This is a genomic window from Streptomyces hokutonensis (genome assembly GCF_000376565.1).
Lineage (GTDB): Bacteria > Actinomycetota > Actinomycetes > Streptomycetales > Streptomycetaceae > Streptomyces > Streptomyces hokutonensis.
Genome location: NZ_BARG01000092.1, coordinates 1 through 44,458, shown reverse-complemented (window position 1 = coordinate 44,458; position 44,458 = coordinate 1). Strand labels below are relative to the sequence as shown.

Annotated in this window: 39 protein-coding genes; 23 read left to right on the top strand and 16 right to left on the bottom strand. The window is 71.1% G+C overall.

Annotated features, from left to right (window positions below; genetic code table 11):
* Both SSP08S_RS46515 and SSP08S_RS46510 read left to right on the top strand, forming a co-directional pair.
* The coding region (locus SSP08S_RS46515) for a hypothetical protein (RefSeq protein ID WP_026179415.1) at positions 1–4,107 on the top strand (4,107 nt) is incomplete at its 5' end.
* Positions 4,108–4,243: 136 nt separating this feature from the next.
* Positions 4,244–5,365: a M20/M25/M40 family metallo-hydrolase gene (locus SSP08S_RS46510; protein WP_019074520.1), complete on the top strand. Its 1,122-nt coding sequence runs from the start codon at positions 4,244–4,246 to the stop codon at positions 5,363–5,365.
* A 307-nt stretch (positions 5,366–5,672) separates the two neighbouring features.
* Here SSP08S_RS46510 and SSP08S_RS46505 read toward each other — a convergent pair whose 3' ends face one another.
* Positions 5,673–6,404 (bottom strand): TetR/AcrR family transcriptional regulator, encoded by a 732-nt coding sequence (locus SSP08S_RS46505; RefSeq protein WP_019074519.1) that lies wholly within the window; start codon positions 6,402–6,404, stop codon positions 5,673–5,675.
* 173 nt (positions 6,405–6,577) lie between these two features.
* Here SSP08S_RS46505 and SSP08S_RS46500 point away from each other — a divergent pair, with 173 nt between their 5' ends.
* From SSP08S_RS46500 to SSP08S_RS46475, 6 genes are read left to right on the top strand one after another with little or no spacing between them, the layout of a single operon-like run.
* Entirely contained in the window at positions 6,578–8,290 is a 1,713-nt protein-coding gene (locus tag SSP08S_RS46500; protein WP_019074518.1) for an ABC transporter substrate-binding protein, read from the top strand.
* A gap of 31 nt (positions 8,291–8,321) precedes the next feature.
* On the top strand, positions 8,322–9,290 hold the full coding sequence (locus tag SSP08S_RS46495; protein ID WP_019074517.1) for an ABC transporter permease: 969 nt from the start codon (positions 8,322–8,324) through the stop codon (positions 9,288–9,290).
* Positions 9,287–10,186 (top strand): ABC transporter permease, encoded by a 900-nt coding sequence (locus SSP08S_RS46490; RefSeq protein WP_019074516.1) that lies wholly within the window; start codon positions 9,287–9,289, stop codon positions 10,184–10,186. Before SSP08S_RS46495 ends, SSP08S_RS46490 begins: the two co-directional genes overlap by 4 nt.
* Complete coding sequence (locus SSP08S_RS46485) at positions 10,186–11,199, top strand: ABC transporter ATP-binding protein (protein WP_019074515.1); 1,014 nt, start codon at positions 10,186–10,188, stop codon at positions 11,197–11,199. Before SSP08S_RS46490 ends, SSP08S_RS46485 begins: the two co-directional genes overlap by 1 nt.
* Complete coding sequence (locus SSP08S_RS46480) at positions 11,196–12,209, top strand: ABC transporter ATP-binding protein (RefSeq protein WP_019074514.1); 1,014 nt, start codon at positions 11,196–11,198, stop codon at positions 12,207–12,209. Before SSP08S_RS46485 ends, SSP08S_RS46480 begins: the two co-directional genes overlap by 4 nt.
* A complete protein-coding gene (locus SSP08S_RS46475; protein ID WP_019074513.1) occupies positions 12,206–14,059 on the top strand; it encodes a S9 family peptidase in 1,854 nt (617 codons plus the stop codon). The genes SSP08S_RS46480 and SSP08S_RS46475 overlap by 4 nt, the downstream gene beginning before the upstream one ends.
* Positions 14,060–14,312: 253 nt before the next feature.
* Here SSP08S_RS46475 and SSP08S_RS46470 read toward each other — a convergent pair whose 3' ends face one another.
* The gene (locus SSP08S_RS46470; RefSeq protein ID WP_019074512.1) at positions 14,313–15,215 is read right to left on the bottom strand and encodes an alpha/beta fold hydrolase; all 903 of its coding nucleotides are present in this window, start codon (positions 15,213–15,215) and stop codon (positions 14,313–14,315) included.
* 117 nt (positions 15,216–15,332) lie between these two features.
* On the opposite strand from SSP08S_RS46470, the gene SSP08S_RS46465 reads away from it, so the two are divergent.
* The gene (locus SSP08S_RS46465) at positions 15,333–16,238 is read left to right on the top strand and encodes a LysR family transcriptional regulator (RefSeq protein ID WP_019074511.1); all 906 of its coding nucleotides are present in this window, start codon (positions 15,333–15,335) and stop codon (positions 16,236–16,238) included.
* 73 nt (positions 16,239–16,311) lie between these two features.
* Entirely contained in the window at positions 16,312–17,385 is a 1,074-nt protein-coding gene (locus tag SSP08S_RS46460; protein WP_019074510.1) for a tartrate dehydrogenase, read from the top strand.
* A gap of 492 nt (positions 17,386–17,877) precedes the next feature.
* On the opposite strand, the gene SSP08S_RS46455 is transcribed toward SSP08S_RS46460, so the two are convergent.
* On the bottom strand, positions 17,878–18,177 hold the full coding sequence (locus SSP08S_RS46455; protein WP_019074509.1) for a hypothetical protein: 300 nt from the start codon (positions 18,175–18,177) through the stop codon (positions 17,878–17,880).
* Between the two features lie 118 nt (positions 18,178–18,295).
* Entirely contained in the window at positions 18,296–19,000 is a 705-nt protein-coding gene (gene fabG / locus SSP08S_RS46450) for a 3-oxoacyl-ACP reductase FabG (protein ID WP_019074508.1), read from the bottom strand.
* Between the two features lie 313 nt (positions 19,001–19,313).
* Here fabG and SSP08S_RS46445 point away from each other — a divergent pair, with 313 nt between their 5' ends.
* The 3 genes from SSP08S_RS46445 to SSP08S_RS46435 all read left to right on the top strand — a co-directional run bounded on the left by SSP08S_RS46445 (position 19,314) and on the right by SSP08S_RS46435 (position 23,058).
* A complete protein-coding gene (locus SSP08S_RS46445; RefSeq protein WP_019074507.1) occupies positions 19,314–20,201 on the top strand; it encodes an MmyB family transcriptional regulator in 888 nt (295 codons plus the stop codon).
* 27 nt (positions 20,202–20,228) lie between these two features.
* Positions 20,229–21,200 carry an MBL fold metallo-hydrolase gene (locus tag SSP08S_RS46440; RefSeq protein WP_019074506.1) on the top strand — a complete coding sequence of 324 codons (972 nt, stop codon included), beginning with the start codon at positions 20,229–20,231 and terminating at the stop codon, positions 21,198–21,200.
* A 679-nt stretch (positions 21,201–21,879) separates the two neighbouring features.
* Positions 21,880–23,058, top strand: coding sequence for a cytochrome P450 family protein (locus SSP08S_RS46435; RefSeq protein ID WP_019074505.1), 1,179 nt, complete (start codon positions 21,880–21,882; stop codon positions 23,056–23,058).
* Positions 23,059–23,065: 7 nt separating this feature from the next.
* Here the strand turns inward: SSP08S_RS46435 and SSP08S_RS46430 are convergent, their stop codons facing one another.
* Positions 23,066–23,713: a LysE family translocator gene (locus SSP08S_RS46430; protein WP_019074504.1), complete on the bottom strand. Its 648-nt coding sequence runs from the start codon at positions 23,711–23,713 to the stop codon at positions 23,066–23,068.
* Between the two features lie 128 nt (positions 23,714–23,841).
* Between SSP08S_RS46430 and SSP08S_RS46425 the strand changes: the two genes are divergently transcribed.
* The 4 genes from SSP08S_RS46425 to SSP08S_RS46410 all read left to right on the top strand — a co-directional run bounded on the left by SSP08S_RS46425 (position 23,842) and on the right by SSP08S_RS46410 (position 30,212).
* On the top strand, positions 23,842–25,191 hold the full coding sequence (locus SSP08S_RS46425; RefSeq protein ID WP_019074503.1) for an aminotransferase-like domain-containing protein: 1,350 nt from the start codon (positions 23,842–23,844) through the stop codon (positions 25,189–25,191).
* A 29-nt stretch (positions 25,192–25,220) separates the two neighbouring features.
* Positions 25,221–26,156 (top strand): LysR family transcriptional regulator, encoded by a 936-nt coding sequence (locus SSP08S_RS46420; RefSeq protein WP_019074502.1) that lies wholly within the window; start codon positions 25,221–25,223, stop codon positions 26,154–26,156.
* A 723-nt stretch (positions 26,157–26,879) separates the two neighbouring features.
* Positions 26,880–28,934, top strand: a complete 2,055-nt coding sequence (locus SSP08S_RS60200; protein ID WP_051106113.1) for an eCIS core domain-containing protein — start codon at positions 26,880–26,882, stop codon at positions 28,932–28,934.
* 135 nt (positions 28,935–29,069) lie between these two features.
* Positions 29,070–30,212 (top strand): N(5)-(carboxyethyl)ornithine synthase, encoded by a 1,143-nt coding sequence (locus SSP08S_RS46410; protein WP_026179413.1) that lies wholly within the window; start codon positions 29,070–29,072, stop codon positions 30,210–30,212.
* On the opposite strand, the gene SSP08S_RS46405 is transcribed toward SSP08S_RS46410, so the two are convergent.
* Both SSP08S_RS46405 and SSP08S_RS46400 read right to left on the bottom strand, forming a co-directional pair.
* Positions 30,209–30,496 (bottom strand): hypothetical protein, encoded by a 288-nt coding sequence (locus SSP08S_RS46405; RefSeq protein WP_019074500.1) that lies wholly within the window; start codon positions 30,494–30,496, stop codon positions 30,209–30,211. The two genes, SSP08S_RS46410 and SSP08S_RS46405, sit on opposite strands and share 4 nt — an antisense overlap.
* Before the next feature lie 53 nt (positions 30,497–30,549).
* The gene (locus SSP08S_RS46400) at positions 30,550–30,906 is read right to left on the bottom strand and encodes a PRC-barrel domain-containing protein (RefSeq protein WP_019074499.1); all 357 of its coding nucleotides are present in this window, start codon (positions 30,904–30,906) and stop codon (positions 30,550–30,552) included.
* A gap of 132 nt (positions 30,907–31,038) precedes the next feature.
* Here SSP08S_RS46400 and SSP08S_RS46395 point away from each other — a divergent pair, with 132 nt between their 5' ends.
* Entirely contained in the window at positions 31,039–31,920 is an 882-nt protein-coding gene (locus SSP08S_RS46395; protein WP_019074498.1) for an aminoglycoside phosphotransferase family protein, read from the top strand.
* A 5-nt stretch (positions 31,921–31,925) separates the two neighbouring features.
* Here the strand turns inward: SSP08S_RS46395 and SSP08S_RS46390 are convergent, their stop codons facing one another.
* The gene (locus SSP08S_RS46390) at positions 31,926–32,912 is read right to left on the bottom strand and encodes an LLM class flavin-dependent oxidoreductase (protein WP_019074497.1); all 987 of its coding nucleotides are present in this window, start codon (positions 32,910–32,912) and stop codon (positions 31,926–31,928) included.
* Between the two features lie 133 nt (positions 32,913–33,045).
* Here SSP08S_RS46390 and SSP08S_RS46385 point away from each other — a divergent pair, with 133 nt between their 5' ends.
* The 4 genes from SSP08S_RS46385 (at position 33,046) to SSP08S_RS46370 (ending at position 38,172) form a co-directional block, all read left to right on the top strand.
* A complete protein-coding gene (locus tag SSP08S_RS46385) occupies positions 33,046–35,217 on the top strand; it encodes an McrB family protein (RefSeq protein ID WP_026179411.1) in 2,172 nt (723 codons plus the stop codon).
* Positions 35,214–36,470 carry an McrC family protein gene (locus SSP08S_RS46380; protein ID WP_019074495.1) on the top strand — a complete coding sequence of 419 codons (1,257 nt, stop codon included), beginning with the start codon at positions 35,214–35,216 and terminating at the stop codon, positions 36,468–36,470. Before SSP08S_RS46385 ends, SSP08S_RS46380 begins: the two co-directional genes overlap by 4 nt.
* A 67-nt stretch (positions 36,471–36,537) precedes the next feature.
* Positions 36,538–37,578, top strand: a complete 1,041-nt coding sequence (locus SSP08S_RS46375; RefSeq protein ID WP_019074494.1) for a phosphatidylinositol-specific phospholipase C domain-containing protein — start codon at positions 36,538–36,540, stop codon at positions 37,576–37,578.
* Between the two features lie 36 nt (positions 37,579–37,614).
* A complete protein-coding gene (locus SSP08S_RS46370) occupies positions 37,615–38,172 on the top strand; it encodes a GH25 family lysozyme (RefSeq protein ID WP_019074493.1) in 558 nt (185 codons plus the stop codon).
* Positions 38,173–38,175: 3 nt separating this feature from the next.
* On the opposite strand, the gene SSP08S_RS46365 is transcribed toward SSP08S_RS46370, so the two are convergent.
* The 5 genes from SSP08S_RS46365 to SSP08S_RS46345 form a co-directional block, all read right to left on the bottom strand.
* The gene (locus SSP08S_RS46365) at positions 38,176–38,625 is read right to left on the bottom strand and encodes a hypothetical protein (protein WP_019074492.1); all 450 of its coding nucleotides are present in this window, start codon (positions 38,623–38,625) and stop codon (positions 38,176–38,178) included.
* A gap of 62 nt (positions 38,626–38,687) precedes the next feature.
* On the bottom strand, positions 38,688–39,347 hold the full coding sequence (locus SSP08S_RS46360; RefSeq protein ID WP_019074491.1) for an NADPH-dependent F420 reductase: 660 nt from the start codon (positions 39,345–39,347) through the stop codon (positions 38,688–38,690).
* Between the two features lie 74 nt (positions 39,348–39,421).
* Entirely contained in the window at positions 39,422–39,991 is a 570-nt protein-coding gene (locus SSP08S_RS57345) for a GNAT family N-acetyltransferase (protein ID WP_043260300.1), read from the bottom strand.
* An 81-nt stretch (positions 39,992–40,072) separates the two neighbouring features.
* Positions 40,073–40,285, bottom strand: coding sequence for an EF-hand domain-containing protein (locus SSP08S_RS46350; protein ID WP_019074489.1), 213 nt, complete (start codon positions 40,283–40,285; stop codon positions 40,073–40,075).
* A 48-nt stretch (positions 40,286–40,333) separates the two neighbouring features.
* On the bottom strand, positions 40,334–41,251 hold the full coding sequence (locus SSP08S_RS46345; protein ID WP_019074488.1) for a MerR family transcriptional regulator: 918 nt from the start codon (positions 41,249–41,251) through the stop codon (positions 40,334–40,336).
* A gap of 57 nt (positions 41,252–41,308) precedes the next feature.
* Here SSP08S_RS46345 and SSP08S_RS46340 point away from each other — a divergent pair, with 57 nt between their 5' ends.
* Positions 41,309–41,944 (top strand): GNAT family N-acetyltransferase, encoded by a 636-nt coding sequence (locus tag SSP08S_RS46340; RefSeq protein WP_019074487.1) that lies wholly within the window; start codon positions 41,309–41,311, stop codon positions 41,942–41,944.
* 3 nt (positions 41,945–41,947) lie between these two features.
* On the opposite strand, the gene SSP08S_RS46335 is transcribed toward SSP08S_RS46340, so the two are convergent.
* From SSP08S_RS46335 to SSP08S_RS46325, 3 genes are all read right to left on the bottom strand, one after another.
* Complete coding sequence (locus tag SSP08S_RS46335; protein ID WP_019074486.1) at positions 41,948–42,556, bottom strand: ADP-ribosyltransferase; 609 nt, start codon at positions 42,554–42,556, stop codon at positions 41,948–41,950.
* Between the two features lie 88 nt (positions 42,557–42,644).
* Positions 42,645–43,838 carry a YncE family protein gene (locus SSP08S_RS46330; protein ID WP_019074485.1) on the bottom strand — a complete coding sequence of 398 codons (1,194 nt, stop codon included), beginning with the start codon at positions 43,836–43,838 and terminating at the stop codon, positions 42,645–42,647.
* Positions 43,838–44,458, bottom strand: a 621-nt coding sequence (locus SSP08S_RS46325) for a polysaccharide deacetylase family protein (RefSeq protein ID WP_019074484.1), incomplete at its 5' end; no start/stop codon positions are given. The genes SSP08S_RS46330 and SSP08S_RS46325, both read right to left, overlap by 1 nt.

Sequence of the window (44,458 nt, the reverse complement as noted above, 5' to 3'; positions counted from 1 at the left end):
TCCCGAGGGGCGCTGGAGAACCGGCCCGACGTACTGCGGCGGCTGGCCGACGGACTGTGGTCGGACCTCGAACAGGGACGGTCACTCACCCAGGGCCAGTGGGACGCGGCCGTCGAGGCCAGTTTCCGGATCGGAGTGCATCCCGCCACCGACCCGGCGACCGCGCTGAGGATGCTGACCCGCGCCCACCGGGCGGACGACACGAACCCCAAGCACCCTTACCACGTCGGGCTGTTGTACCTGCGTCACGGCCAACCGGAGGCAGCCGTGCGCTGGTTCATGGCGGCGGCCGACCTGTCTCCCGCCAACCACCGGGTCTGGGCGCATCTGAGCCTCGCGTACCGAGGACTCGACGATCGGCGCAAGGGCGCGGACGACGGCCGTCGCGCGCGTGCCGAGACGATCGCCGTCAAGATCCGCGAGGGACGCCACGACTTCGCGCCGGCGGCCGCAGAGGAGGGCACGGAGGAGGCCGCGGGGGAGGGCACGGAAGCCACACCGCCGCCCGCGCTCCCGCTGCTCCGCCCCGGCGAATGCCGCTGGACCGGCATCCACGACATGACGGCCGACGGCCGGCTCCGCGGCAACACCACCACCCAGACCCGGGACGTACTCGCCGCCGAACTGGAGAACATCGCCCGGCTGGCCCGCCGACGCCGGGGCGGGACGGCCGCGTTCACCGTCCTCGCCGTGCAGTGGATGGTGTACGGCTACCCGCCCGCGACCGTGCGCCGGCTGGCGAAGCAGCTGCCACCCGGCGGCGGTCCGGCGAGGCGCATGCTGCACCTGGTCTGCGACCTCTTCGAGATGGACCCCGCCGGACTCCCGGACCGGCTCGCCGCCTGCCTCGCCGACCGTTCGCTGCCCGACGTGCTCATCGCGCTGATCCACCGCCGAAGGCTGTTCCGCCGCCCGCTCCGTTTCCCGGACCTGGGTGCCCACGCGGCGGCGCGGGAGTTCACCGGGGGTGATCACACGCGGCACGAGAAGGCGCTGCTGCTGGTGGCGGAGCAGCTCGCCGCCGACCCCGCCGAGCCGATGGCGGACGTGGCGCCGTCGGCCGATCCGGCGGGGCCGGACGCGCTGGATCCCGACGGCCGGCTCGCGGAGTTCGAGAAGGCCGCCGCGGCTCTGACCGACCTCGTGAAGGAGGTGCAGGCGCAGGTCAAGGCCCTCGCCGGGGCCACGGTGACGGACGCGGCCGACTACGCCCGGGCCGCCGGGGACCGGGACGTACTGACGGATCTGGTGCTGCGCCTGGAGGCGTTGCGGCAGGCCCGGCTGGAGGAGCTTCAGCGGTTCCAGGCGGTGGAGCCCTCGGGGCTGGTGATGGCCTTCGAGGAGTTCCAGCGGCGGGTCGGGGAGTGCCAGGCCTCGTTCCAGGAGCCCCTGGGCAGCCTGCGGGCCGTCCTGCACAAGCGGGTGGCCAGGCAACTGGCGAAGCAGGAGCGGGACTTCGGGACTGCCGCGCCCGCGCCCGGCGACCGGGCGAGGGCTCTGGAGGACCGGCTGACCGCGCTGGAGAGGCAGCCCGCCGACTCCCCCGCCCCCGACGACGAGCTGGCCCTTCTGGAGGAGGCGGCCATCCGGCTGACCGCCGTCACGAACGACGCCGTCGACCACGCCAAGGCGCTGGCCAAGGCCGACGTGGACGAGGAGTCCGGCTACGCCCGCGCCCTGGGGGACCAGCGGGTTCTCGGCGACCTGGTGAACCGCCTGGAAGCCGTACGAACGGACCGGTTGGAGGCCCTGCAGCGGCTCAAGGCCCCCGAGGTCTCGGCCTCCGGTCTGGTGATGTCGTTCGCGGAGTTCCACCGGCGGCTGGAGGAGTGCGAGGCGCGTTTCCAGGAAGGTCCCGGCAGGCTGCGCGGCATCCTCAACAAGAAGGTCGGCAAGAGGCTGGCGGCGCGGCTGACGGTCTTCCCCACCACCCCACCCGCACCCTCTCCGTCCGCCCTGGCACTCGCGGAGCGCCTCGCCGACCTGGCCCCGGCGCCCGCCACCCCCTCTGCGGCCGACGCCACCACCCGGCGCCCGGCTCCCCCGCCGCCGCCCGATCGGGCCGGTCCGCGCGAGCGGGTCCAGCACGCCCTCGCCGTCGCCGAACAGGCCCTCGACGCCAACTTCGCCGAGGCCTGGCAGACCCTGGACGCCTATCCGGCCGAGCTGAGGCACCGGGAGGCGGTCGCCCTGTTGCGCGCCTACCTCGGCGGACAACAGGCGGAGTCCGATCAGCGGCTCGGACGGTCGGCGGCGGCGCGGCGGCGCTGGAACACCATGCTCACCGACGACCCACTGCACCCGGCCGTACTGCGGAATCTCGCGGTGGCGCACACCGTCGCGGGGGACCTCGGTCCGGCCGCCCAGACCTGGAGCCGCGATCTCGAAGCGCGGTACCTGAGGGCCGTGCTCGGCGGGGACATCCGCGGCGGCGCCGCCGAACGCGCCGAGCTGCACCGCGTGCTGGCCGCGTCGTTCGGTACGGCCCCGCTCTGCCCGCCCGCCACGGCCGGCCGGGAACCGGACGAGAACCACGGACAGGTGGTACGGCTGCTGGCAAGCGCCGGCAAGGTCACGACCGCCCTCGCGCATCTACGGCTGGAGGAGCTCAACCACGCGTTCTCGCACCGCGGTTCGACCCTTGTTCTCGGCGTCGGCCGCTCCGTCAAGGAGACCGGTCTGGCCGCCGCCCGGGACCGTCGCAAGGCAGCCGTCGAAGAGGCCGTGCGGCTGCTCCCGCCCAGGGTCCGGGCGGCCTTCCGGAAACTGTGCGACGAGATGATCGACACGGCCCACAAGGAGGCCTCACGGACCCGGGGCCGCACCCGGAGGGCGGGCGACGAGGCCGAGGAGAGCGCCCACCAGGAATGGGCGCGCGACCGGCTCCTGTGGAAGGAGAAGCTCGCCAAGGCCGTACGGAGCCAGGACTCCGAATGGCCGCTGACCGAGTACTCGGGCGACGTGATCGCGAATCTGAGCCGCGTCGACTCGCTGCCCCTGGATCCGGCGGACGAAGGGCTGTTGCGCGGCGCCCGGCAGCTGGGCGTCCGGGGTGATGCCGGGGAGATCATCGAGCACTACAACCAACTCGCGCGGATCGCCTGCGACTTCGCCGTGAAACGGATCTACGAGGCGGCCAGGGACGCGGCGTCCGGCCCCGCCACACGGGACTTCTCCGACCGGTTCCGGCGGACGGCACTCTCCTGGGGCCGCAACGCCGACGCCATCCCCGAGGAGTACGCCGGTCTCCTCGACGACCCGCGTCAGGTCTACTCCTCGTCCGCGGAATCGGCGTTCGGCGTCGAGAGGCAGCTGAGGAAGACCGGTCTTCCCGGCGACGAGGCGCAGCGCAAGATCCTCGCGGCCGCCACGATCGCTCTGGAACGCTGGGTGGAGCGGCTTCCCGGAGCCACCGGCCCCGCCCGCAGCCTGGCGAGGTTTCTCACCGCCCTCGGCCGGCACGACGAGGCCCGCGCGGTGTTGTCCAGGGCCAGGCACGACGCGTTCGGTGAGCTGGGGCGACGGCAGGTCGCCATGGAGTTCGTCCTTCTCGACATCAGCGGCGGGAGGTTCGCCGAGGCCGTGGAGCTGGTGCGCGAACTGCTCGAGGAGCGCCCCGACGACGAGGAGCTGCGCGGGCTGCTCACCGAGGCGTACAACGGCTGGATCAACTCGGGCAGGGACGTGCCCAGCGCGTCGGCCGTCGCCGAGGACTTCGCACGGTGGACGGACCCCGACACCGTCCGCAACCGCCGAACGCTGATCGTCAACGCGACCGTTGCCACGGACCGGAGCCGGCTGGGCCCCCTGGGCGCGGCGCGCGCGCTGTCCGAGGAGCTACGGCAACTGTGCGCGCAGGACCCCGAGAACGCGGGTGGGCACGAGCAACTGATCCTCGCGCTGTACCAGGAGGCGCTCGCGGTCCGCACGGAGATGCGGTCCACCGCGGGCACGGCGCGCAGGATGCTGGGCGACGCGCTCAAAGCGGTGCGGGCGGAGTGCGGAGTGCGGGCCTACTGGCTTCTGGGCAGCGAGCTCCTCACCGACCAGACACGCCGCGAGCAGATCGAGCAGATCCTCCGAGCGGTACGCCCGGAGGACGACTGACCGTCAAGCGTGTGCAAGCGCGAGGACTCGAGGGCCTTAGCAACGCATATTGACTATCTCCTAGACTAGGAGCATGGTGATGCTCCGATCCCGGGCTCCTCGGATTCCGGGCCTCACCGATCGGAAGGAAGCCTCCTTGTCCTTCAGTTCTTCCGGCTCCGCTCCCCCCGAGCGCTTCACCCGGCGGCTCGGGCAGCTGGTGGGTATCGAGACGCCGTCGGGTGGGGAGCGGGGGCTGAACGACGCCTACGACCTGCTCGAATCCTGGGCGGGTGACGTGCTGGGGCGGCCCGAGCGCGTCGTCTCCGGCGGGGTGCCGCATCTGTACTGGCGCGGGGCGGATGCCGCCGTGCCGAAGAGCCGCCGGGTCCTGTTGCTCGGGCATGCCGACACGGTGTGGCCGTTGGGCACCCTGGCGGAGAACCCGTTCGCGGTGTCGGGGGCGCGGGCGACCGGGCCCGGGGTCTTCGACATGAAGGCCGGGCTCGTGCTGGCCTTCGAGGCGCTCGCGCTGGCCGGTGACGTCCCGCACGTCAGCATGGTGGTGTCCGGGGACGAGGAGCGCGGGTCGATCACCTCGCGCGCGCTCGTCGAGGAGGCCGCGGCCGCCTGCGGCGCGGTGCTGGTGCTGGAACCCGGTGAGGGCGGTGCGCTCAAGACCGCGCGCAAGGGCGTCGGGCAGTACCGCCTCGGGGTGAGTGGCCGGGCCGCGCACGCCGGGCTCGAACCCCACAAGGGTGTCAACGCGCTGATCGAGCTGGCCCACCAGGTGCTGACGATCAGCGAGTTGGCCGACCGTGAGCGCGGGACCACCGTCACGCCCACGGTGGGCGGCGCCGGCACCACCGCCAACACCGTTCCGGAGCGGGCGTTCGTGGAGGTCGACGTACGGGCCTGGGAGCGCGGCGAACTGGACCGGGTGGAACGGGAGTTGCGGGCCCTGCGCGCGCGGGAGCCCGGCGCCGAGCTCGCCTTCCTGAGCGGCGTCAGCCGCGGCCCGCTGGAACGCGGCATGTCCGTCGGCCTGTTGCGCTCCGCCCGCGCGGTCGCCGAACGGCTGGGGCTCGGCCCGGTCACCGAGACCGGCGTCGGCGGCGGCTCGGACGGGAACATCACCGCGAGCCTGGGGGTACCCACCCTGGACGGCCTGGGCCCGGACGGCGGCGGCGCACACGCCCGCCACGAGTGGGTGGACCTCACGTCCGTCCAAAACCGCACCACCCTCGTCGCCGGCCTCCTCACCGACCCGACGGACTGAGACCGGGCCCGGCCCCGGTTACGGCTACGGCTCCGGCTCCGGCTCCGGCTCCGGCTCCGGCTCCGGCTCCGGCTCCGGCGACCTTCGACCGAACCCTGGTTTCGCCCCCGGCGGGCAGGGACCAAGCACCGGTTTCACCCCCCGGTCTGCTGAGACCGAGCCCCGGCTTCACCTCCGGCCGCCCGAGACCGACCACCGATTACGCCTCCGGCGGCCTCAGACCGAGCCCCGACTGCGCCCCCAACGGCCTGAGACCGAGCCCCCAGCGGCCCAAAATTCCGGGTCCGGGTCCGGGCCCAGGCCCCGCCTACACCCCCGTCCCCCCACCCCCCACCCGCGCCTCCACCGAGTCCAGCAGCATGTCGATCGCGTTGTCGAAGATCTTGGGGTCGCCGATCGGGGCCAGCGGGGCCGTGAGGCCGGCGATGCGCGGGTAGGTGTCTGCCGGGAGGCGGCGGTACTCCAGTTCCCAGGCCAGGGTGTCCCGGTCTCGGGAGTCGGCGTCGAGGGCCTGGAGTCCGGCCTCCATGGCGGAGAGGGAGCGGATGACGTTGCCGAAGACCCGGACGAACGTCACCGCCTCCTCGTCGTCGAGGCCGGCCCGGCGCAGGCAGTCCAGGGCGAACTCCACATTGGCGAACTCGGTCGGCCGGCGCGTCGTACGGGCCGCCATCTGCCAGGCGAACACGGGATACCGCATGTAGTGCTCGTGGATGTAACGGGCCTGCGTGCGCAGGTCGTCGCGCCAGGAGTCGGTGGCCTTGAGCTGTCCGCCGTAGGACCGCGCCCGGAGGTCGTCGATGAGCTCCAGGATCAGCTCGTCCTTGTCGCGGAAGTGCCGGTAGAGCGAGGTCGGGTGGGCGTGCAGCTCCTTGGCGAGGGCCTGGAAGGTGAACGCCTCCAGTCCGTCCCGGGTGGCGACCTTCTCGGCCGCGTCCAGGATCACCCGCCGGCTGAGCGTGTCCCTCGCCAGCCGCCGCCGGCCACCGGTCCCGCTCGCCGCAGCGTCCTTGCTCTCGCCCGTGCGCGCACCACTCATGCTCGTCCCTTCCCTCGGCTTCCGGGCCGCCGTCGCGACCCTATCGCCTGCACCAAAACGTTATCCACAGACCTGGGCAAGGCGAACGCATAGTTACTAGCCTAGGTCCATTGCTAAGTCTTGCGCAGCTCCCTACGATGAGCCCACGGCTTCGCCACGGAAGGTTTCCAGCCATGCCTCAACCGCTCACAGCGACCGTTCAGGGCCGGCTTCCGGCCAGACTCCCGGCGGCCGGCGCACTCCTCACCGCACTGGCGCTGACCGCCACCGCATGCACCTCCGGGACCCCCACTCCCCAGGCCGACACCGCCACGAACCTGCCGGTCAGGCAAGGGGGAAGCCTCGTCATCGGAGCCGAGCAGGAGCCCGACTGCGCCGACTGGATCGGCACCTGCGGAGCCTCCATCTGGGGCACGTACATGATGCAGACCCAGACCGTCCCGCAGGTGTTCGACGTCCGCCTCAAGGGCGGAAACTGGACACCAGTCGCCTCGAACCTGATGGCGTCCGAACCGACCACGAAACTGGTCGGGAACCAGCAGCAGATCACCTACAAGCTCAACCCGAAGGCCGTCTGGTCCGACGGTAAGCCGATCACCTCCGCCGACCTGAAGTACACCGCTCTCCAGGTCCGCGACGGAAAGGCGATCTTCGACAAGAGCGGCTACGACCGCATCACCTCGGTCGCCACTCCCGACGCCACCACCGCCGTCGTCACCCTCAAGTCCCCCTACGGCAACTGGAAGCAGCTCTTCGGCGCCAGCTACGGGGTCCTGCCCTCTCATCTCCTCCAGGGCAAGGACCGCGACGCCGTGATGAAGGACGGCTACTCCTTCAGCGGCGGCCCCTGGAAGATCGCCTCCTGGAAGAAGGGCGTCTCCGTCACCCTCGTCCCCAACTCCCGCTACTGGGGCCCCAAACCGCACCTGGACAGGGTGACCTTCCAGTTCGCCTCGGACACCTCGGCAGCGATCCAGGCCTTCGCCGGCGGCACCTTCGACGCCCTCTACCCCACCCCGCAGCTCACCACCGTCGACCAGATCAAGACCCTGGGCAGCGCGGCCCACATGCAGGTGCAGTCAGGGACCGGCAATCTCCAGGCCCTGTGGCTCAACAACGCGAAGTTCCCCTTCGACTCGGCCGCCGTCCGCAAGGCCTTCGCCTACTCGGTCGACCGCGCGGCCATCGTCAAGCGCCTCTTCGGCTCCTACGGCGTCACCGCTCCCGCGCAGAGCTTCATGTCGCCGCTGCTCTCCCGCTACGCCTCCGACGACTTCTCCGGCTACCGGCCCGACGCGGCCAAGGCGGCACAGCTGATGAAGGCGGACGGGTGGACGAAGAACGGCGGCGGGTACTGGGCGAAGAACGGCAAGGAGGCCGCGTTCACCGTCACCTCCCTCGCCGGCAACCAAAGCCGTGAGCTGACCGAGCAGATCCTCCAGTCCCAGCTCGGCAAGGCCGGGTTCCGGGTGACGATCAAGAACTCCACGCCCGCGAACATCTTCGGCAAGCTCGCCCCCGCCGGCGACTTCCAGCTGGGCCTGTGGAACCTCACCGACTCCTTCCCCAACCCCACCCTGTCCGCCACGTTCAGCAGCACGGCCATCCCGAGCGCGGCCAACGACCAGTCCGGCATCAACTTCATGCGCATCCGCGTCGCGGGCCTGGACCCGGTCCTGGAGCGGGTGGACACCGAACTGGACGAGACCGCCCGGGTCGCGGAGTCGCACAAGGCGGAGAAACTCATCGCCGACGACGTGCCCTCGCTGCCACTGGCCGCCGTACCGAACATCCTGGTCACCGGCGCCCGCGTCGGCGGACCGCTCTCCATCAACCCGGTGGAGGGCCCCTGGTGGAACCTCGCGGAATGGGGCCTGACGAAATGACACCGCTCCGCCCGCCCCGCAGGGGCCTGCCATGACCCGCTACGCCCTGCGCCGTCTGCTGGCCTCGGTGCCCGTGGTGTGCGTCGCCTCGTTCGTCCTCTTCTGGGCGGTGCGGGCGACCTTCGACCCGCTGGCGAAACTGCGCCAGTCGGTCGACCCCACGGCACTGCACCGGGAGACGGTCCGCCTCGGGCTCGACCGCAGCCTGCCCGAGCAGTACCTGCTGTGGGTCAAGGGCTTCGTCCAGGGCGACTGGGGCATCAGCACCCGCACCGGCGGCGCCGTACTGCCGATGGTCGGCGACGCCCTCGGCACCACGCTCCAGCTGATCCTGTGGGGCGTCGCCCTCGCCGTCGTCCTGGCGCTGGCGATCGGCCTGTACTCGGCGGCCCGCCAGTACACCGTCGGCGACCACGTGCTGACGGGCCTGTCCTATCTCGGTGTCGCCATGCCGGCGTTCTGGTTCGGCCTGGTCCTCATCCAACTGCTCGCGGTCTGGCCGAAGCAGCAATTCGGCCTGCCGGACCCGCCGTTGTACTTCGTGGGACTGCACTCGGTCGGCCACAGCGGACTCGACCTCGACTACCTGCGCCATCTGGTGCTGCCCGTGATCACGCTCACCGTCGGGCTCGTCGCGTCCTGGTCGCGGTTCGGCCGCGCCACCCTCCTGGAGGCGCTGTCCAGCAACTACGTCCGCACGGCCCGCGCCAAGGGCGTCCCCCGCCACCGCATCCTGCTGCGGCACGCCCTGCGCAACGCGCTCGCGCCCTTCGTCACCGTCGTCGCCATGGACGCCGCCGCCCTGGTCGGCGGGCTCGTGGTGACCGAGCAGATCTTCTCGATCCCCGGCATGGGCAAGCTGTTCCTCGCCTCGCTGGAGACCGGGGACGTCTTCGTCCTGCTGCCCTGGATGCTCGTCGTGGCCGTCGCCGTCATCCTCTTCAACCTGCTGGCCGACCTCTCCTACGCCCTCCTCGATCCCCGGGTGGCCCTGCGATGACCCAGCCCACCACCACGCTCCTGGCGCCCCCGCCGCCCGTCGTCTCCGGCGATCCGGGCACCGCCCGTGTCGTCCTGTCCCGCTTCCTGCGCCACCGGCTCGCGGTCGCCTCGCTGATCGTGCTGCTCCTGCTGGCCGTCTGCTGCTTCGGCGCCGCCTGGATCGCGCCCTACCCGCACAACGCCCAGAACCTCCTCTCAGCCTCCCAACCACCGTCCGGCGCCCACTGGTTGGGCACCGACTCCCTCGGCCGCGACTACCTCAGCGAGATGTTCTACGCCGGTCAGCTCTCGCTTGCGATCGGCCTCGGCGTCGCCCTGCTGGCCACCCTGGTGGGGACGGCGGCCGGCGCGGTGGCCGGGTATCTCGGCGGCTGGCCCGACGAGGTGATCATGCGGGTGGCCGACCTGTTCCTGATCGTGCCCCCGGTCGCCGTCCTGGCGGTGTCCCTGCAAGGGCTCGGCCCCTCGCCGCTGACCATCGTCGTGGTGCTGAGCAGCCTCGGCTGGACCCTGATCGCCCGGGTCGTCCGGGCCCGGGTGATCCAGCTGCGCCACCAGGAGTTCGTGGAGGCGGCCCGGGTCATCGGCGCCTCCGGCCCGCGGATCGTCGTACGGCATCTGCTGCCCAATCTGACCGGCCTGATCGTGGTCAACGTGTCCCTGTCGGTGGCCACGGCGATCATCCTCGAATCCACCGTCAGCTTCCTCGGCTACGGCGTCCAGCCGCCCCGGTCGAGCTGGGGCAACATGCTCACCCAGGCCGCCGGGCTGATCGGCACCTCGCAGGCCTATCTCCTGTACGTCCCCGGACTGGCGATCCTCGTCACCGTGCTCGCCGTGAACTTCCTCGGCGACGGACTGCGCGACGCGCTCGACCCCCAAGGCAGGCAGTGATGGGACCCGTCACCGAAGACAGCGGCGCTACGGCGGCCCCGCTGCTCTCGGTCCGCGATCTGAGCGTCAGCTACCGCACCGACGCCGGTCCCGTGGCCGCCCTCGACCGGCTCTCCTTCGACCTGCACGCCGGGGAGACCCTGTCCATCGTCGGGGAGTCCGGCTCCGGGAAGAGCGCCGCCTCGCTCGCGTTGATGGGGCTGCTGCCGCGCAACGCCACGGCCTCGGGCTCGGTGCGGTTCCGCGGCCGGGAGCTGCTGGACCTGTCCGACCGGGAGCTGCGCGAAGTGCGCGGCCGGCGTATCGCCATGGTCTTCCAGGACGCGCTGGCCGCGCTGAACCCGATGATGACGGTCGGCGCCCAGCTCGCCGAGGCGGTGAGCGTGCACGATCCGTCCGTGTCCCGCGCCGCCCTGCGGGAACGGGCCGTCGAACTGCTCGACCTGGTCGGCATCCCCGACGCCCGGACCCGGGCGGGCCAGTATCCGCACGAGTTGTCGGGCGGTATGCGCCAGCGCGTGATGATCGCCACCGGTATCGCCAACGAGCCGGACGTCCTCATCGCCGACGAGCCGACCACCGCGCTCGACGTCACCGTGCAGGCCCAGGTCCTCGACGTCCTGGCGCGGGTCCAGGACCGTACGAAGTCCGCGATCCTGCTGATCACCCACGACCTGGGCGTGGTGGCCGGCCTCGCCGACCGCGTCCTGGTCCTGTACTGCGGGCGGAAGATGGAGGAGGCCCCGGTCGAGCCCCTCTTCTACGAGCCGGCCCACCCCTACACGCGCGGCCTGCTCGCCGCGCTGCCGAGGATCGACCGCAGCACCCGGCGGCTGGCCCAGATCGCCGGCCAGTTGCCCTCGCCGAACGAGCGGCCTCCCGGGTGTCCCTTCCAGAACCGCTGCCCGCACACCGACGAACGGTGCGCCGAGAGCCCCCCGCCGGTCCCGGTCGGCGAGGGCCACACGGCCGCCTGTGTGCGGGTGCACGAGATCGCGAGCGTGACGCCATGACCGCACCGGCACTGACCGTCGAGGGGCTGGTGGCCGAGTACACCACCGGCCGGCGCGGACGGCACGCGCAGACCGTCCGGGCCGTCTCCGGGGTCGACCTCGTCGTCCCGCGCGGCACCACCCTGGGCCTGGTCGGCGAGACCGGCTGCGGCAAGAGCACCCTGGGCCGCTGTCTCGTCCGGCTGACCGACCCGGCGGCCGGCCGGATCATGCTGTTCGACACGGACGTGACGGCGGCCGGGCGACGGGAGCTGGCAGGCGTACGCCGACGGATCCAGTTCGTGTTCCAGGACCCGTACGCCTCCCTCAACCCGAAGCTCACCGTGCACGCGGCGCTCGCCGAGCCGCTGCGGATCCACGGTCTGCACCGGGGCCGGGAGAACGAACGGGTGCGGGAACTCCTGGAGTTGGTGGATCTGGACCCGGGGCACGCGCACCGCCACCCGCACCAGTTCTCCGGCGGCCAGCGGCAGCGCATCGGCATCGCCCGCGCACTCGCCGTCGAACCGGAGGTGCTGGTCCTCGACGAACCGGTCAGCGCGCTGGACGTCAGCGTGCAGGCCGGGGTGATCAACCTGCTGGAGGACCTTCAGCAGGAGCTGGGCCTGACCTATCTGTTCGTCGCGCACGACCTGTCGGTGGTCCGGCAGATCAGCGACCGGGTCGCGGTCATGTATCTCGGGCGGATCGTCGAACAGGGGCCTGTGGACGCGCTGTTCACCCGGCCGCGCCATCCCTACACCCAGGCCCTGCTGTCCGCCGTACCCATTCCCGATCCGCGTCTTCAGCGGGCGCGGAGGCGGATCGTCCTGGACGGCGATCTGCCCAGCCCGCTGGCCCCGCCGTCCGGCTGCCGGTTCCGCACCCGCTGCTGGAAGGCGCGGGACGTGTGCGCCGAGGCGACGCCCGCCCTCGTGGAGCAGGGCGACGGCCTGCTGACCGCCTGTCACTTTCCCGACGCCCTGCCCCCGGCAAGCCCGGACCGACCCGAGGAGGTCACCACACCATGAGCAGCGACTGGCAGCGGTTCTTCACCGCCGAACGACCCCATGCCGTACGGCGGGGGCGCGGTCCGGGCGACCGGTCCCTGATCGTCGTGGAGAGCGAGGACGGTCCCCGGCTGTCGCTGTGGGAGGCCGGGAGCGGCACGGTCCGGCCGCTGAGCGAGGTGACGTCGGGCGACCTCGTGCAGGCCGTTCTCACCTCCGACGGCGAGCAGATCCTGGCGCTGCACGACGACAACGGCTCCGAGGTCGGCCATGTGCACGCGACCGGCCTGGATGCCGACGACAGCCGTGATCTCACCCCGGATCTGCCGCCGTACATCCTGCGCGGCATCGACGTGGCGGGGCGGGCGGACCGGGCCGTAATCACGTGCGCGGCGGAGGACGGTTTCAGCCTGTGGCTGCTGAGCACGGACGGTTCCGCCGAGCCCGAGCTGCTGTTCCGGTCGCCGCACGAGGCGTGGAACGGCCTGGTCTCGACGGACGGCACGCGCGCCTCCGTCGACACCACCGACCACAACCCCGGCGTCCGCAGATTCGCGGTCACCGTCGTCGACACCGCGACGGGCGAGGTGCTCGACCGACTCACCGACGGTCCCGAGGCACCCGTGCGCGGAGTGCGGTACTCCCCCCTCCCGGGCGACGACCGGATACTCGTCGCCACCGAGCGCACCGGGTTCGCCCGTCCCTGCGTGTGGCATCCCGTACGCGGCACCCGCATCGACATCGGCGCCCCTCAACTCCGGGGCGATCTGGTCCCGTTGGACTGGTCCGACGACGCCACCCGGATCCTGGCCGTGCACGTGGACGCCGGGATCCACCGGGTCATGGAGGCCGACCTGGAGTCGGGCACGCTCCGGCCGCTTGACCATCCGCCGGGTGCGTACTTCGAGCCGGACGTGGCGAACGCGCACCTCCACCTGTGGGCCTCGCACTACGGCCCCGGAAGCACCGTGCGCCTCCTGCACCAGCGCTCCAACTCCCCGCTGCGCGTGCTGCACGCCACCGGCCCGGACTCGGCGCCCGTGCCCGTACTCTTCCCCCAACTCGACCTGGACGGCGTGCCGTTCACGTCGAACCAGGTCCGCTCGACGGACGGCACGTACGTCCAACTGTGGTGGGCCCGACCGCGCCGGACCACGGGTCCCGGCCCCCTGGTCCTGCATCTGCACGGCGGCCCCAACATGGTGTCGGTCGACAGTTACGACCCCGCCGCCCAGGCCTGGCTGGACAACGGCGTGGCCTACGCCTCCCTGAACTACCGGGGTTCGGTCACCTTCGGGCGGCGCTTCCGCGAGGGCTTCATGCCGGCGATCGGCGACCGGGAGCTGGAGGACATCGAGGCGGCGGTCCGCCGGCTGATCGCCGAGGGCGTCGCGGCCCCCAGCAAGGTCTTCGTCACGGGCGCGTCCTACGGCGGTTTCCTGACGCTCCTGTCCATGGGACGGCTGCCTGGACTCTTCGCCGGCGGGCTGGCGCACGTACCGATGGCGGACTGGCTGACGGGCTACGAGGACATGAACCCGGCGCTGCGCGCGGCCTGGTCGTCGTTCTTCGGAGCGAAGCCGGAGGACGGCCTGGACCGCTTCGTACGGGCGTCCCCCATCACCTACGTCTCCGATGTCGTCGCACCGGTCTGGATCAACCAGGCCACCCACGACACCCGCACCCCGCCCAAGCAGGTACGCCGCTACGAGGAGGCGCTGCGCGCGGTCGGAGGAGACATCGTCGTCGACTGGTACAGCGGCGGCCACGAAACGACCGGCCGGGTCAAGGCCCTGGCCGAGCAGTCCAGAATGCTCGGCCTCGTCCGTGCCGCCCTCGCCCAACAGCCTTGGAGCCAGGGCGCGTTGTGAGCCGCAAGGAAGGACCGGAGGTGGCCGAAGGCCTCATCCGGGCAGCCCTGGGCCAACCTCCTTGGATTCAGGGCGAGTTGTGAGCCGTCAGGAAGGACCGGAGGTGGCCGAGGGTCGCCTCCGGGCCTCCTCGGAAACGTGATCGCCGACTGGCACAACGGCAGCCACAAGACGACCCCACGAGTCAAAGCGCCGACCGGGCATACCCAGATGCGGCCTCGAACGGACAACCCAGGGTCCAACCCCCTTGGAATCAAAGCGCGTTGTGAGCCGCAAGGAAGGACCGGAGGTGGCCGAAGGTCTCCTCCGGGGCCTCCTCCGGGACGTAGTGGTCGCAGGGCAGCGCGGCGCCGGTGACGTCGTCGGCGTAGTCGGACCAGACGGCCGGGACGTCGTAGTGGCGGCCTACGAAGCTGTGCTTGCCCCAGAGGGTGAGCAGTGGCTGGGTGAGTCGGCGGCCTGCTGTCGCGTCCTCCTCGTCGTGGTCGAGGTCGATCGAGCCGGCCGCGCGGTAGTCCTCGCAGGAGGCGTGGATCGCGGCCGGGTCGGAGAAGCAGCGCACGTACTCGGCCTGGGCGTCCGGGTCGAAGGGGGTGCCGCCGTGGTGCCGGGCGCCCATCCGGGCCCGGATCCAGAACTCCGGGTCGGCGCCGATCAGGTGCTCGGGGATGCCGTTGCCCGCGGTCAGGAAGAACCAGTGGTAGTAGCCGCGCCCGAAGTCGGCGTCGGCGTGCCGGTAGGCGTGGCGGGTCGGCACGATGTCCAGGACCGCTAGGGCGGAGACCGCCCGGGGATGGTCGAGCGCCAGGCGGTGGGCGACCCGGCCGCCCCGGTCGTGCCCGACCACCGCGAACCGCTCGAAGCCCAGCTCCCGCATGACCAGCAGCTGGTCGCGGGCCATGGCCCGTTTGGCGTACGGGGTGTGCCCGGCGTCGGACGGCGGTTTGTCGCTGTCGCCGTAGCCGCGCAGGTCGGTGAGGACCACGGTGTGGGTCTCGGCCAGGCGCGGGGCGATGTGGTGCCAGATGGCGTGGGTCTGGGGGTAGCCGTGCAGTAGCAGGACCGGCGGCCCGTCCCCTCCCACGAGGGTGTTGATACGGACACCGTCCGCGTCGACCGTGTGCCGGGCGAACGAGGCGGGCAGCAGACTCTTCATGGCCCGATCCCAGCAGGGCCGGGCGGGCCCGTCCAAGACCCGTGGCCGACAATGCATATAGGCACGGCCTATCGACGGCCTCTTGAAGGACACGTGCTTGCGAGGGAAGGCGGCAGCATGGACGTCCGGCAGCTGGAGTACTTCCTCGCAGTCGTCGACCACGGCGGCTTCAACCGTGCGGCGACCGCGCTCTACCTCTCCCAGCCCTCGCTCTCCCAGGCGATCCGCACCCTGGAGCGTGACCTGGGCAGCGAGCTGTTCCACCGGATCGGCCGCCGGGTCGTCCTCACCGAGGCCGGTACGGCGCTCATCGAGCCGGCCCGGACAGCGGTCCGGGGCCTCGAACTGGCCCGGACCAGCGTGGAGTCGGTGCACGGGCTGCGCACCGGCCGGGTGGAGATCGCGGCCATGCCCTCCCAGGCCGTCGCCCCGCTCACCGGGATGATCAGCCGCTTCCACCGGGCCCATCCGGAGGTGTCGGTGACCGTACGGGCCGCGTTCACGCCCCGGGACGTGACCGAGATGGTGCGCACGGGCGTGACGGAGCTGGGGCTGCTGGCCTCCCCCGCCGCGCCCCCGGACACAGAAGTCCGCACCCACCCCCTCCCCGAGCAGCGGTTCGTCCTGCTCGCGCCCCCGGACGGCCCCTTCGCCCCGGACACGACCGTCGTGGGTCGGAATGACCTCGCCGGGCAACGGCTGATCGTCGGGCAGCAGGGCACCGGGATGCGCCGGTACGTCGACGACCTGATCGCCGAGGGCGTGAAGGTGACCCTCGCGGTCGAGACCGAGCACCGGGTGGCGATCCTGCCGCTGGTCCTGGCGGGCGCGGGTCTCGCCGTGGTCACCGACGCCTGGCGGGAGCTGGCCCGGCAGGCGGGCGTCCGGGTGCTGGACCTGGAGCCGCGTACCAGCCTGCGGGTGACGCTGGTCGCCCGGCACGGCGCGACGACCCCGGCGGCGGAGGCGTTCCTGCGCACGGCGCTGACGGCGGACGCCGAAACGGCCGTAGAAACCCCTTAATAAGCGCCGCCTATAAGGCACATGGGCAGCCGGTCTTGGACGCGCCGGACGAACCGTTGCTGCAATCTCTCCCATGTCTCCCCTCGCTCGTCTGAAGAAGCACCGCATCGCCCTGATCCCCGGCGACGGCATCGGCGCCGAGGTCGTCCCCGCGGCCCGCCGGGTGCTGGACGCCGTCACCGCCCGCCACGGCATCGCGCTCTCCTACGACACCTTCGACTGGTCCTGCGAGCGTTTCCTCGCCGAGGGCTCGATGATGCCGGCCGACGGGCTGGAGCTGATCCGCGGGCACGACGCGATCCTGCTCGGCGCGGTCGGCTACCCCGGGGTCCCGGACCATGTCTCGCTGTGGGGTCTGCTGATCCCCATCCGGCGCGGCTTCCAGCAGTACGTGAACCTGCGCCCGATCCGCGTCTTCGACGGCGTGCCCAGCCCGCTGCGCGAGGCCCGGCCGGGCGAGGTGGACTTCGTCGTCGTACGGGAGAACGTCGAGGGCGAGTACGGCGAGATCGGCGGGCGGCTGTACCGGGGGCTGCCGGAGGAGACGGCCGTGCAGGAGGCGGTGTTCACGCGCAAGGGCGTGACCCGGATCGTGGACTACGCCTTCGAGCTGGCCGCCGGCCGGTCCGGTCGGCTGACCTCGGCGACGAAGTCCAACGGGATCGTGCACACGATGCCCTTCTGGGACGAGCTCGTCGCCGAACGCGCCGCCCTGCACCCGGGGGTGACGTGGGACCAGGAGCACATCGACGCGCTGGCCGCGAAGTTCGTGCTGGACCCGGGCCGCTTCGACGTCGTCGTCGCCTCGAATCTCTTCGGGGACATCCTCAGCGACCTGGCGGCGGCGATCGCCGGCAGCATCGGCATCGCGCCCGCGGCCAACCTCAACCCCGAGCGGGACTTCCCCTCCATGTTCGAGCCGGTGCACGGTTCGGCCCCCGACATCGCCGGGCGCGGCACGGCCAACCCGCTCGGCGCCATCTGGTCCGCCGCGATGATGCTGGACCACCTCGGCCACCCCGAGGCGGCCGGAACCGTCACCGACGCGATCGCCGTCCTCCTGTCCACGACCCGGCTGCGCACCCCGGACCTCGGCGGCACGGCGACGACGGCGGAGTTCACGGCGGGGCTGATCGATCTGCTGTGACGGGGACGGACTCCGCCGGGTTCGTGGTACCGCCGGCGACACGGCCGCTGCGCTTCCTGCGGGGGCAACTCGCTTGTGGATGAGGGAAGTTGATGGTGTACCGGAGACCGGTGCGATTACGGTGCGCCGCCCCGACCCCCAGTGCCACCGGCCTGGACCGCACGGCCGATCCCGCCCGCACGCCGAAGACCTCCGCGGTGCCGGCTACGTGAAGCGCACCCCGTACGAGAGCACCCTTGCTGCCTGGCGCGAGCCGCTGCCCTCAGCAGTGTTCGCCACACTCACTCGCTACAGCGAACTGCCCGCCGCGGGCGACAAGGGCCCGATCCGTGTCGCCGCCGTCGCCCCGGCAGGAACAGAAAATACACGGAGCGGGAATTCGAGCGGGGGCCGGTAGGCTTCCCTCCTGCCGGCCGACCCCCGCCCGGGACATGCGCTCCCGGCGGCTTCAGGGCTTCGCGGGAAAGCCCGAGCACTTCCGGGAGTGGTCGGTCAGGCCGGTCCGGCGGGCCTCTCGTGACTGCCGCTGACGCGGTCGTAGAGCCGTTGGCGTGCCCGGCCGCCGACCCGGCGGATGCCGGCGCGGGTGTGGTTGAGGGCCCGGGAGACCTCGGCGACCAGCTGCATGGACTCGGCCATCTGGTCGAAGAGACCGGCGGTGGACGGAACCCAGGTTCCTTCCGGCGCGTGCTGCTCCCCCACCGAGGCGCACTTGGTCAGCAACTCGCTCATCAGACGGTGGAATTCGGCGACGTCCTCGTCGGTGAAGTCGTCGACGGTCAAGTGATACATATTCCGCGCAGTCGGCCCGCGCATACTCAGAACTCCTTGGCGGTGGGTGAGGAAGGGACAGTCGGCGGAGAGCAGTTGGCGCGGTGCGTATCCGACCCGACCGTCGGTGAATGTGGCGCTAATGGCCCATCCCGGCTCCCCCGTCGACCGGCAGAACGGCGCCGGTGATGTAACCGGCGTCGTCGGAGGCCAGGAACGCGACGGCCGCGGCGACCTCTTCGGGCCTGGCGAGGCGGCCGAGGGGAATCTGGCCGGTCAAGTGCGTGCGCTGTTCCTCCGTGAGGTTCTCGCTCATCGCGGTCTCGGTGAGACCGGGTGCGACCACGTTGAAGGTGATCCCGCGCACGCCGAGTTCCCTGGCCATCGAGCGGGCGAATCCGATCAACCCCGCTTTGGAGGCCGCGTAGTTGGCCTGTCCGCTCTCGCCCCGCAGGGCGACGGCGGAGGAGATGAACACGACGCGGCCCTTCTTCGCGCGGAGCATTCCCCGACTGGCTCGTTTGACGACCCGGAAGGCACCGGTGAGGTTGGTGTCGACGACCTCGGTGAAATCCGCCTCGGACATGCGCAGCAGCAGCTGGTCCTTGATGATTCCGGCGTTGGATATCAGGACCTCGACCGGGCCGTGTTCCGCCTCGACCTGTTTGAAGGCGACGTCGACCTGGTCGGTGTCGGTGATGTCGCACCGCACCGCGAGCAGGCCCTCGGGCGGCTCGCCGCTCCGGTACGTCACGGCGACACGGTCACCGGCGGCCGCCATACGACGTGCGACGGCCAGGCCGATACCGCGACCGCCACCGGTGATCAGGACTGAACGGGACACAGAATGCCTTTCCGGTCTGAAAAGTGCGGCCGGTGAGCGACGGCAATCTGGCCAGTACTCGACTGTAACGAGATCAGTTGAGCCGTCACTGTAGGTGATGAATGGCGTCGGATCGGCCACCGCATGTCGAACCACGCCCCCCTCGCAGTCAGGGACTTCGCGTCCCCAGCAACGCGAACGACCCGGTGAGTGATCTTTCTGCATCGGCGTCGAGCACACCAGGCGCTGTTTTTTCCGGTTCCGGATTTTCCGGAAAACGGTTTTCCGGTAATTGAGTCGGCGGCCCGGCGGGCGCCACGGGAGAGGTTCCGAGTTGGACAACAAGGAGGCGCTGCAGAGGCTGCTGCGCTGGAAGCGGGCCCAGATAGACCCGGTGGAGCTCGGGTGGCCGCAGCGCAGCGGACGGGGGCGCCGTTCCACGGGTCTGTCGCAGGCACAGGTGGCCCAGGTGCTGTACGTCTCCGAACGCACCTACGCCGACCTCGAGCGGGGTGAAATGCCGTCGCCCACCGCGGAGTTCCTCGACAACGTCGCCCAGGCCCTGCGGATGGAGGAGCGCGAGCGCACCGCCTTGTACGTCTACGCCCTGGGCTACGAACCGCCGTTCCCCATGGACCCGTCGGCGGGCAGCAGCGTCGCCCCAGCCTGGCAGACGGCGATCGAGCGCGTTTCCGGCCAGCCCTGCTACGCCAATGACGTCGCCTGGAACGTCCTGGCGGCCAACGACGACTTCGTCCGGATGTTCCCGCAGGAACCGGGCAGACCCGCGCGTCTGCCCGAGCAGAACCTGATCCGCTGGATGCTGCTGCGTGAGGACGCCCGCGAGCATCATCTGGTGCAGTGGGAGAAGCGGTGGGCCGAGCCGGTCGCCGCCCAGCTGCGCACGGCCGTGGCCTCGCACCCCGACAACAAGGACCTCCAGCAGCTGGACCAGGAGGTCAACGACGATCCCGTCGCGGGCCCCATCTACCGCAACCACAAAATCGCCTACGTCCATCCTGACGGTGACTCACGTCTCATGCGCCACGCGGGATTTGTCGTCCCGGAGGGCGAGGAGGACCGACGGGACCGCTGCTGCGAGCACCACGAGGTGTCCCAGCTGGGAGTGGTGACGATGTGTGCGGCGCAGCCCTTCGGCTCACCCGGGGCCCGGTTCCTGTTCCTCGTCTTCGAGCCCTCGCAGCGCCCCGTTGCCGCGTGAAGTCCGGTCCGGCAAGAATGCGTCCCCATGACTGACGCAACCCAGCTCCACGAGATCACGGCCGGCGTGCACATGTGGGCCCCCGACGGCGTGGACACCTGGGGTCTGGCCAACTGCGGCCTGGTCCACTCGGACGGCGAGGCCCTCCTCGTGGACACGCCGTACACGCCCGCCCTGACCGAGGCCTTACTCGCCGCGGCCCGCCGGGTCACGGGCGGCACCGCGCCGGGCACCGTGGTGGCCACACACGCCAACGGCGACCACACCTGGGGCAATCAGTGCCTCGCCGGCAGCGAGATCCTCGCGACGGACGCGGCACTCGAGCACCAGTGCGTGGAGCCGACACCTCAGCAACTCCACGCACTGGTGTGGGAGAGCGATCCGGACCAGCCGCTGGGCTGGTACTTCCGCCGCCACTTCGGGAAGTTCGACTTCTCCGGCATACGAGTCCTGCCGCCCACCGCGACGTTCAGCGGCCGCCACGATCTGACGGTCGGCCGGATCCCCGTCGAACTCCACGAGGTGGGCCCCGCCCACACCGTGGGCGACCTGGTCGTCCATCTCCCCGAGCAGCGGGTCGTGTTCGCGGGCGACATCGTCTTCTCCGGCGACCACCCCTGCCACTGGGCCGGCCCGCTCGACCGGATCGCGGCGGCGGCCGAACGCGTCCTCTCCTTCGACCCCGAGTGGATCGTGCCGGGCCACGGCCCACTGATGACGCCCGGCCAACTGCGCACCTACATCGCGTACTTGGACGACCTGTCCGACCAGGCACTCCTGCTGCACGGCCAGGGCAAGACCCCGATCGAGGCGGCCCGCATCCTCATCGACGAGGACCGCTATCCCGGCCTCGGCCTGCCGGAGCGCCTCGCCATCACCCTCTCCACGGAGTTCCGCCACCTCAACCAGGACCCTTCGCGCCCGAGCCTGGTCGAACCGTTCACGCTCGCCGCACGAATCGCCTGGCGACGGGCGTCGGACCGGGCGGCGTCGGCCTGATCGTCAACTCGCTCACAGGAAGAGGGGATTGAACTCTCTCCGCTGAAGAGCCGGGCCCACCCCCGATAGAGCCCGGCCCCTCAGCCGACTCCCGCGCCGACGCCGGGAGACACGGTCGCACGCGACGCCCGACCCGCCCGACGGCACGCATCGGACACGGCGGCGCCCGCCTGATCGCCAACTCGCTCACACGGGGAGGGATTGGACCCTCTCTCTCCAATGAAGAGCCGGGCCCACCCCCGATAGGGCCCGGCCCTTCAGCCGGCTCCCGCGCCGACGCCGGGAGACACGGTCGCACGCGACCCCGGCCCGCCCGACGGCACGCATCGGACACGGCGGCGGCCCGCCTGATCGTCAACCGGCATACGGGGCTGGGCAATTGGACCTTCTCCGGTGCGGGCGGAGCCCACCCCGTGAAACCCCGCCGCACCGAGCGGCATCGCGCATCCCACGACCGGCGATGTCCGAAGTCGGCCCGGCCGCACCCGAGTCGGCGTCGCCGCACGTGGCTCGGCGGTCGCCCCGGAAGGAGACGCGGATCGTGGAGGCCGCGGTGCCGCGGGCCGTCGTACACGCGGAGGAGGTTGGGAGCGAGCCGCAGGCGGAACCCGCGCCCACGCGCAGGCGATCCCGGATAGCGTCGCCGACGAACTGCCCCCGCAGGAACGGACCCGCGAGCGTGACCGACCCGTTGCAGGACCCCCGGTTCTTCGCCGACCCCTATCCGACCTACGCGCGGCTGCGGAGCGCGGCGCCGGTGCAGCGGGTGCCCACCGGTTCGGCGGGGCGGGTCAGCTATCTGGTCACGGGGTACGCGGAGGCCCGGGAGGCGTTCGCCGACCCCCGGCTCTCCAAGAACACCGCACGGTTCTTCGCCGGCCGGCTGTCCGACCGCGACCTCCATCCGGCGGTCTCGCGGAACATGCTGGCCACCGATCCCCCGGAGCACGCGCGGCTACGGGCCCTGGTGACGAAGGCGTTCAGCACGGGGGCCGTGGCGAAGCTGCGCCCCTACATCGCCGGTCTCGTCGACGAACTGCTCGACGCATGGCCGGAACACGGGCCGGTTGACCTCGTCGCCGGCCTCGCCGTACCGCTGCCGGTCACCGTCATCTGCGAGATGCTCGCGGTGCCCGAAGCCGACCGCGAGCTGGTGCACAGGTGGTCCGGTGAGCTGTTCGCCGCGGGGGATCCCCGGCGGATCGACGCCGCCTCGCACGCCGTCGGCACGTACATGACGGACCTCGTCGCCGCCCGGCGCGCCTCCCCCGGCGAGAGTCTGCTCGACGATCTCATCGCGGTGCGCGACGGCCAGGACCGGCTGACCGAGGACGAACTCGTGTCGCTCGCCGTGCTGTTGCTCGTGGCCGGGCACGAGACCACCACCAACTTCATCGGCAACGCGGCCCTGGCGCTGCTCCAACACCCGGAATCCCTCGCCCGGTTGAAGGCCGAACCGGAGCTGTTCGGCACCGCGCTCGACGAGTTGCTGCGCTTCGACTCCCCGGTCGGGATCGCCACGTTCCGCTACAGCACCGAAGCGCTCACCCTCGGCGGGACCGACATCCCCGCCGGCGTTCCGGTACTCATCGCGCCCGGCGCCGCCAACCGCGATCCCGCGCGATTCCCCGACCCCGACCGCGTCGACCTCGACCGCGGTGCCACCGGGCACCTCGCCTTCGGCCACGGCATCCACCGCTGCCTGGGGGCACCGCTCGCGCGGGCGGAGGGCGAACTGGCGCTCCGGGCCGTCTTCGCCCGCTTCCCCGACGTACGACTGGCATGTCCCGTGGCGCAACTGGAGTGGCGGCACACGCGGTTGACGCGCGGCCTCACGTCACTGCCGGTCGTCGTATGACGTGGCGTCAACTCGCCCTGGCAGGGCCCGAGTTGTCGATGGCGAGAGAGACGGCGAGCGTGCCCAGCACCGTGCCCATCGCGTAGCGCTGCACCTTGAGCCAGGAGGGGCGGCGCTCGAGGAAGACGGCGATCGCGCCGGCCGCCAGGACGATGGCGAGGTTGACCGCGATGCTGACCACGATCTGGACCGAGCCGAGGACGAGGCCTTGGAGGAGGACGTGGCCCTTGTCCAGGTCGATGAACTGGGGGATGAGCGAGAGGTACATGATGGCGATCTTCGGGTTGAGCAGGTTCGTCATCAGGCCCATCATGAACAGCTTGCGCGGTGAGTCGTGCGGCACGTCCTGCGGGGCGAAGACGGAGATCCCGCCCGGCTTCAGGGCGTTCCAGGCCAGGTAGGCGAGGTACCCGGCGCCCGCGAGCTTCACCGCGAAGTACAGCTCGGGCACGGCGACGAACACGACCGACAGGCCCAGGTTCGCGGCGAGCAGATACACCATGAAGCCGAGCGCCACCCCGCCGAGGGAGACCATCCCGGCGCGTCTGCCCTGGGTGATGCTGCGGGAGACGAGATAGATCATGTTCGGGCCGGGGGTGAGCACCATGCCCAGAGCCACCGCCGTCACGCCGAGTATGCCGCTCAGTTCGACCATGCTCGGAGCGTATTCAAGACCAGCACCTCGATGCAATGTTTATATTGCACTCGGTGCAATTCAATGATTGGCTTGACTCCCGATCGACCCGATCGAAAAGGCAAGAAGGCGAGAAGGGCGGGAGAACCGTGCGGGACTACCAGAGCGTCGCCGACGCCGTGGCCGGGGAGATCAGGTCCGGCGCCCTCCGTCCCGGTGACCGGCTCCCCCCGCAGCGCGAGTTCGCCCGGCGGCACGGCATCGCCAACTCCACCGCCACGCGCGTGTACCGGGAACTGGCCCGCCGGGGCCTGACGGTGGGCGAGGTGGGCCGCGGCACCTTCGTCCGCGCGCTGTCCGCCGACCCGGCCGGCTCGGCCCCCGCGCTCACCGAACCCGCCGACGGCCGCCGCGTCGACCTGGAGCTCAACTACCCGGTCGTACCCGAGCAGAACGCGCTCCTCGCCGAGGGCCTGGGCAGTCTCCTACGGCCCGACGCCCTCGGGGACGCCCTGCGGCCGGTCGGCACTTCCGGCTTCCCGGCCGCCCGGGAGTCCGCCGCCGACACGCTCGCCCGCGGCGGCTGGCGCCCGGACCCGGCACGGATCCTCTTCGCGGGCAACGGACGGCAGGCGATCGCGGCCGCCGTCACCGCGCTCGTACCGCCGGGTGCCCGGCTCGGCGTCGAGGAGCTGACGTACCCCGTCGTCAAGGCCGTCGCCACCCGCCTCGGCATCACCCTCGTCCCGCTGGCCATGGACGACGCCGGACTCGTCCCGGAGGCCGTGCAAGAGGCGCACGCCACTACCCCACTGCACGCCGTCTACGTCCAGCCGAGGCTGCACAACCCGCTCTCGCTCACGATGCCCGCAGAGCGCGTCGAGCGCCTGGCCGAAGTACTGCTCGCGCTCGGGATCCCCGCGATCGAGGACACCATCTGGGCCTTCCTCCGCGACGAACTGCCGCCCCTCGCCGCGTACGCCCCCGAGCTGACGGTCCTGATCGACAGCCTGTCCAAGCGCGTCGCCCCCGGTCTGACCCTCGGATTCGCGGTAGCACCCGGCGCCCTGGCGGGCGGGATCGTCGCCGCCCTGCGGTCCGGCGGCTGCACCCCGGGCCGGTTCGCCCTGGAGGTGGCCCACCGCTGGCAGCAGGACGGCACGGTGAAGACGCTGGTGGCGGCCAAACAGAAGGAAGCGGCCGTACGACAGGGGATCGCGGCCCGGCAGCTCGCGGGGTTCGCCGTGCGGAGCGATCCCCGCTCCTTCCACTGCTGGTGGCGACTGCCCCGCCCGTGGCGTGCGGACACCTTCGTCGCGGCGGCCGCGCGGCACGGCATCGGGGTGGTCCCGGCCGCCGCGTTCACGGTCGGCCCCCACCACTCCCCCAACGCCGTCCGTCTCGGCCTCGCCACCCCCACCCCGGAGACCCTCTCCCGGGCCCTCGCCACCCTCGCGGAACTCGCCCGCTCCACACCGGAGGACCTCGTCACCGACTGACGTGGGGTCGTTGCCTAAGGTGGGTCGCCGTGGACCTCGGAGCAGTACGTACCTTCGTCGCGGTCGCGGAAGCGGGCCAGTTCCAGAAAGCCGCCGCGGACCTGTCGATCAGCCAGCAGGCCGTCTCCAAACGCGTGGCCGCGCTGGAACGCGCCCTCGGCGTACGGCTGTTCACGCGTGCCCCGCGCGGCGCCGAACTCACCATCGACGGGCAGGCGTTCCTGCCCCACGCGCGCGAGCTGCTGCGCGTCGCGGAGCGCGCGAGCGCGTCCGTGCGCCCCGGCCGCCGTCCGCTGCGCGTCGACGTGATCGCCTCACGCGTCGCGCCATCGGCCCTGATGCGCGACTTCCACCGGGCGCACCCCGAGATCGACCTCGACGTGGTCATGCTGTCCGACGTCGCTACGGCCGTCGCCGCCATCCGGTCCGGCGCGATCGACGCGTCCTTCCGCGCGGTCGCCATGCCGGGCCGCCCGCTCCCCGAGGACATCGAGTCCGTCCGCGTGCTCGACGAACCGCACCAGCTCCTCACCGGCCCCGCCCACGCCCTGGCGGACGCCCCCTCGGTGACCCTCGCCGAACTCACCGGACACCGGATCTGGATGCCCGGCCTCACCCCTGGAACCGAGTGGACCGCCTACTACGACGCTCTCGTAGCCGAGTTCGGCCTCACGATCGAGGCGACCGGCCCCAACTTCGGCTCCGACGCCCTCCTCGACACCATCGCCGACACCCCGGCCCTCGCAACCTTCACCACCGCACGAACCCGCCTCGTCTGGCCCCCCGACCACGACCTCCGCCGCATCCCGGTAACCAACCCGACCCCCGTATACCCCCACTCCCTCCTCTGGCACCACGCCAACCCCCACCCGGCCCTGGCCGCCCTCCGCACCCACCTCGCCACGACGCCGGCCGACCGGGAGGCCGCCGGGACCTGGACACCCGGCTGGGTAACTCCGCGCTGACCCGGGCACGCCCCACCGAACACCACACACGCCCACAACGCCGGAAAACCCTGCCCCGGCGGCCCCCGCTCCACCCGACAATCCGTCCAACAAGCCCGCGACACCCCCAGCGCTGCCCACCCTCCGCACCCACCTCACCACCACGACGACCGACCAGGACACCGCCGGGACCTGGACACAGGGCTGGGTGACACCGCACTGACCCGGGCACGCCCACACGCCGAAAAGTCCGCCCCGACGCACTCCGCTCCACCCAGCATCCGTCCAACAAGCCCGCGACACCCCCAGCACTGCCCACCCTCCGCACCCACCTCACCACCACGACAACCGGCCAGGACACCACCGGCACCTGGACACCCGGCTGGGTAACTCCGCGCCGACCCGGGCACGCCCCACCGAACACCACACACACCCACAACGCCGGAAAACCCTGCCCCGGCGGACCCCGCTCCACCCAGCATCCGTCTAACAAGACCCCGACAACCCCTGGCCGGCACCGGCCACCCTCGACCTGCACTCACTCCCGCACCGGCCGAACTACGGCCACCGGGATCCAGACATCGGACCGAGCAACTCCCGCGCTGTCCCGGGCGCGCCCCACCCGCGATCACACGTCCACCACGCCGGAAAGTCTGCCCCCGCTTCTGCCCCTACGGACTCCCCGCCACCCGCCCCCCGTCCGGTAAGAGGGAAGAGCACCCGCCGAACAGAGGGGAACCGCGCATGCGCATCCAGGGAGAGAACCACTCCGGCGCCGATCGAGCCCACGGACGCCCCGCGCCCCGGCAGGCCCCCGCCCTCCCTCCCCTCGCCGCGCTCCAACAGGCCGCCGGAAACGCCGCGGTGACCCTCGCGATCCAGCGGGCACGGGGCGAGGAGCACGCCGTAGGGCCGGAAAGTACGGGGACCGAGGCAGCGGCGGTGCCGGTGCAGCGGCGGTCGTCCGTTCCGGATGCCGTTGGCTCGCCCGGGCGTCCCCTGGAATCGCGGATCCTTCAGCGTGCCGAGCAGGCGTACGGCATGGGCTTCGGGCATGTACGTGTGCACAGCGGGCCGGTCGCCCGGCGATCGGCCGAGGAGCTCGGTGCACTCGCCTACACCACCGGGTCCCACATCGTGCTCGGCGGCGGCCGGGTCGACGACGAGGTGATGTACGAGGAGGTCGACCATGTCAGGCAGCAGGCTCTGGGGCCCGTGCCCGGCACCCTCAACGGCACGGGCGAGAAGGTCTCCCACCCGGACGACCCGTTCGAGCGGAGTGCCGGCGCCAACGGCCGGAAGCTTGCCCGGGGCGCCGCCCCCGACCTCGCCCTGCCCGGAGCCGCCGTAGCGGCGGGGGCGGTGCAGCGCAGCGCGGACGGCGAGATGCCCGTGCAGCGGGCGGACAGGCCAGGGCCCGCGACGGCGGCCGAGCCCTCTCCCCCGCCCGCCGCCTCGCCCCCGGCCACCGCCCGGCTCGCGCAGCTGATCGTCGGGGAGGGCAAGGCGTTCGGGAACAAAGACGTACGGGACGTCATCCACAAGCGGGTGCGCAGTGGGCCGAGTTTCTCGGAGGAGGAGCTTCAGGCGATCGGGGCGGCGGAGGCCGAGGACCCCAAGTGGCTGAAGACCGTGGGGATCTGCACCCATGCCGAGGCGCTGGCGTACCTCAAGGCGGGTGACTTCCGCAGCTGGCTGAAGCAGCCGGAGGGCATGCGGCTGCTCGTGGCCACCCTGCGCTGGCAGCAGAGCGTCGAGGAGCGCGGCGAGGGGAAGGACCCGGACAAGCCCACCCGCTCCGACTACCAGCTCGGCCGCCATATGGCCATGCACGCCGATGCCACCCCGCAGGAGGAGAAGGACCGGCTCACCGGGGAGCGGGACGAGCAGATCTTCCAGACCTTCGTCAACACGATGCTCCCGCCCGGTATCAGCGACGCCGTACCGGACGCCCGCAAGCACCGGGACCGGGTCGAGCGCGGTACCGAGGTGCTGACGAAGATCTTCCTGATCCTGAGGGAGCTGCTGGAGGTCTACAACCCGGACGCGGGCGTCCACGAGGACTTCAAGGGCGACATCGCCCACGCCCTGGCCTACGGAGGACGCGTCAACATCCGTGTCCCGCAGCTCGCCGACGGCCAGCACGGCTACGAGCTGCCCCAGTGGCTGCACATCACCAAGGAGAACCGCAAGCCCTGGGAGCCCAGGTCGACGCCCGAGGAGCCGGTGTACCGGCGGGCGTTCGCTACGCATCACATGAAGATCGGCGACAACAGCGCGGACGGCACGCGGGGCGACTTCGTGGAGAAGGGCGAGATCGGCGCGACCTTGCGGAACTGGGGCGACCCCCACAGCCACCTCTACGGCCTGCCGATGGCCCTCGGCGGCCTGGGGAACACCGACTACCACGGCGACACCATCCTGCCGAACGAGTCGTACGGGCACATGTTCATGGGGTACAAGCCGCCCACCCACAAGCGGGACGGGGCGTTGCAGGTCGGCATCGAGACCGCGGGGCCCGGGGGAAAGACTCCCGACGGCTACAAGCACGGCCTGACGAGCAGCGAGAAGAACAGCAACCCGGTGAGCCAGGTCGGCGGGCACAAGGACGACAAGCTCGGCGGCAAGGCTCCCCTCGAAAAGAACCAGCGCCTCGTCGATCTCACGAGGTTCGGCGACTGGATGCAGCGGCTGAAGACCCTGGAGAAGGACTGGAAGTCCGAGCTGGCCGGGGCGAAGACGGACGAGGAGCAGGCGGCCCTGTACCGGGACCTGATCCGCAGGCCGGGCGGCGCGTAGATCCGGCCCCGCCTGTGACGGAGTACGGTGGCAGTACCGAGCGCACCTCGCACGCCGTCAGCCGTTTCGGCGTCGCCCTCGGGGAACGGCAAGGCCGGAACGTCTACGTGTCCGGCCGGAATCGAGCCGCCCCACATGAGTCTGATGAGTCTCGGAGTACTCGCCTCCTCCCGCAAGGAGAACGAGTTCCGTCTGCCCCTGCACCCCAGCCACCTCGAACGGATCGCCCCGGATCTCCGGGAGCGGATCTACCTCGAGGAGGGCTACGGCGAACGGTTCGGCGTCGCCGACGACGCGCTGCGACCACTCGTGGCGGGACTGCGCTCCCGTGAGCGACTGGTCGCCGAGTGCGACGTCATGCTGCTGCCCAAGCCCATGCACGACGACCTCGCCGAGCTGCGCGAGGGCCAGGTGCTGTGGGGCTGGCCGCACTGTGTGCAGGACGAGAAGATGACACAGATCGGCATCGACCGCCGGCTGACCCTGATCGCCTGGGAGGCCATGAACCACTGGACCTCGACGGGCGCCTTCAGCGTCCATGTGTTCCACAAGAACAACGAGCTGGCCGGCTACTGCTCGGTCCTGCACGCCCTCCAGCTGGGCGGGCTGACCGGCAGCTACGGCCGCCGGCTGCGGGCCTGCGTGATCAGCTTCGGCGCCACGGCGCGCGGCGCGGTCACCGGCCTGGGCGCGATGGGCGTCTCCGACGTCACGGTGCTCACTCAGCGGGCCGCCGCCGCGGTGGCCTCGCCGATGCCGTCGGTCGTGATGGGCCACTTCCAGGAGCGGGAGGACGATCCCTCGCGCCTGGAGGCCGTCACCGGGCTCGGGCCGGTGCCGCTCGGGCAGTACCTCGCCGGGTTCGACATCGTCGTCAACTGCGTGCTCCAGGACACCGACGCGCCGCTGATGTTCGTCAACGACGAGGAACTCGCCCTGTTCCGGCCGGGGACCTTCTTCATCGACGTGGCCTGCGACGAGGGCATGGGCTTCGCGTGGGCCCGCCCGAGCGGCTTCGGGGACCCGATGGCCACGGTCGGGAACGGCTGCCACTACTACGCGGTGGACCACAGCCCCTCCCACCTCTGGAACTCCGCCACCTGGGAGATCAGCGAGGCGCTCCTGCCGTATCTGCGCAAGGTCATGAGCGGGCCCACGGCGTGGGACGACGACGTCACGGTCCGCAAGGCCATCGAGATCCGGGACGGAGTCGTCCAGAACCCGAAGATCCTCTCCTTCCAGCACCGTTCGGCCGCCTACCCGCACGCGGGGGTCTAGTCGCGGTTGACGCCGGCGGCCACCGCGTGGCCGATGAAGAGGTAGATCAGGGCCGGCAGGCCGTAGTTGACCACCGTGCGCCAGTCGGCCGAGTGGATGGTGAACAGGTTGTGCGACCAGCCGGAGAGCCAGTTGGCCGCGTGGTGGACCCAGTCGACCGTGCTGTTCGCGGTGTTGGCGTCGAACAGGTAGAGGCCGATCCACAGGACCAGGATCAGTGCAGCAATGTCTGCGATGACGGAGATGACCGTCCCCGCGGGGCTTCCGCCGTAGCGTGTGGACATGTTCAACGGGTGGCCGGGAAAGCCGGGTTGAAACCTTTCGGCACCAAGCGGCGTCAGCGGCGGGCCAGTTGGCGTTCGCCGCCGGCGCCGGGGCTGTAGGGCAGGCCGTAGTGCTTGAAGATCGCTTCCTCCTGGTCGGCGGGCAGCACGTCGTCGGTGCCGATCGAAGGGGCCTGTTTCACCAGCGCCTTGGGGTAGTCGACCTTGACGTAGTCCGGCCCGAGGATCGCTTCGTCCAGGGGGACGAAGGTGAGCCGGTGCCGTGTGGGCAGTCCGGTGCGGACCGTGGCCATGGCCGGCTCGTCGGTACGGGTGTTCACGTACACGGCCTCCAGCACACCGATCTTGTGGGACTCCGCGTCCACGACATCGCGCTCGCGCCACTCCCGGACATCCGCTGCGTGCAGCATGGTTCCCACTCCTTCTGTACGTTCCCCGTGGTCCGGGTACCCGCGATGGGACCCGTCATGGCTCCCGGTTGCCTCCGTCGCGTTGATCGGTAACGTGAGGCGATCAACCGGCACTCGGCACTCGGGGGAAAGATGACCATCGATTCCGCACTCGTCGGCCGGCTGCTCGCCGCGCAGTTCCCGCAGTGGGCCGAGCTGCCGCTGACTTTGGTGGAGCAGGGCGGTTCGGACCACGTCATCCACCGGCTCGGCGAGACCATGTCCGTACGGCTGCCGCGCAGCGACTGGGCGGACGGGGAAGCCACCAAGCAGCACACCTGGCTCCGGCAGCTGGCCCCGCGTCTGCCACTGCCCGTCCCGGAACCGCTGGGGCTCGGCACACCGGGCTGCGGTTACGAGTGGCACTGGTCCGTCACCCGCTGGCTGGACGGATCCACGGCGAGCGTCGAAGACCTCGCCGACCCTGACCTGACTGCCCGTCAACTCGCCGAATTCCTGCGGGCGTTGTACGAGATCCCGCCCGCCGGGGAGCTGGTCCCGGGCGCGCATCCCGAGCTGGTCCGCGCCCCGCTGGCCGACCGCGACGAGGCGACCCGGGCGGCGATAGCGGCGGTGGCCGGGGTGTTCGACGCCGCCGCGATGACCGAGGTCTGGGAGAACGCGCTGTGCGCCCCCGCGTGGGACCGCCAACCGGTCTGGTGCCACGGGGACTTCCACACGGGCAACCTGCTCACCGTCGACGGCCGGCTCTCCGCCGTCATCGACTTCGGCGGCGTGGGCATGGGCGATCCGGCCTGCGACCTGGTCATCGCCTACACCCTGCTGTCGGCCACCACCCGCCCGGTCTTCCGTTCCGCCCTCGGCCTGGACGACGCCACCTGGACCCGCGGCATGGGCTGGGCCCTGGCCACCGGCCTGAACGCCTACACGAGCTACGCGGCGACCGAACCCCGCGTCGCCCGCGCGACCACCCGCCAGCTCACCGAGGTCCTCACCGAACACACCGCGTCCTAGGCTTTTCAGCCGAAGGCCGGCAGCACCTCCCGCTCGAACAACCGCAGACTCGACCACGCCGACTCCATCGGCATGCCCCCGCACAGCGGATGGAACTGGGTGAACGGCCTTGGCGCGGCCTTCAGTTCACGTACGAACGTCTCGGGCGTCAGCACCCGGTACTGCTCGCCGCGCCGCAGCTCCGCCATACCGTCCGCCGTACGGAAGGGCGCCGCCACGTCGTCCTGGGCCTGCCAGACCCCGTAGGCATTGGTCTCGTGCAGGAAGTACGGCGCCATCTGCTCCCAGCCCGCGTCGGGTTCCTCGGCGAGGGCGACCACCCGGTTCGGCCCGATCGGGCTGGGCCCGGGGTCGGGCCGCCCCAACTTGCCCACCTCGTCCCGGTAGTGCTCCCACACCTCGGGCATGGAGGGCACGAACCCGTCGGCGATCCGCGCCGCCCGCCGCGCCGCCGGTTCACTGCTGCCGCCCAGCAGCACGGCCGGCCCGCCCGGCCGGTACGGCGCCGGCGTGACCCGCACCGTGCGCCCCCGATAGCTGAACGGCTCCCCGCTGAACGCCGACTTGAGGGTGCTCACCACCTCGGTGACCCGCCTGGCCCGGTCGTTCATCGGCACACCGAACATCGCGAACTCCTCGCGCACATAGCCACCCGCGACGATCAGATCAACGCGCCCCCGGCTGATGTTGTCAAGCACCACCAACTCCTCGGCGAGCCGCAGCGGATCGTGGAACGGCGCGATCAACGCCGCGACCAGGAACCGGACTTGCTCCGTGCGCGCGGCCATCGCCGCGAGCATCTGAACCGGGCTGGGCAGATAACCGTCCGGCGAACCATGGTGCTCGGACACGGTGATCCGCGTACACCCGAGCCCGTCGGCCCACTCGGCCATGTCCAGGGCCGCCGCGTACCGGTCCGCCATGGACGTACCGGCCGACTCGGGGTTGCGGAAGTCGAAGCGAAGCGCGAACTCCAGGCCAGGACGACTCATGCCGCGAGAATATGATTCTCGTGAATCAGAATGCAATACGCCCACCACGACAACATCCTTCTCTCCAGCCACCGGTCCACCCCACCGAAACCCCTTCTACTGTGGGCAGTTCAAGCACCAGGGGGTGGACGTCGTGGCAGCAGGACCCGAGGGCGCCGAGGTCGTGGCGGCGGTACAGCGCGTGTTCCGGGACGGGTTGCTGAGCGGGAAGTCCGCGTTCGTACCGGAGTGGGAGGCGTGGACCGAGCCGACGGCCGCCGATCTGCGCGCCCGTTTCGTGGACCACCCGGACGAGTCGTCGGACACGTTCCTGGTCAAGCTGCGCCGCCAGCTCGACGGCGCGCCGGACGAGACGATCGCGCTGACGGCCGAGCTGCTGTACGTGAACATGGCGCCGCTGGTGCCCGAGCAGATAGGGCTGGCCAAGAAGCGGGAGATCATCGGCGGGGTGCTGTCCTGGGCCGACCGTCCGGTGTCGGTCCCGGCGGAACTGGAGAGCGGTCTCGGCGGGTTCATCAACGGCGGTCAGGGCTTCCTGAACTACCGCTGGGCGCAGTTCCAGATCCTGGTCCTGCTGGTGGAACGCCTCGCCGGACTGCCCTTCCTGGAACGGGAGTTGATCCTCGGCGACCCATGGCGGTTCCGCGCCGAGTGCTTCGCGATCCAGGAGGCGGAGGGGCACAAGAAGGGGCGCGCGCAGATCCACATCCTGCTGTATCTGCTCTTCCCGGACGCGTTCCAGCCCATCGCCAGCGTCCATCACAAGCAGGAGATCCTCCAGGCCTTCGCCGCCGACCTGCCCGAACCGACCGGCGACCAGGACCGCGATCTGCTCACCCTGAGCCACGCCCTGGAGACCCGCTCAGGGGCGCCGGTCGACTTCTACGCCGAGCCCTGGCAGGGGAGTTGGCGGCAACGCGCGGCCGAGCACGCGCAACGCGGCTGGCTGGTGCGCGGATACAACGTGGACGGCGCCAACTTCGTACCGGCCTGGCTCGACCGGGGCTACTGCTCCCTCTCCTGGCGGGACGTCCCGGAGATCCCCGCCGACGCCCCCAAGCCGCAGGTGCAGCGGGCGGTCACGGAGGCGATGCCGGACGCCAGCGCGCAGCTTCGCGGCCAGGCGACGTACCAACTCCACGCGTTCCTCTCGGTGATGAAACCCGGTGACGTGATCGCCACGGTCACCCCGCACGAGGTCCACGTCGGCACCCTCCAGGGCCCGCCGACGTACGACTCCTCCGACGGGCCCGACAACGCCCGCCGCCGCACGGTGCGTTGGGCCACGACCGGCCGGCCCCTGGAGCGGGCGCGGCTGCCGGAGGCGGTGCAGGCCCAGCTGACCCGGCCGCCGGCGGTCTACGACATCAGCAGCGTCGCCGCCGAACTCGCCGAGCAGGCCGGTCTGGAGAACGAGGTGGCGGAGAAGCTGATCGAGGCCGACGTCACCAAGCCGCTCGAACTCCCCTCCGTCACCGAGGAGTTGGCCACGCAGCTGCTGATGCCGCTGGACTGGTTGCGGGAGACGGCCGAACTGCTCCAGGAACAGCGCCAGTTGGTCTTCCACGGCCCGCCCGGCACCGGGAAGACCTATCTCGCCCGCGCGCTGGCCCGGCATCTCGCCGGCCCCGACCGGGTGGAGCTCGTACAGTTCCACCCCTCCTACACGTACGAGGACTTCTTCGAGGGGTTCCGTCCGGGCAAGGGCGAGAACGGCTCGGTCGTCTTCGACCTGCAACCGGGCCCGCTGAAGCTGCTCGCCGAGCGGGCCCGCCAGGATCCGTCGAACCCGTACGTCCTGGTCGTCGACGAGATCAACCGGGCCAACCTCGCGAAGGTCTTCGGCGAGCTGTATTTCCTGCTGGAGTACCGCGAGGAGCCGGTGACCACGCAGTACAGCCCGCTCGACCCCTTCCATCTGCCGGGCAACCTCCTCGTCATCGGCACCATGAACACCGCCGACCGCTCCATCGCGCTCGTGGACGCGGCGATGCGCCGCCGCTTCGCGTTCCGCCGGCTCTCGCCCGAACTACCGCCGGTGCGCGGGCTGTTGGAGCGCTGGCTGCGCGCCCGAGGCCTGCCCGACACGGCGGCCCGGCTGCTGGACGCGCTCAACTCCCGGCTGGGCGACGCGGACCGGGCGATCGGGCCGTCGTATCTGATGAAGCCGTCCGCGGCCCGCCGCGAGGGCCTCGACCTCATCTGGCGCACCCAGATCCTGCCCCTCCTGGAGGACCAGCTCTACGGCACCGGCGTCGACGTCGAGGAGGAGTACGGCCTCGCCACGCTGCTGGAGGAGCGGTGAGCGCCGAGCCCCTCCGCCTCACCGTCGACGAGTCCGGCGACACCGTGGTGTGCGAGCTGACCGGCGACCAGCTCGCCGCGCTGCTCGCCGCGCCCGGCCTGGTGCGGCTGAGCCCGGCCGCCGGCGGACGATGGCGACTGGCCGGCAACCAGAAGGCGGGCCTGGTGCGGCTGCGCACCCCTTCCGGAGCCACGGTCCAGCTCCGGCTGCGCCCCAAACTCCCGGTCCGCAACCTGCTGTTCCTGCTCAGTCACTCCCCCACCGACCCCTGGCTGCACGAGACCGTCGAGGCCGCCGAGGCGGACGACCTGCTGCCCGCCCTCGCCGACCTCCTCGCCCGCGTCACCCGCCGCACGCTGGACTCCGGTGTGCTGCACGGCTACCGCACGGTCGAGGAGGAACTGCCCCTGATCCGGGGCCGCATCCGCACGGCGGACCAACTGCGCCGCGTCGGCCTCCCCCTCCCGGTCGCCGTCCGCTACGACGACCACACCCCGGACATCGCCGAGAACCGCATCCTGCTGGCGGCCCTGCACCGCGCCGCCCGCCTGCCCGAACTCCCCCCGCGCACCGGCCAAGCCCTGCGCCACCTCGCCCACCACCTCGACGGCGTCCACCTGCTGCCGCCCGGCGCGCCCCTCCCCCGCTGGACCCCGAACCGCCTCAACTCCCGCTACGCACCGGCCCTCCGGCTCGCGGAACTCCTGCTGGCCGGCCGGTCGCTCGACCCGGACGAGGGCAAACTCCCCACCACGGCTGACGGGTTCGTACTCGACATGCCGGCCGTCTTCGAACAGTTCCTCACCGCGGCGCTCACCGCCGCCCTGGCCCGCCGGGGCGTCCGCTGCGCGGCCCAAGAGCAGCACCACCGCCTCGACCGGGCAGGACAGGTCCGGCTGCGCCCCGACCTCGTCCTGTACCGGGCGGGCCGCACCGTCTCCGTCGTCGACGCGAAGTACGCCGCCCGGCACTCCCCCGCGCCGCCCACCGAACATCTCTACCAACTGCTCGGCTACTGCGTCGCGTTGGGCCTCCCGCACGGCCACCTCGTCTACGCGGCGACGAGCCGGGACGGCTCGAGTGAGCACGTCATCCGCCGCGTCGGCATCACCGTCACGGCCCACGCCCTGGACCTCGGCCGGCCGCCCGCCCAACTCCTCGCCGCCGTCTCCGACCTGGCCGACCGGATCACGGCCGTAGCGACGCCGGACGTTGCGGAAGCCGATGTTCCTCCAGGGGCTACCCGGGAGTAACCGCTTCGCTCTACGCTGCTGCCGCCACCAAGGCTCCAACTAGGCCGCAGTGAAGGGGACTTGACCCATGAAGGCGATAAGACGGCTGGCGGCACTGCTCGCCGGGACAGCCCTGCTGCTGACGGGGGCGGTCGGCAACGCCCACGCGGCGGCGCCGAAGTTCTCGGAGACGACGACGATCGGCACGCACAACGCGTACGAGAAGGACAAGTACACGTACTGGGCGCAGGCGTTGGACTCCGGGGCCTCGCTGCTCGAACTGGACGTCTACGTCGACAGCCTGAGCAAGCGGTGGCGGGTCAGCCACAGCGACCTGTTCTCCAACGACAACAACTGCGAGTACGCGAGCACCCCGGCCGACCTGTACAGCAAGGACCGCAACCAGGATCTCGGCAGCTGCCTGGACAACATGGCCGCCTGGAACACCCTGCACCCGGACCACGCGCCCATCATCGTCAAGGTCGAGATGAAGGTGGGCTTCAACCAGACCATCGGTCTCGGCCCGACGGCGTTCGACACCCTGGTCTCGCAGAAGCTCGGCAGCAGCGTCTACAAGCCGTCCGACCTGCTCGGCTCCTCGTACTCCACGCTCGACGCGGCCGCCAGGGCGAACGCGTGGCCCTCCCGTGACGACCTCAAGGGCAAGTTCATCTTCGAACTGATCCCGGGCACGGTCGAGCAGGCCAACCCCTTCGACCACTACTGGACCGACCAGGAGTACGGCGACCATCTCCGCGACCTGTACGCGGCCGGCACGATCTCCCAGGCGCAGGCCTTCCCGGCCGTACTCGGCGCGGCGAACGGCGATCCGCGATCGACCCGTTGGACCTCGGACACCTCGATCCGCCCCTGGTTCGTCTTCTTCGACGGGGACGCTGCGACGTACGTCAACAACGGCTACGACACGTCGTTCTACTCCACGAACCACTACATCCTGATCATGACGGACGCGTACGCGGTGGCTCCGGCGATCTCGTCAACCGCCCCCACGGACGCGGAAGTAGCCGCCAAATTGGCACTCCTGGCCGCCGATCACGCAAGTGTGATCACCTCTGACTGGTCGGCGAAATCCGCCTCGGTCCTGTCGTCGGTGGCCACCAGAAGCTGAGGTTCCGGATGCCGGGGACAGGGCACAAGTCCCCCTATGTTGCATGGCATCGACGTAAGCGCGTACCAGTCCACGGCGTACAGCACGACCGGCTCCTCCTTCGTCTTCATCAAGGCGACGGAGGGCCGCTCGTACGTCAACCCGAGACTCACCGCCCAGACGAAGACGGGCCGTGACGCGGGACTGGTCGTCGGCTTCTACCACTTCCTCTGGCCCGGCGACATCACGGCCCAGGCGGAGTACTTCGTGAGCAAGGCCCCCGAAAAAGCAGGCGACTTGCTCGCCGTCGACTGGGAAACGACCGGCGACGGCACCCACGCCTCCAACGCGGAGAAGGACAGCTTCATCCGCAAGGTGAAGGCACTGCGGCCGGACAACCGGGTGGTCCTCTACTGCAACCGCAGCTTCTGGCTGACCGTCGACAAGACCTCCTACGCGGGCGACGGCCTCTGGATCGCGGACTACACGACGGCGGGCAAGCCCCGCATCGAGGCCGACTGGAAGTTCCACCAGTACACGTCCGATCCGCACGACAAGGACGTGGCCGACTTCGCGAGCAAGGCGGCACTCCAGTCGTGGGCCAAGAGCGCCTGAGACTCACTCGGCCCGGCGGCGGATCCCGGCCAGCAGGCGGCGCACACCGGCCGCGTGGCCGCCGCTGCCGATGACGAGAAGGCGGTAGGCGGCGCCGGCCGGACCCGGGAACACCGCCCGGGTCTCGGCCCGCAACCGGGTTCGCCCCGGGGCGAGTTCGTCGAGCCGGAAGACGAACGCGTAGGCCGAGAACCGGTGGGAGCCGCGCAGGACCAACTCCCCGCCCGGAACCGCGCCGACCACCCGGAAGCCGGGAAACGCCGAGCCCACCGCCAACGGTCGCGGCCCTGCGACCGCACGGTCGGCGCACCCCACCAGCCGCGCGTAACGGGCCGCCCCCGAGCGGGAGTACGTGCGGTCCAGCGTCTCGGTCAGGGCGCGCCAGACCTCGTCGACGCCCGCCGCGACCACCGTCGCGTGCTCGTCGACACGAGGCAGGGCATCGACCTCCACCAGGGCCTCCCTCGGGCTCCGCGCCGCGGTCCGGCAACAACCGTAGAGGACAAGGGGAGTTGTCAGCCCCTGAAGTCCCCGGTCCGCTCCGGCGAAGCCTCCGCCAGACCCTTCGTGATCGCGTCCGCGCCCTCGCGCAGCCCGTACACCGGCGTCCCCGGCTGCTGGCGCCAGGACTCGTCGAGGGTGCCCGCGTCGACCGTGTCGAAGCCGAGGTCGTCGATCAGGGCCCTGACCACGCGCTTCGCGGCCTCGTCGTCGCCTGCGACCGGGAGTGCGAGGCGGTCGGGGGCGCCGGCGGGGCGGTGCCGGTCCAGGATGTCCTGGGCGTAGGTGCCGTTGAAGGCCTTGATGACGGTGTGGCCGATCTGCTCCGCCGTCCAGCGGCTCTCGGTGAGGCCGTCGTCGAGGATGGCGGCGATCCGGCCGTCGCGGCCGGGGTAGTAGTTGCCGGTGTCGATGACGGCGACGTTCTCCGCCGCGTCGTCGAACAAGCCCTTCGGCAGGTTCGGTACGGCCTTCAGCGGGACGGTGACCACGACGACCTCGGCCCCGCGGGCCGCCTCCGCCACCGGTACGGGTGTCGCGCCCGTCTCCTCGGCCAGTGCGGTGAGCGTCTGCGGGCCGCGCGAGTTGGCGACGGAGACGTCGTGTCCGAGTGCGGTGAGCCGCCGGGTGAGGTTGCCGCCGATGTGTCCCGCGCCGATGATGCCGATCTTCATGACAGACCCTTCGCCGATCCGGAATCCATGCACGCGCATGCGTTCTGGGGGCGAGAACCCCGGCCGCCCGCCCGCTATTCCGGCCCGCCGCCGTCCGGGTGACCGGGCAGGACAGCCGGGGACCGGATACCGAGCCACTGCTCGGCGTCCCAGGCCTCGAACCGCTCCACCTCCACGAACCCCAGCTTCGCCGCGAGCCGCATCGAGCGGGCGTTGGCGGTCTGGGTGGTGAGCGTCACCGGCTCGCCCGGAAGCACGCCGTCGAGCCAGTCGAGCGCCGCCGCGCACGCCTCGGCCGCGTATCCGAATCCCCACGCCCGTGGCAGGAACAGATAGCCGAGGTCGGCCTTCCCCACGGCGGCCGGCCGGCTGTTCCCCGTCGCTGTCGTCCGCCTGAGCAGGAGGTGCCCGATCATCACGCCGTCGAGCTCGACGACGAAGGCACCCGGCCACTGGGCGGGGATCGCGGGCACCTCCCGCTCCAGCTCGGCCCGCGGCCGGGCACCGCCGAGATAGGTGTGCGCCTCGGACGAGGCGAGCAGCTCGACGAACACCGCCCGGTCCCGCGCTTCGGACTCACGGAGCAGCAGCCTCTCGGTCCTGATCGGCTCGGGCGGCCAGGGCACGCTTCCCAGATCTTCCATCGGCGCACGCTAACAGGCGCAACGAAAGGGGCGCCCGTCCACCGAAGGACGGGCGCCCCTTCTGCTCGGGTCACTCCCGGGTCACTTGTTCAGGTGGGCCCAGAACTCGTCGAACGACAGGACCTTGTCCCCGTTGAGGTCCCGCGTCTTGATGATGGCCTCGGCGACCGCCTCGGTCACGTTCCAGTCGCCTCCCTGTGCCAGGGCGGTCTTGAACTCGGCCGCGGTGATGAAGCCGTCACCGTCCGTGTCGATCCGCTGGAAATGCTTGCGTGCTTCCTCGATGTCCGCCACCGGATCCGCCCCTTCGTAACGCTTTACTGCCTGTTGACGGAGGCCAGATTAACCGGCCACCCGCGCACGCAGTGCGGCGACCACCCACGCGAACTCCTCCCGGTGCGCTCCGGCGTGCCCGCGGCCCTTCACCGTGGACAGCAACTCCCGGTACCGGGCGAGCCGGTCGTTGGCCACCGACTCCATCCGTTCGAGCACGACGGCCGGGTCGCCGCCGTCCCCCAGCACCTCCCGTACGATCTCCGCCGCCTCCGGCGACTCGGGGGCGATGCCCTGCTGGAGCGCCTCCCCGCCCAGCTGCACCAGGCGCATGGGGAACCAGGTGGCACGCCCGGGTGCGACGCTGCGGGCCTGGTCCCCCGCGTTGAACTCCATGACATTCCGCATCTGCGCCCGGAACTCCGGATCCTGCACCATCTCCGCCAACTCCACCCAGGCGTCGACCTGTTCGGGGGTCGGGTCGTCCGGCAGGTCCACCGCGATGGTGCGCATCCGCTCCTCGATGGACGGATCCACGGAGTCGAGGCCGTGGAAGAGCTCCTCCACGAACTCCTCCATGATCCGCCTGCGTTCGGCTGCCGACAGCCGTGCCAGCTTGTTCATGAGCGTCATCTCCTCTGCGGTCGAGCCGCGTCGCGCCACGGTCGACAGCACCGCCCTGGTCACCCGCAGCGCACGGATCTGCGCGTCCAGCGCCACCACATGGGCGGCGGCCACCTCCGCGACCGTCGTCTCGCCCGCCAGCACCTTGCGTACGTCGTCCAGGCCGAGGCCCAACTCCCGCAGGGTGCGGATCAGTTCGAGGCGGGCGGCGCACTCGGCGTCGTAGAGCCGATAGCCGCCCGTCGAGCGGGTCACGGGGGTCAGGACGCCCTCGTCCGACCAGTAGCGGATGGTGCGCACGGTCAGTCCGGTGGCCCTGGCCAGCTCCCCGATGGTGAGCAGTGCGGTGCCGTCGTCGATCATGTCGTGAGTGTGGGCCTTCCAGTGGGTGGAGACTCAAGGAGTGCGAGGAGCACCGTGATGGAGACTCTCCGGGACATTCTCGACGCGGCGGCGCGGGGTGTCTTCCCGCCGCCGGACGGTCGTACGACCGTCGTGCCGCAGGCGTCCGAGCGGGACGCGGGGGTGCTCGCCTTCACCGCGCACGCGGTGGTCTTCACGGACGAGGATCCGCAGTGGGTCCACGACACCCTGGCCGCCGTTCCGTGCGACGCGCTCGCGGCGCCGATGAACCCGCGGTTCCTGGCGGCCCTGCTCGACCGGACGGGCCGTACGGCGGAGAACGTCGACGCGATGCTCGTGGGCACCCCGCTGCCGGGCGAACCGCCGCTCCCGCTGAAGGAGATCATGGACGGCGACCATCCGAGGATCGTGTACGCCCGCGGCCGGCGCGACGACGTGCGCGCGTGGACGACGGAGGGCGGGGTGCTGGTGATGGGGCGCGGGATCGCGGGGCGCCTGGAGGTCTCGGTCGAGATCGAGGAGGGCGTACGGCAACGGGGGCTGGGGCGCGCGCTGGTGGCCGCCGCGCGGCAGCTGGCGGCCGAGCCGCTGTGGGCGCAGGTGGCGCCGGGGAACGCCCGCAGCATGCGGGCGTTCCTGGCGGCGGGCTACCGTCCGGTGGGTGCGGAGGCGCTGCTGCTCGGCGCGTCCTGAGCGTCAGTGCCAGGGCTGGTAGTACGGGTTGCTCTCGCAGTCGCTCATGATCTCGACCTTGGTCTTCTTGTCGACCGGGCAGACGCCGATGATGTACTGCCGCTTGATGCCGCCGGGGAAGGCGACCTCGACCTGGTCGGCCCACTTGTGGGTGTCGCCGATGGTCTTGTTGACGTCGACGCCGCCGGGGGCGTCGATGTAGTAGTTGTAGCCCGACTTGTACCAGGTCTTGTACAGGTCGTGGTCGTAGGTCGTCGAGACGTACGGCGAGGGCTGGTTGACCAGGACGTACTTCTCGATGTCGTACTGCCCGTTGACGGCGTCCTTGGGCAGGAAGCCCTGCTCGAAGACGACCGCCGGGCCGCGGCTGTCGCTGCGGTAGAGCGTGCCGCAGCTGGTGCGCCAGACCGGGTCGGGGGTGATGCGGGAGATGTCCACGCGGTCGTCGGCGGCGGCCATCGCCGGGTCGGCGACCACGGGACAGGCGGGCGCGGCGGCCCGGACCGGCGTGCGGGTGGTGTGGACGGGGGCGGTGGCGGCGGTCGTGGCGAACACGGCCGCGAGGGACAGGACGGCGGCAGCGGTCCGCCGTCGCAGATGCAGGGTGATCATGCCGGGCACGATTCCGGTTCCACGGCGGCGGACTGTGGATCATCACCCGTACGGGGGCGTGTCCAACTGACCGGCGGTCAAAGCGATTTCAGCGGAAGATGCCGGTGTGGCCGAGCGAGTAGCGGCCCGGCTGCGGGTAGACGGCGAGGCCGTGCGGGCCGCCGCCGACCTTGATGCGGGCGAGCTGGGTGCCGGTGCGGGTGTCGATGGCGTAGACCTCGGAGTTGTAGCGGCCGGACAGCCACAGCACCTTGCCGTCGGCCGAGACGCCGCCCATGTCGGGGCTGCCGCCGTTCGGCAGATGCCACTTCTTGGTCAGCCTGTTCTTGGTGAAGTCGAAGATGGAGATGGAGCCTTCGCCGCGGTTGGAGATGTACATCTCGCGCGAGTCCCGGCTGATGTACAGGCCGTGGCAGCCCTTGCCGGTGGGCAGGAAGTCCGGCTTGGCGAAGGTGTCGCCGTTCAGCACCCACATGCCGTTGGCCATCATGTCGGCGATGTAGAAGCGCTTGCCGTCGGGCGAGATCTTGACGTCCTGCGGCATCGAGCCGTGGAACGGCAGCTTCTGCTGCCCGATCACCTTCATCTTCTCGGTGTCGACCTTGAGCAGTTCGCCGCTGAACTCGCAGGAGACGATGAAGTAGCGGCCGTCCGTGGAGAAGTCGGCGTGGTTGACGCCGTAGCAGCTGACCGGGACCGCCTTCACCGTCTTCATGGTGTGCGCGTCCCGGAACACCAGCTGCCGGTCGAGGGAGGCCATCACGATCGCGTACCTGCCGTTGGGCGTGAAGTACAGGTTGTACGGGTCGTGCACGTCGACCGGCTTGCCCGCCCTGCCCGTTCGCGGGTCGATCGGCGTGAGGGTGTTGCCGCGGTCGTTGTTGACCCACAGGGTCTTCAAGTCCCAGGAGGGGACGACGTGTTGGGGCTGGACTCCGACCGGGATGGTCTCGATGACCTTGTACGTCTTCGGGTCGATCACCGAGACCGTGTTGGAGCCGGTGTTGGGGACGTAGACCCGGGACGGGAAGTCCCGGACCACCGGGGAGAGTCGGCCCGGCCGGTCGGCGGCGTAGACGTCGGCGGGGTCGAGCACCGGCGGCATTCCGGGCAACCCCTTTGCCACCTGCGGCTGTTGCTTCTTCTGCTGCTGCGGCTGGAGGGCGGCCTTGGTGCCGAGGGCCTCGTCGGCGTGGTGCTGCGAGCCGCAGCCGGCGAGGGCGGCCAGTGCGGCGAGGGCGGCGCCGGTGACCAGGGCGCGGGTGAGGGGGGTGTGTCGCATCAGCTCAGCAGCTCCGTGGTCGTCACCGCGCGCAGTCCGCGGCGGTCGAGTTCTTGCAGTACGGCGGGGAGCGCGGCGACCGTGCCGGCGTACCCGAAGTGCATGCTCACGACCGAGCCGTCGCGGACCTCGGCGAGCACCTTGCGGGTGACGGCGGGGGCGCCGGGCTCGGTGAAGTCGAGCGAGTCGACGTCGTAGGAGAGCACGTGCGGGTAGCCCACGCGGTGGGCCAGGCGCTGGACGAGGGGGGACGCGGCCGGGGCGCGCGAGGGCCTGAACCAGGTGCCGATCGAGCCGGTCAGCCGCTTGAGGCGGTCGGCGCAGCCGGTGATCTCGGCGAGCGCGTCGGCCTCTGACAGGGTGTTGACGGCGATGTGCCGCTGGGTGTGGTTGCCGAGGTCGTGGCCGCCGTCGAGGATGCGGCGGGCCATCCCGGGGTGGGTGTCGAGCCAGGTGCCGACGGCGAGGACGGTGACGCGGGCGCCGTGCTTCTCCGCCTCGGTGAGGAGGGCGGTGGCGATCTCGGGGTCGCCCTGGCCGTGGAAGGTGAGCGCGATCCGGGGGCGGTCGCGGGGTCCGTGGGTGATCTGCGCGGGCTGCCGGGGGAAGGCGCGCGGGGC

What these genes read in the sequence shown, in the direction of transcription:
- SSP08S_RS46505 (WP_019074519.1), bottom strand. Translation starts at nt 6,404, where the DNA reads ATGAGTGGTGCGCGCACGGGCGAGAGCAAGGACGCTGCGGCGAGCGGG.
- SSP08S_RS46500 (WP_019074518.1), top strand. Translation starts at nt 6,578, where the DNA reads ATGCCTCAACCGCTCACAGCGACCGTTCAGGGCCGGCTTCCGGCCAGA.
- SSP08S_RS46495 (WP_019074517.1), top strand. Translation starts at nt 8,322, where the DNA reads ATGACCCGCTACGCCCTGCGCCGTCTGCTGGCCTCGGTGCCCGTGGTG.
- SSP08S_RS46490 (WP_019074516.1), top strand. Translation starts at nt 9,287, where the DNA reads ATGACCCAGCCCACCACCACGCTCCTGGCGCCCCCGCCGCCCGTCGTC.
- SSP08S_RS46485 (WP_019074515.1), top strand. Translation starts at nt 10,186, where the DNA reads ATGGGACCCGTCACCGAAGACAGCGGCGCTACGGCGGCCCCGCTGCTC.
- SSP08S_RS46480 (WP_019074514.1), top strand. Translation starts at nt 11,196, where the DNA reads ATGACCGCACCGGCACTGACCGTCGAGGGGCTGGTGGCCGAGTACACC.
- SSP08S_RS46475 (WP_019074513.1), top strand. Translation starts at nt 12,206, where the DNA reads ATGAGCAGCGACTGGCAGCGGTTCTTCACCGCCGAACGACCCCATGCC.
- SSP08S_RS46470 (WP_019074512.1), bottom strand. Translation starts at nt 15,215, where the DNA reads ATGAAGAGTCTGCTGCCCGCCTCGTTCGCCCGGCACACGGTCGACGCG.
- SSP08S_RS46465 (WP_019074511.1), top strand. Translation starts at nt 15,333, where the DNA reads ATGGACGTCCGGCAGCTGGAGTACTTCCTCGCAGTCGTCGACCACGGC.
- SSP08S_RS46460 (WP_019074510.1), top strand. Translation starts at nt 16,312, where the DNA reads ATGTCTCCCCTCGCTCGTCTGAAGAAGCACCGCATCGCCCTGATCCCC.
- SSP08S_RS46455 (WP_019074509.1), bottom strand. Translation starts at nt 18,177, where the DNA reads ATGTATCACTTGACCGTCGACGACTTCACCGACGAGGACGTCGCCGAA.
- SSP08S_RS46440 (WP_019074506.1), top strand. Translation starts at nt 20,229, where the DNA reads ATGACTGACGCAACCCAGCTCCACGAGATCACGGCCGGCGTGCACATG.
- SSP08S_RS46430 (WP_019074504.1), bottom strand. Translation starts at nt 23,713, where the DNA reads ATGGTCGAACTGAGCGGCATACTCGGCGTGACGGCGGTGGCTCTGGGC.
- SSP08S_RS60200 (WP_051106113.1), top strand. Translation starts at nt 26,880, where the DNA reads ATGCGCATCCAGGGAGAGAACCACTCCGGCGCCGATCGAGCCCACGGA.
- SSP08S_RS46410 (WP_026179413.1), top strand. Translation starts at nt 29,070, where the DNA reads ATGAGTCTGATGAGTCTCGGAGTACTCGCCTCCTCCCGCAAGGAGAAC.
- SSP08S_RS46405 (WP_019074500.1), bottom strand. Translation starts at nt 30,496, where the DNA reads ATGTCCACACGCTACGGCGGAAGCCCCGCGGGGACGGTCATCTCCGTC.
- SSP08S_RS46400 (WP_019074499.1), bottom strand. Translation starts at nt 30,906, where the DNA reads ATGCTGCACGCAGCGGATGTCCGGGAGTGGCGCGAGCGCGATGTCGTG.
- SSP08S_RS46395 (WP_019074498.1), top strand. Translation starts at nt 31,039, where the DNA reads ATGACCATCGATTCCGCACTCGTCGGCCGGCTGCTCGCCGCGCAGTTC.
- SSP08S_RS46390 (WP_019074497.1), bottom strand. Translation starts at nt 32,912, where the DNA reads ATGAGTCGTCCTGGCCTGGAGTTCGCGCTTCGCTTCGACTTCCGCAAC.
- SSP08S_RS46375 (WP_019074494.1), top strand. Translation starts at nt 36,538, where the DNA reads ATGAAGGCGATAAGACGGCTGGCGGCACTGCTCGCCGGGACAGCCCTG.
- SSP08S_RS46370 (WP_019074493.1), top strand. Translation starts at nt 37,615, where the DNA reads ATGTTGCATGGCATCGACGTAAGCGCGTACCAGTCCACGGCGTACAGC.
- SSP08S_RS46360 (WP_019074491.1), bottom strand. Translation starts at nt 39,347, where the DNA reads ATGAAGATCGGCATCATCGGCGCGGGACACATCGGCGGCAACCTCACC.
- SSP08S_RS57345 (WP_043260300.1), bottom strand. Translation starts at nt 39,991, where the DNA reads ATGGAAGATCTGGGAAGCGTGCCCTGGCCGCCCGAGCCGATCAGGACC.
- SSP08S_RS46345 (WP_019074488.1), bottom strand. Translation starts at nt 41,251, where the DNA reads ATGATCGACGACGGCACCGCACTGCTCACCATCGGGGAGCTGGCCAGG.
- SSP08S_RS46340 (WP_019074487.1), top strand. Translation starts at nt 41,309, where the DNA reads ATGGAGACTCTCCGGGACATTCTCGACGCGGCGGCGCGGGGTGTCTTC.
- SSP08S_RS46335 (WP_019074486.1), bottom strand. Translation starts at nt 42,556, where the DNA reads ATGATCACCCTGCATCTGCGACGGCGGACCGCTGCCGCCGTCCTGTCC.
- SSP08S_RS46330 (WP_019074485.1), bottom strand. Translation starts at nt 43,838, where the DNA reads ATGCGACACACCCCCCTCACCCGCGCCCTGGTCACCGGCGCCGCCCTC.